Origin of the sequence: Microterricola pindariensis (genome assembly GCF_002936985.1) — a bacterium.
Classification (GTDB): Bacteria; Actinomycetota; Actinomycetes; order Actinomycetales; family Microbacteriaceae; genus Microterricola; species Microterricola pindariensis.
Window position 1 is genome coordinate 1 of sequence record NZ_MPZN01000023.1, and the last position, 52,641, is coordinate 52,641.

Below are 52,641 nucleotides of genomic sequence, written 5' to 3' on the forward strand. Positions count from 1 at the left end.
AGGCACGCAGCGACTCGAGGTCGCCGGAGACGAGCCCGGCCGCACGTGCCTGCACGAGCACGTTGCCGAGCGCGGTGGCCTCGACCGGCCCCGCCTGCACCGGCACTCCGGCATGGTCGGCAGTGAGCTGGCAGAGCAGCGCGTTCTGCGAGCCGCCGCCCACGATGTGGATCGTGCGCACCGTCTTGCCCGAGAGCTCGGATGCCGCCCTCACGGCGCGCGCGAATGCCTCCGCCAGGCTCTCGATGATGCTGCGCACGTACTCGGCCCGGCTGGCCGGAACGGGCTGGCCGTGCTCGGTGCACCAGGCGGCGATGCGGGCGGGCATGTCACCGGGCTCCATGAAGCGCGGGTCGTTCGCGTCGAAGACGGCGACGGGGCCGGTGACCGCCTCGGCGGCGGCGACGAGCGGCAGCAGCTCGACGCTCGGGTCGTCCTGCTGCCAGCTGCGCACCGACTCGCTGAGCAGCCAGGTGCCCATGACGTTGTGCAGGAAGCGCACCCGGCCGTCGACGCCGCCCTCATTGGTGAAGTTGGCGGCCCGGCTGGCCTCTGTGAGCACCGGCCGCTCCAGCTCGACGCCGACCAGGCCCCAGGTGCCGCATGAGATGTACGCGGCATCCGGGTCGGTCATGGGAACGGCCACCACCGCGGATGCCGTGTCGTGCGAGCCGACCGCGATGACCGGCGTCGACGCGGGCAGACCGGTCGCCGACGCCACCTGCGGCAACAGTGTGCCGATGCGCTCGCCCGGCTGCACCAGCGGGGCGAAGAGCCTGCGCGGGAGCCCGAGCCGCTCAATCAGTGAATCGTTCCAACGTGGCTCGCTGCCCAGCGTGAGCAGTCCCGTCGTCGAGGCGTTGGTGCTCTCTGCCCGTTGCGCCCCGCTCAGCCAGAACGCGATCAGGTCGGGCACGAGCAGGGCTCGGTCGGCCAGCTCGAGCAGGCCGTCGGCGTGCTCGGCCTCGAGCTGGTAAAGAGTGTTGAACGGCAGGAACTGCAGGCCGTTCTCGGCGTAGAGCTCGGCGAACGGCACGCGCTCGTGCACGGCGGCCACACCGGCGGCGGTGCGGGAGTCGCGGTAGTGGAATGGGGTGCCGAGCAGCCGGTCGCCGCGCAGCAGGCCGTAGTCGACCGCCCAAGAGTCGATGCCGATGCCGGCCAGTCCCGGCTGCAGGCGGCCCGCCTGGGCCAGCCCCTCCAGAACGGACTGGTACAGCCCGAGCGCGTCCCAGTGCAGCCCGCCCGGCGTCTGCACCGGGGTATTCGCGAAACGGTTGACCGCCTCGAGCCGGAGCTCGTTCGGGCCGACATGGCCGAGCATGACCCGGCCGCTGGTGGCGCCGAGGTCGACGGCGGCGACTGTTCCGTTGGCCATTCTGGGGTACTCCTTGATTCGTGGTTCGCTCAGCGATCCCGGCCGCCGGGCGCCCGTGTCGGGGCGCCCGGCGGCCGGGACAATCGGTGTGGGCGCAGGCTAGCGCAGGAACGCGGCCGCAACGCCCGCGTCAACGGGAATGTGCAGGCCGGTCGTGTGCGAGAGGTCACTCGAGCACAGCACGAACACCGCGTTCGCGACGTTCTCCGGCACGACCTCGCGCTTGAGGATGGTGCGCTGGGCGTAGAACTTGCCCAGGTCCTCCTCCTCGATTCCGTAGGTTGCGGCGCGGTTCGCGCCCCAACCCGAGGCGAAGATGCCGGAGCCGCGCACGACGCCGTCGGGGTTGATGCCGTTGACCTTGATGCCGTGCTCGCCGAGCTCGGCCGCCAGCAGGCGCACCTGGTGGGCCTGGTCGGCCTTGGTGGCCGAGTAGGCGACGTTGTTCGGGCCGGCGAAGACCGAGTTCTTCGAAGAGATGTAGATGATGTCGCCGCCCAGCTTCTGCGCGATCAGCACCCGGGCGGCGTTCTTCGAGACGAGGAAGGAGCCCTTGGCCATCACGTTGTGCTGCAGGTCCCAGTCGGCCTCGGTGGTCTCCAGCAGGGGGCGCGAGAGCGAGAGGCCGGCGTTGTTCACGACCAGGTCGAGCCCGCCGAAGGCCAGCACGGCCGCGTCGATCGCGGCCTGGACGGCTGCCTCGTTCGAAACGTCGGCGGCGACGCCGATGGCGACGTCGGTGCTGCCCAGCTCGGCCGCTGCGGCCTGTGCCTTGGCCAGGTCGAGGTCGGCGATGACGACGCAGGCGCCCTCGGCGGCCAGGCGCACGGCGATGGCCTTGCCGATGCCGGAGGCGGCGCCGGTGACGAGCGCGATGCGGCTGGCGAGGGGCTTCGGCTTCGGCATCCGCGCCAGCTTGGCCTCTTCGAGGGCCCAGTACTCGATGCGGAACTTCTCGGCCTCGTCGATCGGGGCGTAGCTGGAGATGCCCTCGGCGCCGCGCATCACGTTGATGGCGTTCACGTAGAACTCGCCGGCGACCCGGGCGGTCTGCTTGTTGGCGCCGAAGCTGAACATGCCGACGCCGGGCACCAGCACGATGAGCGGGTCTGCGCCGCGGATCGCGGGGCTGTCGGCGACGGCGTTGCGGTCGTAGTAGGCCTGGTAGTCGGCGCGGTACTCGGTGTGCAGCTCCTCGAGGCGGGCGATCGAGTCCTCGACCGAGGCGCCGGAGGGCAGGTCGAGCACCATCGGCTTGACCTTGGTGCGCAGAAAGTGGTCGGGGCAGCTGGTGCCGAGCGCGGCCAGGCGCGGGTGCTCGCTGGAGGCCAGGAAGTCCAGCACCTCCGCGCTGTGGGTGAAGTGGCCGACCATGGGCTTGTCGGTCGAGGCCAGGCCGCGGATGACGGGCGCGAGCGCGGCGGCCTTGGCGAGGCGCTCGGCCTCGCTCAGGGCGTCGTAGCCCTCCAGTGCCGGGCCGAAGGGCTCTGCCCTGCTCTTCTCGGCGATGTAGGCGGCTGCGGTGTCGATGATCCAGAGTGAGTTGGCCTCGGCCTCGTCGCTGGTGTCGCCCCACGCGGTGATGCCGTGGCCGCCCAGGATGCAGCCGATCGCATCCGGGCTCTGGGCCTTGATGGCGGCGATGTCGAGGCCCAGCTGGAAGCCGGGGCGGCGCCACGGCACCCAGACGACCTTGTCGCCGAAGATGGTCGAGGTCAGCGCCTCGCCGTCGGCGGCCGTCGCGATCGCGATGCCGGAGTCGGGGTGCAGGTGGTCGACGTGGGCGGCGTCGACGAGGCCGTGCATGGCGGTGTCGATCGAGGGGGCGGCGCCGCCCTTGCCGTGCAGCGTGAAGTCGAACGCGGCCACCATCTCGTCCTCGCGGTCGAGCCCGGCGTAGACGCCCTCGAGGGCGCGCAGCCGGTCGACGCGGAGCACGGCGAGGCCGGACTCGGTGAGCGTGCCGAGGTCGCCGCCGGAGCCCTTCACCCACATCAGCTCGACCGGCTCACCGGTGACGGGGTCGGTCTCGATGCCCTTGGCGCTGGTGTTGCCGCCCGCGTAGTTGGTGTTCTTGGGGTCGGCGCCGAGGCGGTTCGACCGCGCGATGAGGTCTGCTGGGGTGCTCACGTGCGGAATCCTTTGCTCAAACTCAAATGTTAGTATCTGTGAAATCTAACAACAAGTCACTTGAGGCGCAAGCGGTTCAGCGCAGCTCGACCAGGTCGCGGTACTCATCGAGGCGGGCGTCTCCGGGGTCGAGCTCCGTGATCATCACAGCGAAGTCGGCAAGGGTGAAGCAGAGGGCGAGAGAGCGATCGCCGAGCTTCGAGGAGTCGATGCAGAGAATGAGCTCACGAGAGACGCCGGCGAAGGCCTTCTTGATCTGGCTCTCGGGCAACGAGACCTCCGAGGTGCCGAGTGCCGCATCCAGGGCGGAGGCCGAGGTGAAGAAGCGCTGGTAGAACATGGAGGCCGCGGCCTGGCACGCGACGAGCCCGACGAAACTGTCGGTGGCCGCCTCAAGAGCGCCGCCGACGAGAATCGGCTCGACGCCCGGCATGCCTCGCATGGTGCGGAAGTTTTCGTAGGAGTTCGTGGCGACGGTGAGACCGGAGCGCTCGCCGATCGAGGCCCCGATCGTTCCGGCCGTCGTCGAGGCATCAAGGGCGATCGCCCCGCTGCGGGGAATCAGGGCGAGTGCCTTCTCGGCGATGAGCTGTTTCGCCCGGCTGCGTACCGTGCGGCGCTCGCTGAACGGCCGGGGGCCGGTGATCGCCACGGCCCCACCGCGCACCCGGCGCAGCAGGCCTTCCGCCCCGAGGTCGTCGAGGTCGCGACGTACGGTCATCGCAGAGACGCCGAGCTCGGTGGCTGCCTCCTCGATCTGGAGTGCGCCGTCACGTTGCAGACGGCTGACGAGTGCCAGACGGCGCTGTTCTGCCCCCACTGTTCCGCTGGTGGCCATCTGGACTCCTTCGCGTCGTGACCGTTCATGTTACAACACACACAAACGACCAATCCGGCGGTCAGCCGGCCTCGATGCACCCGCGCATGCGCGCGATTGCCACTCTGGGCGAGGACTGCCGCCGAAGTGTCAGCGTTTGACCGTGCCGCCGGCGCTTCCGGGCCTGCGAGGCTCGACACGTCGATCAGTCGAACGGCGCACCACGAGTTCGGGCTTCAGTATGACCTGACGGTGCACGTGGCTGGAATCGCGCGAGGAGTGGTCGAGCAGGAGCTGTGCGGCCTGATGGCCGAGGTCGTCAATGGGTTGGCGAATCGAGGTCAGCGGCACGACCCAGTTTTTCGCGAAGTCGATGTCGTCATAACCGACAAGTGCAACATCTTCCGGCACACGCAGGCCGGCATTCACCAGTCCGCGGTACACGCCGAAGGCGAGCATGTCATTTCCGCAGAAGATCGCCTCGGGAAGCGTCCCCTCCAGGAGGAGTTCGACGGCTCGCTGGCCGTCGCGGATGCCGAGGCCCGAAACGCTGACTTCTGTGAGCATCTCCTCGGGGTCCAGTCCGGCGTCAGCCATCGCCTGACGGGCCCCGGCCGCACGTTGCGCGAATTGGCGGAGGCTGAGTGACCCACCCACATACGCGATCCGCTGATGCCCGAGATCGAGCAGGTGGCGCACTGCCAGAGCGCCTCCGGCGACGTTGTCGACAGACACCGAGCAGTGCGTCGCGCCACCGTCGAAGTCGAGGAGCACGACCGGCAGGTCCTGTGGAAGATTCACGTAGCGATCGGCGTGCTCCTCCGGCGTGGCCGGCGCGAGCAGTACACCGCGCACGTGCTGCGCAGCGAGCATGGAGAGCAGCGCAGACTCTCGAACGATCTCACCCTCCGAGTTGCAGAGCATGACGACGAGCCCCGAATCCCGGACCGAGCGTTCAACAGCGTGGGCTGCTCCCATATAGAACGGGCTCTCGACATCGAGCACGACCAACCCGATCACATTGCTCACGGCTCCTGTGAGCACGCGCGCCTGCTGGTTCGGCACAAAGCCGAGCTCCCGAATGGCCTGTTCCACCAGCAAGCGAGTGCGCGGGTGCACTCGTTCGGGGTGGTTGATCGTGTTGGAAACCGTTCCCGTCGAGACATCCGCGAACGCTGCCACGTCGCGAATCTTGACGGAGGCACGAGCTGACGAGTCTGCGGCTTTGCTCATCGAGACTGGTTCTCCTTGCAATCGGCAGCAAGCTGAGCGCTCACACTATCAACTCCCGACTGCTCACCGCCGAGGCGGCGAGTGTGAGCCTGCCGACGGCGAATAAGTTGCAGACCGGGTGCGCTGCGTGTACTTTTGAAGCGCTTCAGAAAATGAAGCGATTCAAATACCCTACACATCACGCACCGGCGCGGGATCACTGATGCCTTCAGGCCCTTCGTCGTCGCACCCTGCAGTGACATCGAGGAGAACAACATGAAGCAACGACGCTTTTCCGGCCTGACACTCGGCCTCGCCGCAGTGCTCAGCCTCGGCTTGGTTGGCTGCGCCGCCGGCGGCACCGCCGCTCCAGAAGCGGGTGCCGCGGGCGATGGCGACTACACGATCGCCATCGTTCCCAAGGACTCCACGAACCCCTGGTTCGTTCGCATGGAGGACGGTGTCAAGCAGTATGCCGCCGACACCGGCCTCGACGTCTACCAGAAGGGCCCGGCCGAGACCGACGCCACCATGCAGGCCCAGGTGATTCAGGACCTGATCGCGCAGGGCGTCGATGCGATCGGCGTGGTTCCTGTTGACCCGGGCGCGCTGGAGACGGTTCTCAAGCAGGCACTCGATGCCGGCATCGTGGTGGTCACCCACGAGGGCGCCAGCCAGGAGAACACGATGTACGACATCGAGGCCTTCAACAACACCGACTACGGCGGGTTCATCATGGACAACCTCGCCGAGGCGATGGGTGAAGAGGGCGTCTACACGACGATGGTCGGCCACGTCACGAACGCGTCGCACAACGAGTGGGCCGATGGCGCAGTTGCGAAGCAGGCGGAGGCCTACCCCAACATGACCCTCCTCGCTGCGGAGCCGCGCGTCGAGTCACAGGATGACGGCGAGGTCGCCTACCAGTCGGCCAAGGAGCTTCTGAAGAAGTACCCCGAGATCAAGGGCATCGTCGGTACGTCGTCATTCGACGCTCCCGGTGTCGCTCGCGCCATCGAGGAACTCGGTCTCACCGGCAAGGTGTTCGTCAGCGGCACGGGAATGCCCGCCGCCAACAAGGGAATCCTGCAGAAGGGTCTCGTCAAGTCCCTCACGCTCTGGGACCCGGCGGATGCCGGCTATGCGCTGGCCTCGCTCGCCACGTTGATCCTGAACGGCGAAGAGATCGTCGATGGCGTCAACCTCGGTGTCAAGGGCTATGAGGACATGAAGTTCGCCAAGGGCAGCGACAAGGTGCTCGAGGGCAACGGGTGGGTCGTCATCAACAAGGACAACGTCGACGAGTTCGGCTTCTAAACCACAGCACCTCACGCGGCCCGGTGCAGAGCGTTCGACCGCTCTGCCCGGGCCGCCACATGCACCATATTGAAAGGATGCGCCGATGGTGGACAACGTCATCGCGGTACGTGGCGTCAGCAAGGCCTTTGCCGGCGTGCAGGCGCTGGACACCATTTCGTTGGAGATCGCTCCGGGTGAAATTCACTGTCTTGCGGGGGAGAACGGGAGCGGGAAATCCACGCTCATCAAGGTGATCTCGGGCGTGCACGCGGCCGATGAAGGCACGATCGAGCTCAATGGGAAGGAGTTCTCCAAGCTCACGCCGATGGAGGCGATCTCCAACGGAGTGCAGGTCATCTATCAGGACTTCTCCGTCTTCCCCAACCTCACGGTGATGGAGAACCTCGCTCTCACGGCGGAGCTCGCCGAGCATCGAACGTTCGTCAACTGGCGACGGATGCGGCGGATCGCCACAGAGGCGATCGCGAAGATCAACGTCAAGATCGATCTGGACGCGAAGGTGGGTCAGCTCTCAGTTGCGCAGAAGCAGCTGGTGGCGATCGCCAGGGCGTTGATGAGCAACGCCCGACTGATCATCATGGACGAGCCGACGACGGCGCTGACCAAGCGTGAGGTCGACGCTCTGTTCGGCATCATCCTCGACCTGAAATCTCGCGGCATCGCCACCCTCTTCGTGAGCCACAAACTCGAGGAGGTCTTCGAGATCAGCGAGCGCTTCACCATCATTCGGAACGGCAAGCATGTGATCACCTGCCTTCCCGAAGAACTCGATCACAAGAAGTTCTCCTTCTTCATGACGGGGCGTGAGTTCGATGACGCGCGGTTCACACCGCAGATCAGAGCAACCCAGCCGATTCTCGAAACGTCCCGGCTCTCGGCGCACGGTGCATTCTCGGACGTGAGTCTGTCGTTGCGGCCGGGCGAGATTCTCGGAATCACCGGGTTGCTCGGATCCGGGCGCACGGAATTGGCGCTGGCGCTCTTCGGCTCGCTCAAGAGCGACTCCGGGGAGATCCGCATCGACGGCAAAGCGGTCGTGTTGGACAGCGTGCGCACGGCGATTTCTCACGGAATCGGCTATGTGCCGGAAGACCGTCTGACCGAGGGGCTGTTTCTCGAGCGCTCGATCGGTTCCAACATCGTGATCAGTGAGATCGACTCCTTTGTCTCCTCGCTGGGTGTGTTGGAGCAAGACAAGGCAGATGCCGAGGCACAGCGATGGATCACCGATCTGCGCATCGCCACCCCGGATGCCCAGAACGCGGTGAGCACCCTCTCTGGCGGCAATCAACAGCGCATCGTGCTCGCCAAATGGCTGGCGACCAAGCCCCGAGTGTTGATTCTCAACGGACCAACGGTGGGCGTGGACATCGGGTCCAAACACGACATTCACCGTGTTCTGCGAGAGCTGGCCGCGGAGGGGCTCGCGGTGATCGTGATCTCTGACGACATCCCCGAGGTCATTCAGAACTGCAATCGCGTTCTGGTGATGAACGCTGGCCGCATCGTGAGCGAGCTCGACCCCACGCAGACCTCGGAACTCGAGCTGGCCGCCCTGATGTCGAAAGACGTGCAAACCCTCGAAGGGATCAGCTGAGATGCGCGCACTTCCCCAGAAACTCGTGCGATCAAACGAGTTCTACCTGTTCCTCGTCATCGTCGTGCTTGCCATCGTGATTCAGGCCAGGAGCGGCCAGTTCTTCACAGCCAACAATCTCGTCGACATCGCGAACGCGATGGTCGTGCCGGGTATCTTCGCCGTCGGCGCGTTCATGGTGCTGGTCTCCGGCGGCATCGACGTGTCTTTTCCGGCGCTCGCCTCGCTGGCGGTCTACGCGACAACCCGCATCCTCGTCGATGCGGGTTATGAGGGCGACCTCTGGCTCCCGTTCCTGATCGTCATGGCGATCGGAGCAGTGCTCGGCTCCTTGAACGGATGGTTCGCCTCCCGCTTCGCCGTGCCGGTCCTGATCATCACGTTGGGCACAGCGAGCGTGTTCTCCGGCATCATGCAGGGGGCACTCGGCTCCGTGCAGATCCCGAACATTCCGCCGGCCATGAGCGAGTTCGGGCGGGCGACGCTGTTCGTGGCGACCAACCCCGACTCTGGTCTCACCTCGAACATGCCCATGTCGTTCCTCCTGCTCGTCGGGGTGGTCGTGGCCGCGTTCGTCATGCTGCGGTACACCACGTTCGGCCGCGGAATCTACGCACTCGGCGGAGACGAGAGTGCGGCATCCCGCGCAGGCTTCAACGTGCGCAGGATGAAGTTCTGGCTCTACGTCATCGTGGGTGTGATCGCCAGCATCGCCGGCCTCGTGCGCACGAGCATGATGGACCAGATGCACCCGACCAACCTTCTCGGTATGGAGCTGATGGTGATCGCCGCCGTCGTTCTGGGCGGTACCGCCATCACGGGCGGCACGGGCACTCTGACGGGCGCCATGTTGGGAACGCTGCTCATCGTGATCGTGCAGAACAGCATGATCCTCGTCGGCGTCCCCACCTTCTGGCAGGGATTCGCCTTGGGCGTTCTGATCATCGTCGGAACCGGAATCTCGGCCCTCCAGCTCACCCGAGCCCGCAAGCGCAAAACCGCACTGATCTGAGAAAGAGACTGCAATGACTGCAATAACGACATCGCGTTCGCGAGTCCGGCTCTTCCGCGACCAGCACGTTACGCGCCTTGCTTCGATTCTCGTCGTGCTTCTGCTGTTCTTCGCGCTCGTCAGAACGGAGAACTTCTTCCGGCTCGCCACCTGGCAGTCCATGGCCGTCCAGTTTCCGGAGTTCGGGCTGATGGCACTCGGCGTCATGCTCACCATGATCATCGGCGGCATCGATCTGTCGGTCGTAGGCATCGCGAACATGACCGCCATCGGCAGCGCCACCCTGATGCTGTCGATCGCGCCTACCGGCTCAGACAGCCCGGAGGGCTACCTCGCCCTGATGGCAGCGATCTTCTTCTCGCTGCTGGTCGGGGCGCTTGCCGGCGCCTTCAACGGTTTCCTGGTGGCGAAGGTGAAGATCCCGGCGATCCTCGTGACTCTCGGCACCTTCGAGCTCTTCACCGGCATCGCCGTGATCATCAGCGGAGGAAAGCCCACAAGTGGCCTACCGCCGGAATATGGCGAGGTTATGGCGAGTCGGCTGTTCGGCGTCATCCCCATGCCGCTGATCATCTTCATCGTCGCCACCGCGGTCATCGGAGTGCTGATGTACAAGACCGCATTCGGCACGAAGCTCTACATGCTGGGATCGAATGAGACCGCGGCAGAGTTCAGTGGGCTCAAGACGACGAGCCTCACCATCCGCACCTACATGATCTCCGGACTTCTCGCCTCGGTGGCCGGTCTGGTGATGCTCGGCAACTACAACTCGGCGAAGGCGGATTACGGTTCGACCTACACGCTGCTGGCGATCCTCATCGTCGTGCTCGGTGGTGTGAACCCCAATGGCGGATCGGGGCGTCTCGCCGGAGTGATCCTCGCCGTTGTCGTGCTGCAGGTGCTCTCCTCGCTGCTGAACACCTTCCCCCACATCAGCAACTTCTACCGCCCACTCATATGGGGTGGCGTGCTCCTTCTGGTCATCGTTGTCAACCAGTGGGACAAACGTGACCATCTCGCTCGACTCTTCCGCTGGAAAGGGACAACCTCATGAAAATGACCAAGGATCGCCACGTCGTGGTGAGCGCCGACTTCGCCGGGTTTCCGCTGAAGGAAGCGGTCAAGACTCACCTGCAGGCGCGCGGATGGAGCGTCACCGACTTGACGCCAACACTCGACGACGCGCCGATGTACCAGCGGGCCGGTTTCATGGTGGGGGCGAAAATCGCCGAAGCCGAGTTTGAGAAGGCCCTCGCCTTCTGCGGCACCGGCATGGGCATCCATGTCGCCGCCAGCAAATGCCCGCACGTGCACGCCGCCGTGGCCGAGACTGTGCCTGCGGCGCTGCGCGCCTCGACCGCGAACAACTGCAATGTGCTGGCGATGGGCGCCTTCTACACGGCTCCGCGCCTCGCCATGGCAATGGCCGACGCTTTTCTCGAGTCCTCATTCGGCGACGGCTACGAGAACTGGCGAGGCTTTGCCGAATACCACCAACTCGGCTTCGACGAGTGCGAGAACTTCGACTACGAGGCGTACAAGGCCAACGGCTTCGAGCTCGTTGACAAGCCCACGGTGACGATGGGGCCGGAGCCCAGCGGGCTCGCGTATTAGCGCGCTCGCGTCGTAATTCAGCAAAGACAGACAGTTCATTAGTTCAACCCAGTTCAGACGTTCAGAAGGGAGCGCCTCATGGCACGCGTGCTATTGGCGGGGGAGTCGTGGTCGACGACCTCGGTTCACACCAAGGGGTTCGACTCGTTCACAACCACGGCCTACGAAGAGGGGGCGGCCGACTTCATAACTGCGCTCGAGCACGCCGGGCACTCTGTGGTGTTCCAGCCCAACCACGTTGCGGCGGCGAAATTTCCCACCACCCTCGCTGAGCTTCGCGAGTTTGACGTTGTCGTGCTCAGCGACATCGGCGCCAACACCCTGCTGATTCCCCCGCAGGTATTTTCAGAGGGTCGGGCCATGCCGAACAGGCTCGAGATTCTCGCCGAGTGGACCCGCGCCGGCGGTTCCCTGCTCATGGTCGGCGGCTACCTCAGCTTCATGGGCATCGAAGCCAAGGCCAACTACCGAAACACCGCGCTTGCCGCGGTTCTCCCGGTCGAGATGGAGGCTGGCGACGACCGCGAAGAGACCCCGCAGGGCTCTATCGCGAGCATCGTCGGTTCGCACCCGATCACCCGGGGACTCGACGAGAACTGGCCCGCCATCCTGGGCTATCACCGGGTCGAAGCGCGTGAAGGTGCCGAGGTGCTGGCGACCGTCGGCGCGCACCCCCTGCTCGTTGTCGACTCTGAGGGCTCTGGCCGCACGGCCGCGTTCTTGAGTGACATGGCCCCGCACTGGCTACCGAAGGAGTTTCTCGCCTGGGTCGGCTACGAGCCGATGTGGCAGCAGCTGATCTCCTGGCTCGCCCGCGAGAGCGAGTGAGTTCACAACGATGAACGCGTTCGGCCGTGTTGCCGCACTCGATTTCGGCGCCACGAGCGGGCGCGTCATCGTTGGCGAGGTCAGCAAAGATCAGCTGAGAATGCAGACCTTCGCGCGATTTGCGAACCGCCCGGTCGCCGTCGGCGGGCGCTTGCATTGGGACGTCCTGGCGCTCTGGCAAGACGCGCTCGACGGGGTGGCTGCGGCAATCCGTGAGGTGCCCGACCTCACGTCGGTGGCCACAGACACCTGGGGAGTGGACTACGGGCTCTTTCGTGGCGGTCGGCTGCTGGCCAATCCCACGCACTATCGGGATGAGCGCACGAACGCCGTGGTGGCAGGGGTCAACGCCCGTATGCCCGAGGCGGAGCAATACCGGCGGGCCGGCATCCAGATTCTCCCCATCAACACGATCTATCAATTTGCCGCTGAGGCGGAAGATCAGGTGGTGGAGTGGGCAGATTCGGCGCTTTTGATGCCGGATCTCTTCACGTATTGGTTGAGTGGCGCGCGTATCGCGGAGAGGACGATGGCGTCGACAACTGGACTGCTGGACGCCCATTCGCGGGAGTGGAACGCGGAGCTCGTCGCGGCGGCCGGCATCCCCATGGCGCTGCTTCCCGCGCTCGTCGATGCGGGCACCGCGGTCGGACCGTTGCGGGCAGACGTCGCCCGCGCGGTCGGCGCGGCCGGCCGCGTCGAGGTCGTCGCCGTTGGCTCTCACGACACGGCCTCGGCCGTGGTCGCCGTGCCGATGGAGTCGGAGTCGGCCGCCTTCATCTCCTGTGGAACCTGGGGCTTGGTGGGCGTCGAGCGGTCGCATCCGGTGCTCTCTGAGGAGGCGCGGCTGGCGGGCTTCACCAACGAGGCGGGAGTCGACGGGCGCTACCTGTTGATGCACAACGTGATGGGCCTGTGGATTCTCACCGAGGCGGTGCGACAGTGGGAGCGGCACGGCGAGACCGTCGAGTTGCAGAGCCTGTTGGCGGCTGCGGCCGCCGTCTCAGTGGATCTGCCGGTCTTCGACGTGAACGACGCACGCTTCCTGCCCCCGGGCGACATGCCCGCCCGAATCACCGGATGGTGCATCGAACGCGGGCTTACCCCGCCGCAGAACCTCGCAGAGATGACACGGTGCATCATCGAGTCGCTCGCCTGTGCTTTCGCCGACGCCGCGCAGCGCGCCGGAAGCCTCGGCGGTGTGGCGGTGCAACGCATCCACATCGTCGGCGGCGGATGCCAGAACGAGCTGCTGTGCCAGCGCACCGCCGACCGTGCCGGGCTGCCGGTGCTGGCCGGACCCGTGGAGGCGACCGCGCTCGGCAACATTCTGGTGCAGGCGCGCACCATGGGACACATCGCTGGCGACCTCGACGAGTTGCGCGATCTCGTTCGCCGTACCAACGAACCGGTGCGCTACGAGCCGCGGTGACGCCGCAACGACGCGGGCATTCGGCGTCCTAATCCACCGATTTTCCGAAGAAGGCCACGAAGGGACCAAAAACATGACCGCACGAATGCACGCAGACTCCGTCAGCGACGAGCTGGTTGCACTGACGAGACGCCTCGGGGAACCCGCGCGCGACCTGGTGATACTCGCCGAGGGCAACACGAGTGAGCTCGTCAGCGACAGGACGATCAGCGTGAAGGCTTCTGGCTCATCGATGGCTGATGCCACTCGCGACGATTTCGTCACCGTCGACCTGGAGCCGCTGCTCCAGATTCTGCGTGACCCGGCTGCGGGTCAGGAAGCGCTGACCGCGGCGCTCACCGCGACCACGGCCGACGGGGGAACCGTGCGGGCGTCGATCGAGTCGCTCGTGCACGTCGCCGTGCGTGCATTCGTGCCGGCGAAGTTCGTGGCGCACACCCACCCGACCGACGTGGTTGCGCTGCTTGCGAGCGCCGAGGCCGAGACGGCCTTCGTCGACCCGGTCTACTCCGAGGAATTCATGATTCTCGGCCGCAGCCTCTACGTACCGTACGCCGAGCCGGGCATCGTGCTCGGCCGCGTCTTTCTGGAGCACCTCGACAGCCACGTTCAGGAGCACGGCGAGACGCCGTCGCTTGTGCTGCTCGGCAACCACGGAATCGTGGCGATCTCGGACTCGGCTGCCGGTGTCGAGGCCATCTCGATGATGGCGGTGAAGAGCGCCAGGGTGCGGCTGGGCGCGAGACTCGCCGGAGGCGTCGCCCCGCTGAGCGCGGAGACCACCGCCCACTACTTCGACCGCCCTGACTTCCGTGAGCGCCGTGCCGCTTTGGCGGGCCGCCAGCGCTGACAAGACTGCGCGAACAGGGCGGAGGGCCGGGTCTCACACGAGATCCGGCCCTTCGCTCTGTGCTGCTGAGGGGGTTAGGCGCCCCAGCTGGACTGGGTGCCGCCCACGCGCTCCGCGGCGATCTGGGTCTGGTAGCCGGATGCCGCATAGGCGGCCATCGGGTCTGCGGGCAGGCCACGTCCCTCGCGCCACGCGGCGAGGTCGCCGCGCACGTCGGTGTAGAAGGCGTCCATGAGGATTCCGTTGGCGCCGAGCACGTCGCCCGCGCTCTGCGCGGCATCCAGTGCCTCGCGGTCGATGAGCAGCGCGCGGGCCGTCATCTCCTGCACGTTCAGCACGGAGCGGATCTGGCCGGGGATCTTGTCCTCGACGTTGTGGCACTGGTCGAGCATGAAGGCGACGGGGCTGTCCGGGCCGTAGCCGCCGCCGCGGACGACCTCGACCATGATGCGGAACAGCTGGAACGGGTCGGCCGCGCCGACGATCAGGTCGTCATCGGCGTAGAAGCGCGAGTTGAAGTCGAAGGAGCCGAGCTTGCCGAGGCGCAGCAGCTGCATGACGATGAACTCGATGTTCGTGCCCGGCGCGTGGTGGCCGGTGTCGAGGCAGACCATGGCCTTGTCGCCGAGGGCGGCGACCTGGGCGTAGCTCGTTCCCCAGTCGGGGACATCGGTGTGGTAGAACGCCGGCTCGAAGAACTTGTACTCGAGCACGAGGCGCTGCTCCGAACCGAGGCGGGCGTAGATCTGCGCCAGCGAGTCGGCGAGGCGGTCCTGGCGGCCGCGCATGTCGCCCTGGCCGGGGTAGTTGGTGCCGTCGGCGAGCCAGATCTTCAGGTCCTGCGAGCCGGTGGCGTGCATGATGTCGATGCACTCGAAGTGGTGGTCGATCGCCTGCTGGCGGATGCCGGCATCCGTGTGGGTGAGGCTGCCGAACTTGTAGACGTCATCCTGGAACGTGTTCGAGTTGATCGTGCCGAGGGCGACGCCGAGGTCGGCGGCGAACTCGCGCAGCGCGCTGTAGTCGTCGACCTTGTCCCACGGGATGTGCAGCGCGACCTTCGGCGCGAGGCCGGTCACGCCGTGCACCTGGGCGGCGTCGGCGAGCTTCTCCTGGATGGTGCGCGGCGTTCCGGGAGTGGCGAACACCTTGAAGCGGGTGCCGGAGTTGCCGAACGCCCACGAGGGCAGCTCGATGGCCTGGCCCTCGAGCTGGCTGGCGATGGAGGCGAATGTCGTCATGTCTGTCACTTCTCGGTCTCGGTGGTGTGTGGATGGCGCGCTGGGCCGACTGCCGCTTCATGAATCGTTTCAATCGCCATGGTGAAAGCGTAGCCCCGCGCCGCCCGGCTCGTCAACCGCGGCGCGCGGCGCGCGACTGATTCGTTTCAACCACGCCGGCAATCCGACATCCGTGGCTTAGGCTTTCGGGAGAAGTCCAGACAGACAGGGAGATCCGCGAGTGAGCGTGAGTGTGCGCGATGTGGCATCGCTGGCGGGGGTTTCTGTGGGAACCGTGTCCAATGTGCTGAACCGGCCGGAGAAGGTGGCGCCGGCGACCGTTGAACGCGTGCAGCGGGCCGTCGCCGAGCTCGGCTTCGTGCGCAACGAGGCGGCCAGGCAGTTGCGCGCCGGGCAGAGCCACAGCATCGGCCTGATCGTGCTCGACGTGCGCAACCCGTTCTTCACCGACGTCGCCCGCGGCGCGGAGGACAAGGCGGCCGAGGGCTCCCTCTCGGTGCTCCTCGGCAACAGCGACGAGAAGCCGGAGCGCGAGGCCGCCCACATCGCGCTGTTCCAGGAGCAACGCGTGCACGGCGTGCTCATCTCGCCGCTCGGCGACGACCTCGGCCGGCTGGCCGCGCTGCGCGAGCGCGGCATCCCGACCGTCCTGGTCGACCGCCAGGATCCCGCGGGGGAGTTCTCCTCCGTCTCGGTCGACGACGTGGCCGGCGGCTACCTGGCCGTGCGGCACCTGCTGGACCTCGGCCGCCGCCGCATCGCCTTCGTGGGCGGCCCGCACGGCATCCGCCAGGTCGCCGATCGCCTGCTCGGCGCCCAGAAGGCGGTCGAAGAGGTGTACGGCGCAAGCCTCGAGGTGATCGACGGCGAGGGCCTGACCGTTCTGCACGGGCGCGCCGTCGGCGAGGCGTTGCGCGAGCGCGCCGCCTACGCCCGGCCGGAGGCGGTCTTCGCCGCCAACGACCTGCTCGCCCTGGGCGTGCTGCAGGCGCTGACCATGCTCGGAGACATCCGCGTGCCCCAGGACATCGCGCTGATCGGCTACGACGACATCGATTTCGCCGCGACCGCGGTTGTGCCGCTCAGCTCGATTCGCCAGCCCAGCGTGCTGATCGGCTCGACCGCCGTCGAGCTGTTGCTGCGCGAGGCAGCGGGCGGCCCGGACTTCGAGCACGAGCAGATCGTGTTCCAGCCGGAGCTCGTGGTGCGCGCCTCGACGGGCACCGCCGACTAACCGCGCCGCCGCACAGCGCGGTCTAGCTCCGCACGACGACGTTGCGCGGGGCGTCGCCCTGCAGCATCCGCGCGATCTGGTCGGCCAACAGCCGTCCCATCCGCGGCATCATCGCCGTCGAGGCGCCGCCGACGTGCGGGGTGATCAGCACGTTGGGCAGTGCGAACAGCGGATGCCCGGCGGGCAACGGCTCGGGGTCGGTCACGTCCAGGGCCAGGCGCAGGCGGCCGGAGCTGGCGTGGGCCAGCAGTGCGGCGGTGTCGGCGACCGGCCCACGGGCGATGTTCACCAGCAGTGCGCCGTCGGGCATCGCCGTGAGGAAGGCGTCGTCGACGAGGTGGTGCGTCGCGTCGCTGAGCGGAACACCGACCACCACGATGTCGGCCTGCGGCAGCAGCGCGGCCAGCTCGTCGATGCCGTGGATGTGGCCGGTCGCACCCTCGCGGGCGGTGGACGCGACGCGCACCACGTTCACCTCGAACGGGGCCAGCCTGGCCTCGATGGCCTGGCCGACGCCGCCGTAGCCCACGATCAGGACGGTGCGATCGGCGAGGCTGGCGTGCCGGGCGGGCGCCCAGCGGCCCTCGGCCGCGGCCCGCACGAAGTCGGGGATGCCGCGCTGCGACGCCAAGATCATGGCCAGCGTCAGCTCGGCGGTGGACGTCTCGTGCACCGATGTCGCGTTGGCGAAAACGTGCCCGGGCGGCAGCACGTCGGCGACGCCGTCATAGCCGATCGACTGGCTCTGCACGAGCCGCGTCGTGGTGCCGGCGAGGTTCGCGAGCAGCGGCGTCGCGCCCATGTACGGCGGCACCGCGATGTCGATGTGCGGCAGTGGGGCGGGCCCGGTCATGTCCCACTCGACCAGCTGCACGCCGTCCGGAACCGGCCCGAGGGCGGTGCGGAGCGCCGTGCCGGGCAGGCTGACGACGAGGGCGGGCGTGGCTGCGGCGGTCTCAGGGGTGCTCATGGTTCGAGCGTAGCGCCGCCCGCTAGCGGGTGGCGGCGCCCCTGCCGCGGCCGCCCCGCTCGTCGAGCTCGGCCCGTGCGGCCAGATCGTCCAGCTCGGCCAAATCGTCCAGCTCGGCCATGTCGTCCAGGTCGTCGCTGCGGTAGCGCGGCACCGGGATCGGCGAGGTGAGCGCGACCTGCTCAGAGAACTGCTCGGGCGTCACCCGGTTCTCGCTGACCACGGCGATTGGCATAGTCGTGGTGGGCACCGGCATCCGCACTCCACCGATGCGCCCGTCGAGGGCCTCGGCCTCGAGCACGGCGCTCAGCGGGCGGGCGCTGTGCGTGAGCACGAGGCGCCAGCGGGCCTGCGGATGCGGCCGCAGCCGCAGCTCGCGGGCGACGACGAGCCAGCCGACGCCGATCGCGAAGCCGATCACGCCGGCGACGGCCGCCACGATCAGCGCCCAGCGGGGGCCCATCGCGTTGGCGACCCAGCCGACGATGGGGGCGCCGATGGGGGTGCCGCCCATCAGGATGGCCATGTAGAGCGCCATCACGCGGCCGCGCACGGCCGGCTCTGTGGTGGTCTGCACGAAGCCGTTCGCGGTGGTGAGCATGGTCACGGCCGAGAAGCCGATGAAGATCAGGGAGAACGCGAACGTCCAGAACGAGGGCATCAGCGCCGAGAGGAGCGAGGCGACGCCGAGGCCGCCGACGGCCACGATGATCACGCCGAAGCGTGCCTTCTCGCGCCGGGCGGCGAGGAGGGCGCCCGAGAGCGATCCGATCGCGAGGATCGAGGAGAGCAGGCCGTACTCGCCGGCCCCGCGCCCGAACTCCACCGCCATGGTGGAGGAGACGATCGGGAAGTTCATGGCGAAGGCGCCGACGAGGAAGACGATCACGAACACGACGATGAGGTCGGGGCGCTTCGCCACGTAGCGGAACCCCTCCACGAACTGGCCGCGGGTCCGCGGCGCCCGCGGCATCCGGCGCAGCCTCGAGGAGTTGAGCATGGCCAGCGCGATGAGCACGGCGATGAAGGTTGCGGCGTTGGCGATGAACACCCAGCCGGAGCCGATCAGCACGATCAGGAAGCCGGCGAGGGCCGGGCCGATCATGCGGGCCGCGTTGAAGGAGGCGGAGTTGAGGGCGACCGCGTTGGCCATGTTGTGCTCGCTGACCAGGTCGCTGACGAAGGTCTGGCGGGCGGGCCCGTCGATGGCGTTCACGATGCCGAGCAGCAGGGCGAAGACGTAGAGGTGCCAGAGCTCGGCGTGACCGAGCAGCAGCAGCAGGCCGAGCCCGATGCCGAGCGCCATCAGTGCCGACTGGGTGAAGAACAGGATCGTGCGCCGGTCGAAGCGGTCGGCGATCAGCCCGGTGATCGGAACGAGCAGGAGCTGCGGCCCGAACTGGAGCGCCATGGTGGCGCCGACGGCGACCGCGTCGTTGTCGGTGAGGTCGGTGAGCACGACCCAGTTCTGCGTCGTCGCCTGCATCCACGCACCCACGTTGGAGACCAGCGCGCCAATGAACCAGACGCGGTAGTTGTAATTCGAGAGGGAGCGGAACATGGCACTCACTGGGTGGCTAATCTCCTGAGGATCTCGGCGGCGGATGCCAGGGTGGCCCGCTCGTCGCTGCTGAGCTCGCGCATTTGGCGGGTGAGCCAGCGGTCGCGTTTCTTGACTGTTTCGTCGACGGTGGTGGTGCCGGCCTCGGTGAGGCTGATGTTCACCTTGCGACGGTCGGCCTCGTCGGCCTCGCGGCTGAGGTAGCCCAGGCCCTCGAGGCAGTTGACGGTGCGGTTCATTGACGGCGGCGAGATGTGCTCGCGCTCGGCGAGGGCCCCGAGCGTGTGCGGCCCGTGCACGTACAGGGCCGCGAGCACGGAGAACTGGCCATCGCTGAGGTCGTCGTCGGCCTTCTCGGCCCGCAGTCGCCTGGCGAGCCGAAGCGTGGCCATTCGAACATCTGAGCTCTGCTCCGCAATCGTCTTGGCCACGAATAGTTAGCATAGCTCATTAGCATTGCTAAGTAAATGCGGATGCGTGACGCGTAGCGTCGCGAGAGGCGGCAGCCCACTCCAAGGCAACCTCGGGAACCGCAGGCGATGCTGGTGCGGCAGCATGTGTGCGACTGGCATCCGTTCATCTATCGCCAGAGTGCCTGCGGCTGCCAGAATGGCGGCATGCCAACGCCGAGCACCGACGTCGAGATCCCGAGCCGCACCTTCACCGACGCGCATGGGGTGCGCATCCACTACTACTCCTGGCCGGTCGAGAATCCCCGCGCGGTCATCCAGCTGGCGCACGGCGTCGGCGAGCACGCGCTGCGCTACCTCGAGCTGGTCGGGGAGCTGAACAAGGCCGGCTACTCGGTCTACGCCGACGACCACCGTGGCCACGGCCGCACCGGCTTCGAGCAGCACGGCGGCGATCTCGACCGCATGGGCCGGCTCGGCCCCGGCGGGCTGAGGGCCACGATCAAGGCCGTGCACCAGTTCAGCGGAATCATCGCCGCCGAGGCGCGCGCCGACCACCCCGGCCTGCCGTTGGTGCTGCTCGGCCACTCCTGGGGATCGCTCATGGCGCAGATCATCGTGAACGAGCACGCCGACGACTACGCCGCCGTCATCCTGACCGGCACGGCCTACCGGATGGTCGGCTCGATGGAGAGCGGCGACCTGAACCGCCGTCACAAGCACCTCGGCAACACCGGCGTGGAGTGGCTGAGCCGCGACCCCGCCGTGCACTCCGCATTCATCTCCGACCCGCTCACCACGACGAAGCCGATCATCAAACTGTTCGGCCCGCTCGACGCGCTGCGCCTGCTCGGCCGCCCCGCCCGCAACCTGCCCCCGGAGCTGCCGCTGCTCGTCCAGGTCGGCAGCGACGACTCCCTCGGCGCCGAGAAGAGCGCGCTCAAGCTGGTCGAGACCTACCGCCACCGCTCCGGCCTGAGCGATGTGACCCTCATCGTCTACCCCGGCGCCCGGCACGAGGTCTTCAACGAGATCAACCGCGCCGAGGTCATGGCCGACACGATCGGCTGGCTCGACCAGCGGATGCCGGAGCGCCCCTAGCCCGCGGCGAGGCCGCCGCGTGAAACCCTGTCGCGGCCCTCGAAATGTCTCGCGGCCCTCGGTATAGCGAGGGCCGCGAGACTTATCGGGGGCCGCGAGCGCCGCGGGAGACTGCCGCTCACGGCGTCTGCAGCCGTAGGCTGAAGCCGTGCATGGTGAATACAAGGTTCCTGGCGGCAAGCTCGTCGTCGTCGACTTCGAGGTCGTGGACGGCGCGATCAGCGGGTTCCGCCTCGCCGGCGACTTCTTCCTCGAGCCGGACGAGGCGCTCGACGCCGTCAACGCCGCGATCGAGGGCATGTCGGCCAACGCCGATGCCGCCGCCTACGCCGCGGCCGTGAAGCAGGCGCTGCCCGCGGATGCCGTGCTGCTCGGCTTCTCGGCCGAGGGCGTCGCCGTGGCCATCCGCCGGGCGCTGTCGGCCGCCACCACCTGGCACGACTACGACTGGCAGATCGTGCACGACCGGGCCGTCTCCCCGGCCATGCACCTCGCCCTGGACGAGGTGCTCGCCACCGAGGTCGGCGACGGCGCGCGCGGCCCGCTGCTGCGCATCTGGGAGTGGGACGAGTCCGCCGTCGTCATCGGCAGCTTCCAGTCGCTGAAGAACGAGGTCGACCCGGAGGGCGCGGCCGCCCACGGCTACCAGGTGGTGCGGCGCATCTCCGGCGGCGGCGCGATGATGATGGAGAAGGGCGCCATCATCACCTACTCGCTCTACGTGCCGGCCTCCCTCGTCGGCGGCATGAGCTTCGCCGACTCCTACGCCTTCCTCGACGCGTGGGTGCTGCAGGCGCTGCAGTCGCTCGGCATCGATGCGACGTACCAGCCGCTCAACGACATCACCAGCCCCACGGGCAAGATCGGCGGCGCCGCGCAGAAGCGGCTCGGCAACGGCGGCGTGCTGCACCACGTCACCATGAGCTACGACATGGACGGCGACGTCATGACGCAGGTGCTGCGCATCGGCCGCGAGAAGATCAGCGACAAGGGCATCGCCAGCGCCGCCAAGCGGGTCGACCCGCTGCGCAGCCAGACCGGACTCTCCCGCGCCGAGATCATCGAGCGCATGAAGGAGACCTTCGCCGGGCTCTACGGCGCCACGCCGGGCGAGCTCACCGAGGCGGAGTACGCCGCCGCCGAGGAGCTCGTCGCGAGCAAGTTCGGCACCGAGGCCTGGCTCAACCGCGTCCCCTAGCGGGCCGGGGCCGCTGCCCCCGCCAGGCACCGGGGCTTAGTCGAAGAGCTCGCTCAGCCAGCTCTCCTTCTTGCGCTTGCGCCCGTAGGCATCCGTGCTGCTCTGGCCGCCGAAGAGGTCGCGCGGGTTGAATCCCTGCTGCTGTGCGGGGTAGCCCTGCTGCTGGGCCGGGTAGGCCTGCTGTGCCGGCGCCTGCTGCACGGGCGCCTGCTGCGCGGCCGGCTGTGCGCCGAAGGAGCGCTCGATGATCTTGTCGAGCTCGCCGCGGTCGAGCCAGACGCCGCGGCACTGCGGGCAGTAGTCGATCTCGATGCCGGAGCGCTCGCTCATCACGAGCGGGGTGCTGTCGAGGGGGCAGTTCACAGAGAGTCTCCTCAGGGTTGCGCACGAAGCGTGCGGGCGGGGTAGGGCGCCGCCAGAGTAGCAAGCCGCCGCCGGAGAAAACTGTGCAGGTGCCCGGCTGCGCACCGGCGGGCGGATGCCGCGGCATCCGCCCGGCGAGAGGGCCCCACCCATCGCGGGCAACCCCGATTCGGAGTACTGTCGCGTTCGCGAAGGAGGTGCCCGTGAGTGCTGAGCCGACGCCGGCGCGGGTCTGGGCGTCTGACCGCGACCCGTCCCGCGCGCACTGGATGGAGCTGTTCTTCGACCTGATCTTCGTGGCGCTCGTCGGCCAGCTGGCGCACGGCCTGCACGAGCATCCGAGCATCGCGGGCCTGCTCACCTTCCTCGCGCTGTTCGCCTCGGTGTGGTGGTCGTGGGTGAACCTGACCTTCGCCGTCAACGTGATGCCGTGGCTCACTCGGCGCCAGCTGGCCGGCGTGATGCTCGCCGCGATGTTCGCGATCGGGGCGATCGCCGTCGCCGCCCCCGAGGCGACGGGGGAGCGGGCCTGGTTGTTCGCGGCCGGCAACGCGGCGCTCCGGCTGATCCTGCTCGGCCTGTGGAGCTGGCAGTCCTGGGGCAGCGGCACGGCATCCCGGCTGCGGCTGCTCGCCTACAACGGCCTGACCGCGCTGCTCTGGTTTGTCTCGATCTGGCTGCCCGCCCCGTGGAACTTCGTGCTCTGGGCGGCCGCGATCCTGCTCGAGGTCGTGCTCCTCATCGCGACGGGGGCGCGCTGGTCGGACCGGGTGCTCGAGCGCCTGAACGTCGAGCACCTCGCCGAGCGTTTCGGCCTGCTCGTCGTCATCGTCTTCGGCGAGTCGGTGCTCTCGATCGTCGGCGTGCTGAGCGCGACGTGGACGCTGGAGTCCGGCCTCACCGCGGCGGCGGCGCTCGCCGCGATCGCGCTCCTGGCCTGGTCGTTCTTCCTCTACGGAACCGACGCGATGCGCGACGGGCTCGAGGCCCTGCACGCCGCCGGCGACTACCGGGCGATCCGCGACACCGCCGCGTTCCTGCCGTTCCTCATCGTCGCCGGGGTCACCGCGATCTCCGGGGCGATCAGCGCCGCGATCCTGCACCCGGCAGACCCGCTACCGCTCGCCTCCGCCGTGTCGCTGTGGGGAGGCATCGCCGTGTTCTACCTCTGCAACGCCGTGGTGTCGCTGCGCTTCGGCCGCCCCGTGCGCGGGGTGCTGCGCTGGGCGGTGCCGGCGCTGGCCCTCACCGCGCTGCTCGGCGTCGCCGCGACTCTGCTGCCCGCGGCATCCGTCGTCTACTGCACCGTCGCGGTGCTGGCCTACATCGTGGCCTCGACCGAGCTCGGCGAGCGGCGCCGGGGCAGGGCCCTGCCGGTTGCCTAGACTGGGCGGGTGCCCGAATCTGCTGCGTCCGAAATCCCTGCCGATGCGGCGGGGCCCGAGGTCGAACCGCAGCCCGCGCCCACCGGCCGCGTCATCCACGCCGACAACCTCACCGTGTTGCCGGGTTTCGCCGACGGCTCCTTCACCCTGATCTACCTCGACCCGCCGTTCAACACGGGCCGCTCGCAGACCCGGCAGACCATGACCAGCGTGCGCAGCGAGCCCGACCCCGACGGCGCGCACGCGGCCGGAACCGTCAGTGGGTTCAAGGGGCAGCTGTACGAGCGCATCCGCGGCGACCTGATGCGCTACGACGACCGCTTCGAGGACTACTGGCTGTTCCTGGAGCCGCGCCTCATCGAGGCCTGGCGCCTGCTGGCGGATGACGGCACGCTCTACCTGCACCTGGACTACCGCGAGGCGCACTACGCCAAGGTGCTGCTGGACGCGCTGTTCGGCCGGGAGAGCTTCCTCAACGAGATCATCTGGGCCTACGACTACGGCGCCAAGTCGAAGAGTCGCTGGCCGACCAAGCACGACACGATCCTCGTCTACGTGAAGAACCCGGCCGCCTACTACTTCGACTCCACGAGCGTCGACCGGGAGCCGTACATGGCGCCGGGCCTCGTCACGCCCGAGAAGGCGGAGCGCGGCAAGCTGCCCACCGACGTCTGGTGGCACACCATCGTCTCGCCGACCGGGCGGGAGAAGACCGGCTACCCGACGCAGAAGCCGGCCGGCATCCTGCGCCGCATCATCCAGGCGTCCTCCCGCGAGGGCGACACCGTGCTGGACTTCTTCGCCGGCAGCGGCACCACCGGGGCGGTCGCCGCCGCGCTCGGGCGCAACTTCGTACTGGTCGACCAGAACCAGGCGGCCATCGACACCATGCGGGTGCGGTTCGCCGCGAACGAGGCCGTCACCTTCGAGTAGAGCGGGCTGCTGCTGCTGCTGCTGCTGCTGCTGCCGCTGCCGCTGCCGCTGCCGCTGCCGCCGCACACCCAGTCAGCGGAGACGGCACCCCAGTGGGCCCCGAAACGGACGAGACTCCGGCGTGTCGCGCGCCGTCTCCGCCGACCGGCTAGGCAGACGACCGGCCAGGCCGCCGACCGGCTAGGCCGAGGCGCGCCGCACGAGCGTGGTCGGCAGCACCAGGTGATCCTGGTGCGGGCGGCCCTCGATGATCTGCACGAGCAGCTCGGCCATCGCCTGGCCCATGCCGACGGCCGGCTGGCTCACGGTGGTGAGCGCCGGGGACGCCGTCTCGGCGAAGGAGTTGTCGTCGAAGCCGATCACCGCCACATCGCCCGGCACCTGACGCCCAGACTCGGCCAGCGCCTGGTACGCGCCGACGGCCATCTGGTCGTTCGCCGCGAACACGGCGTCGATGCCCGGCTCCCGCTCGAGCAGCCCGCGCATCGCCTCGGCACCCGACGCCACCGTGAAGTCGCCCTGCGCGACGAGGGAGTCGTCGAGGCCGTTCGCCCGCATCACCCCGCGCCAGCCGTCCAGGCGGTCGAAGCCGGGCGGCATGTCCTGCGGGCCGGCGATCGTCGCGATGCGGCGGCGGCCGGTGCCGATGAGGTGCTCCGTGGCAGCCGCGGCGCCGCCCCGGTTGTCGACGTCGACGAAGTACGGCTCGTTGTCCTCCGGCACCAGCGGCCGCCCGCCGTAGACAACGGGGAGGGTGCCGTTCAACTGCGCGTAGGAGTGGTCGCCGGTGTGGTGCGAGACAACGAGCGCGCCGTCCACATTGCCGCCGAGCAGGTAGCGCCGGGTCTTGCCCGAGTTCGCCTCCGACTCGATGAGCATGTTGAGCATGTACTCGGTGTCGGCCAGGTGCAGGGCGACGCCCTGCACCAGCTGCGCGAAGAAGGGGTCGGCGAAGATCTTCGCCGACGACTCGGGCACGATCAGCGCGATCACCTGGGTGCGCCGGCTGGCCAGCATCCGGGCCGCCCGGTTGGGCACATAGTTGAGTTCGGCGATGGCCCGGTTGACCGACTCGACGATCTCGGGGGTCACGGTGGGGGAACCGTTCACGACCCGCGAGACGGTGGCGCGCGAGACGCCCGCCTGTGCGGCCACCATTTCCAGCGTGGGAACGGGGGTATTACTGGTGCCTGGGCTGTTCACGCGATTCCCCGTCTGTGCTGAGGAATCCACCCTACTGCGACTCGGCCGCGGCATGCTGGGCGGATTTCGCGCCCGCCCCGCTCCGGGCTTTCTCGCGCGCGATGCGCTCGGCGTAGGCGTGCCCGCTGTTCTTGATCGTGCGCAGCTGGGTGTCGTAGTCCACCCGCACGATGCCGAAGCGCTTATCGTAGCCCCACGACCACTCGAAGTTGTCGAGCAGCGACCAGACGAAGTAGCCGCGCACATCTGCGCCCTGCTCGATCGCGGCGCCGATGGCGTCGATGTGGTCGGCGATGAAGCGGGTGCGCTGCACGTCGTTGACGCTGCCGTCCGCCTCGACGACGTCCTCGTAGGCCGCGCCGTTCTCGGTGACGTAGAGCGGCGGCAACTGCGGGTGCTCGGCGCCCAGGCGCACGAGCAGCTTCGTCAGCCCGGCGGGGTTCACCTCCCAGTCCATGGCGGTGCGCGGCAGCCCGCGGCTGGGGAAGGTGATGTACTCCGAGCCGATCCACGGCGAGCTGATCTGCCGGTCGGTCGCGCCCGAGTGCCCGTCCGTCCCGGTGTCGTCCGGGTGGCCGCTCACCTGGTCGTCGTGGTAGTGGTTCACGCCGAGGAAGTCGATCGGGGTGCCGATGATCTCGAGGTCGCCGTCCTGAATGACGTCCCGGATGCCGAACTGCTCGAGGTCGGTGTAGGCATCCTCCGGGTAGGCGCCGGTCACGATCGGCTCCAGGAAGACGCGGTTCTGCAGCAGGTCGAAACGCCGCGCCGCCTCGAGGTCGACGGGGTCGGCGGCATCCAGCGGGATCGCGTTGGAGAGGTTGAGCGTGATGCCGATCTGCAGCGGCTCGTCCGACAGGGCGCGCAGGCGGTTCACGGCGAGGCCGTGCGCGAGGTGCTGGTGGTGGATCGCGGCCACCGTGGCGCGCGGGTCGCGCCGCCCGGGGGCGTGCACCCCGGCCCCGTAGCCGAGGATCGCCGAGCAGAACGGCTCGTTGAAGGTGGTCCAGTTGCTCACCCGGTCGCCGAGCGCGCCGTGGACGGCCTCGGCGTAGTCGGCGAAGCGGTGGGCGGTGTCGCGGTTGGCCCAGCCGCCCTTCTCCTCGAGGGCCTGCGGCAGATCCCAGTGGTAGAGGGTGAGCCAGGGCAGGATGCCGGCATCCTGCAGCTCGTCGACGAGACGCGAGTAGAAGTCGAGCCCCTTCTGGTTCACCGTGTGTCCGTCGGGCACCACGCGGGCCCAGCTGGTGGAGAAGCGGTAGGAGTCCAGGCCGATCTGCTTCATGATCGCCACGTCGCCGGGGTAGCGGTGGTAGTGGTCGACGGCCACCTCGGGGGTGTCGCCGTTGGCGACGGCGCCGGGCACGCGCGCGAAGGCGTCCCAGATGGAGTCGAGCTTGCCGTCTTCGTGGCCTGCGCCCTCGATCTGGGCGGCGGCGGTGGCCGAGCCCCAGATGAACGTCGGGGGGAAATGGGTAGTCATCAGCCCTTCACGGCTCCTTGCATGATTCCTGAGATGAGTTGCTTGCCCGCCACGATGAACAGCACAAGCAATGGAATGGTGGCCATGACCGCGCCGGTGAGCACGATCGAGTAATCGATGTAGTAGCCAGACTGCAACTGACCGAGGGCTGTCTGCAAGGTCGGGTTTCCCGGGTTCAGCACGATGAGCGGCCAGAGGTAGTCCGTCCAGGCCGTCATGAACGTGAACAGGGCGAGGATGGCCATCGCCGGCCGGGCAGCGGGCACCGCCACCGTGAGGAAGGTGCGGAACTGTCCGGCGCCGTCCACCCGGGCGGCCTCGATCAGCTCGTCCGGGATGACGTCGACCAGGTACTGGCGCATGAAGAACACGCCGAACGCCGTCACCAGGGTCGGCACGATCACGGCGCCGAGCTCGCCCGTCCAGCCGAGCTGGCGCATCACCATGAACAACGGGATGATGCCGAGCTGGGTCGGGATGGCCATGGTGGCGATCACGAAGATCATCAGGCCGTCGCGGCCGCGGAAGCGGAGCTTGGCGAAGGCGTAGCCGGCCAGCGTGGAGAACACCACGACGGAGACGGTGATGACGAGCGAGATGATGATGCTGTTGCCGAGCGCCTTCCAGAACGGGATGGCGTCGAGCACGGTGGCGGCGTTGGCGAGGAAGTTGCCGCCCGGGATGAGCGGGAGCGTCTCGCCGCGGGTGGCGTTCGTGCCGCTGGCGACCACGAACGACCACCACAGCGGGTACGCGGTGCCGAGCATGAAGGCGGTGAGCAGGCCGTAGACGAGGAAGCCGGGGCGGTCGCCGGCGCCACGGCGCAGCCGCAGGCGCTTGCGGGCGGGTGCCTGCGGCTGCGCAGCGGGCTCGCCTGACGCGGCCGGGGCGGCCTCGGTGAGTGTGCTGGTCATGACCGACCTCCTCGGTAGTTCTTGAGCGCGCGGGCCGTGCGCTTGTCGTTGCTGCGCTGCTCGGCGCTGGCGATCCGCTGCGAGAGGAAGAAGTTCAGCAGGCCGATCAGCACGATGAGGATGAAGAGCAGGAAGGCGATGGCCGAGGCCTTGCCGAGGTTCTGGCGGAAGAACGCCATCTCCCAGAGGTAGAGCACCGTGGTCTGGAACTGCCGGTCGGCGCCGCCGATGCCGCCCGCGCTGGAGACGTCGAACAGCTTCGGCTCGGTGAAGATCTGCAGGCCGCCGATGGTCGCCGTGATGACGACGAAGACGAGGGTGGGGCGGATGCTGGGGATGGTGAGGGAGAAGAAGCGGCGGATCGGGCCGGCGCCGTCGATGGCGGCCGACTCGTAGATGTCGCGCGGCACCGCCTGCATCGCGGCGAGCAGGATGAGCGCGTTGTAGCCGGTCCAGCGCCAGTTCACCATGCTGGCGATGGCGATGTGGCTGGCGAAGACGTCGTGCTTCCAGGCGACCGGGTCGAGGCCGAAGACGCCGAGGATGTTGTTGACGAGCCCGGACTGCTCGTTGAACACGCTGGAGAAGATCAGCGTCACCGCCACCGGTGTGACGACGTACGGCAGCAGCACGCTCATCCGCCAGAAGGTCTTCGCACGGAGGTTCTGGTCGAGCACGGCGGCGAGGGCGAGGGCGACGAAGATCTGCGGGATCGCCGAGAGCAGGAAGATGCTCACCGTGTTGAAGATGGAGTTCCAGAAGAAGCGGTCGCCGAGGATCGTGACGAAGTTCTGGATGCCGACGAAGTCGCCCTGGCCCTTCAGCAGGTCCCAGTCGTGCATCGATACCACTGCGGTGTACAGCAGGGGGAAGAGGCCGACGATGCCGAACAACACGAAGAAGGGCGAGATGTAGAGGTACGGCGAGGCCTTGCTGTCGAGGGCGCTCATCCGCCGGCGCCAGGGCGCGGCCTTGCGCGGCGCCGGCCCGTCGGCCGGGGCCTGGGCGCTCCCGGCCGGTGGCCGGTTGAGGGTGGAGGTCATCGTGTGTCCGATTTCGAAGAGGTGAAGCGGTGGTGGTGCGGGTTGACAGGGTGGGGTCCCCGACACGGTGTTGCTCGGGGACCCCGGAGTTGTGCTGCCGCTCTTAGTCGATGAGCTCGTTCAACAGCGTCACGGCCTCTGCCCAGCCGGTCTCGGCGTTGGCTGCGCCGCTGTCCAGCTTCTGGGTGACCGGTCCGAAGACGTTCTCCTGGATGATCGAGTCATCCGGGCCCTTGAACTGGGCGACGACACCCTGGGCGCGTGCGGCCAGGATCGTGCCGACGGGTGCGTCGTTGAAGAACTCGTTCGGCGTCGGGTTGCTGGCGAGCTCGTCCTGGGCTGCAGCGACGCTCGGGAAGGCGCCGGCCGCCGCGAACTGTCCGAGCTGCTGCTTGGCCTCGGTCAGCCAGGAGGCGAGCTTGGCCGCCTCTGTCTTGTGCTCGCTGGTCTCGGGAACGGCGAGGAACGCGCCACCCCAGTTGGCTGCGCCGCCGGGGAACACGTCGGCGAAGTCCCAGCCGGTCGTGGCGTCGCCGCCGCCGGCCTCGGTCTGGCCCTGCACGACACCGAGCATCCAGCCGGGGCAGACGAAGGTGGCGAAGGTGCCGTCAACGAACGACTTGCCGCCGTTCCAGTCCCACTGGGCCTGGGCGGCGGAGAGGCCGTCCGCGGCAGCGCCGGCGAGGAGCGCCCAGCGCTCCTGCAGCTCGGTGTTGCCCTCGACGTTCAGTTCGCCGTCGGCGGTGTAGTAGCCCTCGTCGAGCTGGTTGACCATCGAGTTCCAGACGAACCCGGACTGGTCGTACCAGGCCTTGCCCGTTGCGGCCTTGTAGGCGTTGCCGGTGGCGAAGAAGTCTTCCCAGCTGGCGTCGTCGCCGCCGAGCAGCTCGGCAACGGCCTCGCGGTCGCTCGGCAGGCCGGCCGCCTCGAACAGCGCGCCGTTGTAGCAGAGGCCCTGCGGGCCGATGTCGGTGCCGTAGCCGATGATGCGGCCGCTGGGGTCGGTGGCTTGGGCGAGCTTCCAGTCGACCCAGTCCGCCTTGCGGTCGTTGATGCCGTAGTCGGCCAGGTCGACGAACTGGTCGGAGACCTCCATGATCGAGCCGAGCCAGCCCTCCTCCAGCGCGACGATGTCGGAGAGGCCGGAGCCCGCCGCGATCTTCGTGAAGGTGTCGGTGCGGGCGTTGCCGCCGGTGTCGATGTTGGTCGCAGTGATCGTGACGTTCTCGTTCTCCGCCTCGTACTGCTTGTACAGCTCGTCGTACCCGAAGGTGCCGAACGTGGTGATGGTCAGTTCGACCGGGCTGTCGGATGATTCCGGCGAGGTTCCTCCGCCGGAGGCGCATCCTGTGGCCAGTAGTGCGAATGCTGCTGCGCCGGCGACGGTGGCAACAGCAGTTGTGCGTCGTGAGAGCTTCACGGTCACTCCTTTGTGCGTGGTGTGTGGGTGGGTGTTTTGTTGTGGTTGTTGCTAGAGAGCGCTCTCACTGCAAGGCAAGAGAGCGCTCTCACGACTGCTCAGCCGATGCTAGGGAAGGCAAGTGGACTTTGTCAAGAGAGCGCTCTCTTGAATTTTTCAGGGCGCCGGAGTCCGGCCGCGCCGGGGCCGCGCGGAATGCCCAGCCATGCCGAGTACGCTCGGGGGTGTGTCTGAACTGCAACGCCCCCGTCGCCGGCTCTCCCGCCAGGTGCGGCTGCGGCGTACGATCGCCGCGGCCGTTCTCGCCGGTGTGATCGCCGGGGCCATCGCCATCGGCGCGGCGGCCGGCGCAGACCGTGACGCGCAGGCCTCGAACGAACCGAGCGGAACGCCGACCGCGACGCCGGACCCGACGCCGAGCGAGCCGGCGCGCCCGTCGCCCGACGTCACCGCGCCCCCGGTGCTCGTTCCGAGCTTCGACAAGTCCGCGCGCTCGATCGACGACCCCAACAGCATCTGGCTCGTGGTCAACAAGCTGCGCCCGCTCAACCCCGCCGACTACGCGCCCGCCGACCTCGTGACCGTGCCGGTTGCGCACACGTGGGACCCGCTCATGCGCCAGGAGGCCTCGGACGCCATCGTCACGATGTTCGCCGCCGCGACATCCGAGGCGGGGCTCTCGTTGGCCTCGAACAGCGCCTACCGCAGCTACACCACGCAGGTCGAGCTCTATGCCGGCGACGACAACCTCACTGCGCGCCCCGGCTACAGCGAGCACCAGACCGGGCTCACCATGGACATCGGGGCCACCTCGGGCGTGTGCTCGCTGGCCACCTGCTTCACCGACACGGCCGAGGGCGTCTGGCTCCGCGACAACGCCTGGCGCTTCGGCTATTTGCTGCGCTACCCGGCCGACAAGACCGCGGTGACCGGCTACGACTTCGAGCCGTGGCACTTCCGCTACATCGGCGTGGAGCTCTCCACCGAGATGCACAACACCGGCTTCACCACGCTCGAGGAGTTCTTCGGCCTGCCCGCCGCCCCCGCCTACCCGTAGACCGGCGCCCCGGCGCCCCGCGGCGCGACTCGTTCCCGCGGCGTGTCGCCCGGCTCCTCCACAACGCGGCGGCAATGCAGCAGACTGAGGGGCGCGGATGCCGCCGGCCCCGCTGACGAGGGGATTCCGTGAGCGCGAACACCGGGCGGTCCGAGCAGCGGCCAGGCCAGAACTCCGGTTCCCGGGCGGCCGCAACGGCGCCCGGTCTCTCCGGCGGCCCGCACCGCCCGGCCCGGTTGAGCCGCACGCACGGCTGGGTGCCGCTCACGATCCTGATCGTCAACCAGCTGCTCGCCGGCGTCGGCGTCGCCTCGGGGATCGCCGTCGGCGGGGTGCTGGCCCGCGAGCTCACTGGCGCCGTCACCCTTGCCGGGCTGGCGCAGACCGCCAGCGTGCTGGGGGCCGGCCTCGTCGCGATCCCGATGGCGCGCCTGGCCACCCGCGTCGGGCGGCACTGGGCCCTCGCCAGCGGCTACGCCCTCGCCGTCCTCGGCGCCGTGTTCGTGCTGGCCGCGGCGGCATCCGGCATCCTGCCGCTGCTCTTCCTCGGCCTCGGGGCGTTCGGGGCCGCCAGTGCCGCCGGCCTGCAGGCGCGCTTCGCCGCGACCGAGGTCGCCGCGCCCGGTTACGAGGCGCGCTCCATGTCGCTGGTGCTCTGGGCGACCACGATCGGCTCGGTCGCCGGCCCGAACCTCTCCACGATCGGCGCCCAGGTCGGCACCGCGCTCGGGGTGGAGCCGCTGGCCGGCCCCTTCCTCTTCTCGGCCGTGGCCTTCGCCGCTGCCTCCCTGCTCGCCGCCCTGCTGCTGCGCACCCCGCCGGCCGGGGCGCTGGCAGCGGATGCCGCCGAGCAAGGCCCCGCGGCATCCGCCGGCGATGCAGGCAACCCGCAGCAGTCGGCGCAGCCCGCACGGCCGGCCGTGCGCACGCTGGCCGCCCTCCGCATCGCCATGCGCCAGCCGCGCGCCGCCGTCGGCGTGCTCTCGATCGTCTGCTCGCACACCGTCATGGTGGGCGTCATGGTGATGACCCCGGTCAGCATGCACGAGCACGGCCTCTCGCTCGGCCTGCAATCGCTCGTGATCAGCATCCACATCTTCGGCATGTACGGGGCCAGCCCGCTGATGGGCTGGATGGCGGACCGCTGGGGCTCCGAACGAGTCATCGCCCTGGCCGTCGCCCTGTTCACGGTGGCCGCGCTCATCGGCATCACCGTGCCCTCCGACAACATGATCGCCGTGCCGATCGCGCTCGGCCTGCTCGGGCTCGGCTGGTCGGCCGGCATGATCGGCGGCTCGGCGCAGCTCACCCAGGCCGTCGACCGCGAGGTGCGCGTGCCGCTGCAGGGCGCGACGGATGCCGCCATGAACCTGGCCGCTGCGAGCTCGGCGGCGCTCTCCGGCGTGATCCTGGCCTGGGGCGGGTTCCCCGCCTTGAACGCCCTCGCCCTGCTCGTCCTGGTGCCGCTGGTGCTGTTCGCGCTGCGCGCCCGACGCGTCGGCTGAGGCTCATTCCGGGGGACAAAACCGATCGATACACCCCCCCTTTCGGGGGTGAGAAACCCTCATTTCTCACCTTCTGTGCAGCATCTGCACAGATCTCTGACATCTGGGCTTGTTCTGGTTGATGGTCCCCATTGGCTGATCAGAACGGATTTATGCGTCACCGTATCCCCATGCTCCTCACTCTTCCCGGCCACCGCCGGAACCTCGCCGGCGGCGCTGCCGGCCTCGCGGCCGTCGCGTGCGGCCTCCTCGTCGTCGGCCTCGGAACGGCCCCCACCGGCGCCCAGACCGCGAGTGCGGCGGATGCCTTTGCGAAGCCCGACACGACCCGGCGCGCGGCCCCGGCCAACACCGTGACGCCCATCCAGGAGCCCGTCAAGGTGCCCGTCGCGCTCGCCACGCCGGCCGTGGCATCCGGACCCGTCACCGGTGGCACCGTCGTCACCGTCGCCGGCGAGGAGCTGAACCAGGTCAGCGCAGTGCAGGTCGGCGGCGTGCCCGCCGTCGTCGTCGAAGCCACCCCGACCGCGCTCAGCTACCAGGTGCCCGTGGCCGCCGAGCTCGCCACCGGCACCGTCTCCGTCGAGCTCTTCGACGGCGCCGGCGCGGCCGTGCCCACCGCCGACCCCGTCGCCCTCGAGGCCGAGGCCGCAGCGCAGGCCGCCGAGAAGGACGCCGCGAAGAAGGCCGCCGCCGCGCAGGCCGCCGACCCCACCGTGCCCGTTGCCGCCCCCGCCGCCTTCGGCCGCCCCGCCGCCGAGTACGGCAGCGCCGAGCTGCGCTCCCTCGTGCTGAAGCCGGGCGTCGTCCTGCCCGCGCTCCCCGCCGCAGCGGCCGCCGCCCCCGCGCTGCTGAGCTTCGAGTACCTGCCCGACCCCCGCGTCACCGCGCAGACCGACTACGTGCTGCAGTACTGGGCCAACTACAACCCCGCGTACATCGCCATCAACGGCAACGACTGCGTGAACTTCACCAGCCAGGGCCTCCTCGCCCGCGGCTGGGAGATGGACGGCGAGTGGAACTACGGCGCAGCCGGCGGCTCCGCCACCTGGGTCAGCTCCACGGCGTTCCACAACTACATGGCCGCGCACCCCGAGCGCGGAATCGCGCTGGGCGATGACCAGCGGGCATCCGTCAAGGTCGGCGACATCGCGCAGTTCGACTGGGACAACTCCGGCGACCGGGACCACACCTCCACCGTCACCCGGGTCGACAAGACCGCGGACGGCGTCACCATCTACGTGGCCGGGCACAGCAAGGACTCCGACTACTGGAACGTCGACCAGGCCATCGCCGGCGGCGGCTCCGTCTCGTACTGGAGCCTGAGCTAGGGACGCCGCCCGCGGAATCCGGTGTGCGCCGGGTGCCTTCCAAGAATCATGTGCTGAACTAGAGCGCTCGACCTGAAGGAAGCTCACATGCCCCGTCCCCGCTGGTTCCTCCCCACCGCCCTGCTCGCGCTGCTCACCGGCACGATCGTCGCCGGGGTCGCGATCCTGCCCGGCCTCGGGGAGGCGGCCTCGGATGCCGGCTCCGCCAGGCTGCACTCGGCCGAGCCGTCGCAGGAGCGTGCCGACGGGGTCGACGCCGCGCCCGAGGTGCAGGCGCAGCTGGACTACGTGCACGCGCACTGGGACAGCTACAACACCGCCGAGTACGGCGTGCTCGACGACAACGACTGCGTGAACTTCACCAGCCAGTCGCTCGTCGAGCGCGGGTGGGAGATGGACGAGGAGTGGTGGACGGAGGGCACCGGGATGGACTTCGACTACACCCCGGCCTGGGTGAGCTCCACGGCATTCATGAACTACCTCGACGAATCCGGCCGGGCCACGGCGCTCAGCGACGAGCAGCGCTCAGAGGTCAAGCTCGGCGACGTCGCCCAGTTCGACTGGGACAACTCGGGCGACCGCGACCACACGGCCGTCGTGACCGCCATCGAGGGCTCCGGCGACGACATCCAGATCTTCTACGGCGGGCACACGGATGACACCGACTTCCGCTCCGTCGACGAGGCGATCACCGAGATCCACCCCGGCGCCAGCGTCTACTACTGGAGCATTCCCTAGCGCGAACGCCCGCTCCGGCGCCGGCCCGCCCCGGCATCCGCCTGCCCGCAGCCAGTCAGCGGATACGGCGCCAGCAGCCACCCGAAAAATCGTTTCAACACGTGATTTCGGGGCGCCCATCCGCTGACCGGCTACACGCGCACGTGACGCGCGGCCGCTATCCGAGCGCGGCGTCGACGATGAGCCGGGCCTCCGCCTGCACCTGGCGCAGGTGGTCCTCGCCGAGGAACGACTCCGCGTAGATCTTGTAGACGTCCTCGGTGCCGCTGGGCCGGGCCGCGAACCAGGCGTTCTCGCTGACCACCTTCACGCCGCCGATCGCCGCATCGTTGCCGGGCGCTCGCGAGAGCGTCGCCGTGATCGGCTCGCCCGCCAGCGTCGTGGCCGTGATGGCGTCGCCGTCGAGCCGGCCGAGCGCCAGCTTCTGGGCGGGGGTCGCCGCGGCATCCACCCGCTCGTAGACGGGGTCGCCGTGCTTGGCGACGAGGCCGGCGTAGAGCTCCGACGGCGACTTGCCGGTGACCGCGCGAATCTCGGCGGCGAGCAGGCAGAGCAGGATGCCGTCCTTGTCGGTGGTCCAGACGGTGCCGTCGAAGCGCAGGAACGAGGCGCCGGCGCTCTCCTCGCCACCGAAGCCGACCGAGCCGTCGACGAGGCCGGGCACGAACCACTTGAAGCCGACCGGCACCTCCCAGAGCCGGCGGCCGAGCGCCGCGGCCACCCGGTCGATCATGCTGGAGGAGACGAGGGTCTTGCCGATCGCGGCGTCCGCCCGCCAGCCGCTGCGGTGCGTGTACAGGTAGTCGATCGCGACCGCGAGGAAGTGGTTCGGGTTCATCAGCCCGCCGTCGGGCGTGACGATGCCGTGCCGGTCGGCGTCGGCGTCGTTGCCGGTAAGGATGTCGTAGTCGTGCTGGTGGGCGAGCACGGAGGCCATCGCCGAGGGGCTGGACGGGTCCATCCGGATCTTGCCGTCCCAGTCCAGCGTCATGAAGCCCCACTGCGGGTCGACGGCCGGGTTCACGACGGTCAGGTTCAGCCCGTAGTGGTCGCGGATCGCGCCCCAGTAGCCGACGGACGCGCCGCCGAGTGGGTCGGCGCCGATGTGGATGCCGCTGCGCTTGATCGCCGCCATGTCGATGATGTTCTCGAGGTCCTCGACGTAGCGGCTGCGGAAGTCGTACTGCTCCACGGCGCTCGGCTCGGCCCGCAGCACCTCACGCAGCCCGCCGGCGATCAGCTCGTTGGCGCGCTTGGCGATCCAGCCGGTCGCGTCGGAGTCTGCCGGCCCGCCGTGCGGCGGGTTGTACTTGAAGCCGCCGTCGCTCGGCGGGTTGTGGCTCGGCGTCACGACGATGCCGTCGGCCTCGCCCTCGGCCCGCGTGGCCGGGTTGTTGTTCCAGCGCAGGATGGCGTGGGAGAGGGCCGGCGTCGGCACGTAGTCGTCGAATTCGTCCACCAGCACGCGCACCTTGTTGCCGACCAGCACCTCGAGTGCCGTGGTCATGGCCGGGGCGCTCAGCGCGTGGGTGTCCGCGCCGATGAACAGCGGGCCGGTCACACCCTGTGCGGTGCGGTACTCGACGATCGCCTGCGTGGTGGCGGCGATGTGGTCGTCATTGAAGGAGGTCTTCAGCGAGCTGCCGCGGTGGCCGCTCGTGCCGAAGGCCACCCGCTGCGCGGCGTCGGCGGCATCCGGCTTCAACTCGTAGTAGGCGCGCACCAGGGCGTGTACGTCGATGAGGTCGGATGCCTGGGCCGGGGTTCCTGCGCGATCAGTCATGGCTCCAGTCTGGCACCGAGCGGCGCTGCCGGCCACGCCCGATCCCGCCCGCAGCAGTCGCCTCGGGAGTGACGCGGGCCGCGCCCCCTGCCGCCCACCGCATTAGGCTGTGAGCCATGCCTGCACTCCACACCCAGCCGACCGAGGTCAGTTACAGCTATCTGGGCCCGGCAGGCACCTTTACCGAGGCGGCGCTGAAGCAGGTTCCGGATGCCGCGGGCAAGACCTGGCACGCCGTGAACAATGTCGGAGAGGCGCTCGCCGACGTCGTCTCCGGGCGCAGCACCGCGGCGATGATCGCCATGGAGAACTCCGTCGAGGGCGGCGTCTCCGCCACCCAGGACGCCCTGGCGAACATGCCCGGCCTGCGCATCATCGGCGAGTACCTGGTGCCGGTGCGCTTCGAGCTGGTCGCCCGGCCCGGCACCGCGCTGGCCGACGTGCGCACCATCAACGCGCACCCCGTCGCCTACGCCCAGTGCGGCACCTGGCTGAACCAGGCGCTGCCCGGCCACGGCCACATCCCGGCGTCCAGCAACGTGGCCGCCGCCGCGACCCTGCTGCACGGCAGCCTCGCGGATGCCGCGATCGCCCCGATCGGCATCACCGAGCACTACCCGCTCGACGTGCTGGCCGACAACATCGGCGACAACAACAACGCCGTCACCCGCTTCGTGCTGGTCAGCCGCAGCCGCGTCCTCCCCGCGCCCACCGGCGCCGACAAGACCAGCCTCATCGTCGAGCTGCCGGACGACGTCTCCGGCTCGCTGCTCGGCATGCTCGAGCAGTTCTCGACCCGCGGCGTGAACCTCAGCCTGATCGAATCCCGGCCGATCGGCGACGCCCTCGGCCGCTACCGCTTCATCATCGACGCCGACGGCCACATCAGCGACGAGCGGATGGCCGACGCGCTGCTCGGCCTGCGCCGGTTCAGCCCGAACGTGCTCTTCCTGGGCTCCTACCCGCGCGCGGACAAGCAGGCCATCGAGTTCACGTCCCGCTACGACGACGCGATCTTCGTCGAGGCCCGCCAGTGGCTGGCCGGGCTGCTCGACCCGACTGCGGAGGGTTAGCCCGCCGGTTACTGCGCGCGCGGCACCCGCAACAGCAGCGCGCCGGCATCCGTCTTGAAGCCGACGGCCGTCGCGACGCCGAACTCGTCGCCGTCGATCTCCAGCTCCTGCGCGCCGTCTTCGACGCGCAGCTCGATGGCCGTGCCGCGCAGGTAGACCATCTCGCTGCGCTTGTCGCCGCCGGTCAGGTCGAGGAACTGCCGGCCGACCGAGGTCTTGCGCAGCACCCGGTTCTCCCAGGCCACCCGGCGCCAGATCATCAGCCAGCCCCAGGCGTTCTTCGGCTGCAGCACGGCGACGTCGAGGAAGCCGTCGTCCAGCTCGGCATCCGGGATCAGCTCGATGTTGCCCGGCAGCATGCCGAGGTTGGCCACCAGCACGGTGGCGACCCGCACCCGGTGGGAGTGTCTGCCCTCCATGCGATAGTGCAGGTGGAAGGGCTTGGACATGGGCAGAATTCGCAGTCCCGCATCGATGTAGGCCAGCCAGCCGACGCGCTTCTTCAGCGCCGGGTCGGTGTTGGAGATCATCGCGGCGTCGATGCCCACCCCGCTCATCACGAGCGAGACGTGCTGCTCGGTGCTGGAGTCCGGCCGGGTCACGTCGACCAGCAGGGCGTCGATGGGCCGCTCGGCGCCGGTGAAGGCGATGTCGAGCGCGGCCGGAACGTCGTTCACGGGAATCTCGAGGTTGCGCGCGAGCAGGTTGCCGGTGCCGGCGGGCACGATGCCCATGGCGGTGCCGGTTCCGCGCATGCCCTCGGCCACCGAGCGCACCGTGCCGTCGCCGCCGGCGGCGATCACCAGCGGCAGCCGCATGGCCACAGCGCGCTCGGCCATGCTCCGGCCCGGGTCGTCGGCTTCGGTCTCCAGCCAGACGGATGCCGCCCAGCCGTGCCGTTTCTCGGCCTGGCGCACCGCCTTCTTCAGCTCGTCCACGCCGCTCTTGCTCGGGTTGAAGACGATCGCGGCGCGCGGCTTGGCGGCGGCGACGGGAGCCGCGGCATCCGGACTACTCAGGGTGGGCACGACACAAAGCTACGGCATTGGGGCGCGCGGGCCCGGAGCTGGCGGGGCGCGCCCGCCCCGGCGCGGCACTGGCGGGTGAGGCGATTGGTAGACTGACCCGGTGATTGATCCCGTACTGCTGCGCGAAAACCCCGATCTCATCAAGGCCTCACAGGAGGCACGCGGTGATTCTGTCGAGCTGGTCGATGAGGCGCTCGCCGCCGATTCCGAGCGCCGCGCCGCAATCGCGCTGTTCGAGCAGCTCCGCAGCGAGCAGAACGTCTTCAGCAAGAAGGTCGGCCGCGCCGCTCCGGAGGAGAAGAAGGCGCTGCTCGCCGAGGTGCAGGAGCTCTCCGCGCGGGTCAAGGCCGCCAGCGCCGCCGCCGGCGAGGCCGAGGCGCGCTTCACCACGGCGATCCGCGCCATCGGCAACCCCATCATCGACGGCGTCCCGGCCGGCGGTGAGGACAACTTCGTCACGCTGCGCACCCACGGCGACACCCCGGCGTTCGACTTCGAGCCGCGCGACCACCTGGAGCTCGGCGAGCTGCTCGGCGCCATCGACATGGCCCGCGGGGCCAAGGTCAGCGGCGCCCGCTTCTACTTCCTCAAGGGCATCGGCGCCCGCCTCGAGATCGCGCTGATGAACATGGCGCTGGACCGGGCGCTCTCCGCCGGGTTCACCCCGCTCATCACGCCCACGCTGGTGCGCCCCGAGATCATGGACGGCACCGGGTTCCTCGGCGAGCACTCCGACGAGATCTACTACCTGCCCGCCGACGACCTCTACCTGACCGGCACCAGCGAGGTCGCCCTCGCCGGCTACCACTCCGACGAGATCCTCGACCTGTCGGCCGAGCCGCTCCGTTACGCCGGCTGGTCCACCTGCTACCGCCGCGAGGCCGGCTCGGGCGGCAAGGACACCCGCGGCATCATCCGCGTGCACCAGTTCAACAAGCTGGAGATGTTCGCCTACGTGCTGCCCGAGAACGCCGAGGCCGAGCACGACCGCCTCGTCGCCCTGCAGGAGGACATGCTGCAGGCCCTCGGCCTCAGCTACCGCGTCATCGACGTCGCCGCCGGCGACCTCGGCTCCAGCGCGGCCCGCAAGTTCGACATCGAGGCCTGGGTTCCCACCCAGGGCGCCTACCGCGAGCTGACCAGCACGAGCAACTGCACCACCTACCAGGCGCGCCGCCTCGACATCCGCTACCGCACCGACTCGGGCAAGACCACCCCGGTCGCCACCCTGAACGGCACGCTGGCCACCACGCGCTGGATCGTCGCCATCCTCGAGACGCACCAGCAGGCCGACGGCTCGGTCATCGTCCCGGAGGCGCTGCGGCCCTACCTCGGCGGCCTCGAGAAGATGGAGCCGCTCCAGCGATGACTTCCCCCCGGTGGCTCGTTGCCCTCGACGTCGACGGAACGATTCTGCACGAAGACGAGACGCTGACGGATGCCGTCCGCGACGCCATCGGGGCCACCCAGGCGGCCGGCCACGAGGTCACCCTCGCCACGGGGCGCAGCTGGGAGAGCTGCTGGCAGCTGATGGAGAAGATCGGCCTCACGCCGGAGTACGTGGTCTGCGCGAACGGCGCCCTGATCATGCAGCGCGACGCCGCCGCGCCGCACGGCTACCGCCGGGCGCACGTTGAGACCTTCGACCCGAAGCCCGTGCTCGACCGCATCCGCGACCACCTGCCGGAGGGCCGGTTCATGGTCGAGGATGCCGAGGGCTACCGCTTCTACACCGACGGCATGCTCGACTGGAACCTCGAGAAGGCGCGCAAGGTCGAGTTCGACGAGCTGAGCGATTCGCCGGCGACCCGCGTCGTCGTGCTCTCGCCCGACCACGACCTCGAGGAATTCCTCAGCATCGTCGCGGGCATGGGCCTGCACCAGGTGACCTACTCGGTGGGTTGGACGGCCTGGTTGGACATCGCGCCGGAGGGCGTGAACAAGGCCACCGCCCTGGAGCGGGTGCGCGAAGCGCTCGGCATCCCGCGCTCCCAGCTGCTGGTCGCCGGCGACGGGCGCAACGACATCGACATGTTCGAGTGGGCCAGGGCCGAGGGGCGGGCCGTCGCGATGGGCCAGGCGCCGGAGGAAGTCCGGGACGCCGCGAGTGAGGTCACCGGCAGCATCGAGGCCGACGGCCTCGCCACCGTTCTGCAGGCGTTCGCCGCCGGAAACTGAGCGCGCGCCGCTGCGCAGTTGCTGCGAAAAAGCCGGGAACTGGCGGTACAGGTGCCGGGATCCAGTGTGCGCGCAGGATCGACTGGCATCCTAGAAATCCTGCGTTCAGCTAGAATCGGGCCTTGTTCGTTTCTTTCAGTCGTCGTTCGCGAACGAGGATGATGGAAGTGTTCGGGAGGGCTGTCCGAGCGGCCGATGGAGCCAGTCTTGAAAACTGGTGGGCAGAAATGTCTCGTGGGTTCGAATCCCACGCCCTCCGCACTGTGTGCTTCGGGCACTTTATGAAGGGAAGTCAGTGAGCGAAGAGTTGCGCCCCCGCAGTCGCCGGTCGATGAGAACGCCGACGATTGCCCGGCACGGTCGACTGAAGAAGTCGAACCCATTCGCCACCATCACACGGTTCCTCGCCGCTGCTCTCGCCGTGCTCATGGTCAGCGGGGCATCCGTCGCCGCCATCGCCGCGTACGACCTCGCCGCGAGCGTCAAGCCCGGCGTCGAGCTGGTCGGCGACGACACCCCGGTCTCGATCCCGAAGATCGGCGCCTGGGAGGGCGGGCTCAACCTGCTCCTGGTCGGCAGCGACAGCCGCAAGGGCCAGGACCCGGCCTTCGGCGAAGACGACACCGGTGACCTCAACGACGTCACCATGCTCCTGCACGTGTCCGCCGATCACTCCAGCGCCACCGTGGTGAGCTTCCCGCGCGACATGTACGTGCCGATCCCGTCCTGCCCCGACCCGGAGGACGAGGACAACCCCTACCCGTCGATGAGCTACCAGAAGATCAACACCACGCTCAGCTACGGCGGACTGCCCTGCACCGTGCTCACGGTGGAAGAGCTCACCGGCCTCGACATCCGCTTCGCTGCCGAGGTGCAGTTCAGTGGCGTCATCGCCATGTCCAACGCCGTCGGTGGCGTGCCGGTCTGCGTCGGCGCACGCATCGAAGACGAGTACACGGGAATCTTCCTCGACCCGGGCGAGCACACGCTGATGGGCGTCGACGCGCTGCAGTTCCTGCGCACCCGCCACGGCGTCGGCGACGGCAGCGACCTCACCCGCATCGGCAACCAGCAGGTGTTCCTCTCCTCGCTGATGCGCACCATCAAGAGCGCAGACACGCTCAGCGACCCCGCCAAGCTCTACTCGCTGGCCAAGGCGGCCCTCAGTAACGTGGTGCTCTCCACCCAGCTGCAGAACGTTGACAACATGGTTGCCATCGCGATGGCCCTCAAGGACATCCCGCTCGAGCAGATCAACTTCGTGCAGTACCCGACCGGCTCCGTCGACGGTGGTGTTGAGCCGAACGTGGAGGCCGCAGACGCGCTGCTCGCGGCGCTCGCCACCGACCAGCCGATCCAGCTCGGCGGCGCGACGGGCGGCACCCTGCCCGACCCGAACGCTCCGGTCGACCCGAACGCGACGATCGACGCCAGCGCCGTCGACGCGGACGGTGCGGTTGTTCCGGATGCCGTGACCGACCCCGCTGCGCCCGGCGCGACCGTGCTGCCGAGCGACATCCTGGGCCAAAGCGCCGGTCAGTACACCTGCTCCGACGGCCGCACGCTCGACGACCAGTAGTTCGGAAGCCGCGATGGTCAAAACCGCTCCAAAAAGCGGATATGATTGTCGTCGTGTGTTCGCCTCGGCAAGCACGCAGAGGAACCGTCGCATAGTTCGGCCTAGTGCACCACCCTGCTAAGGTGGAGTACCCTTTACAGGGTACCGTGGGTTCAAATCCCACCGGTTCCGCACTTCACAAAACCCCCGCCTCGGCGGGGGTTTTTGCGTGAGTGGCCTGACTGGCCCAGCGCAGCAGGAAGCCCGCTCCGCAGGCTCGAGGGGGCTGCCGAACGATCGTGCGGTTGCCTCCAAGTAGCCCCCCACGGGCGGGAGAGAAGTGCGTTTGTTGGCAGTGCGGTGAGAGTTTCTTGCCTCGAAAGCGAGAACTGCAGAGTCATGCCGCGCACTGCACTGCCCATCCCAAGAGATGCCGAAACCGCCCGCACCCGCTTCTTCGCGAAGTCGACCACTCGCCGCACGGCGGCGTTCGTAAGCGGCAGCGCTCTGCTGCTGGGTCTGATCTTCGGCAACGCGGCAGCTCGGTGGCCGGTGCCAGCGGCTCCGCGGCGATCGCAGAGTTGAAGTCCGCGTTCGGACAGTCCGAAGCGGCAGCGTTCGATTCAATCGCTCACCTCGGGGCCGACGAGGAGTCACGACGGCTACGGAAGGCGGGTCGAGTGTCGCCGGATCCCGGCATGCGGTCTGGATTTCGGCGGTGCGCTAGCGGGAACGGCGTCTGAGAGTGCTCAGAAGTGGCGCGCCAGGAAGTGCCTGATCCGCTCCAGGCCCTCGACGAGCTGGGAGTCATCGAGTGCATAGGAGAACCGCAAATGGCCAGGCGCGCCGAAGGCCTCGCCGGGAACGACTGCCACGTCGACTTCCTCCAGCAGCAAGGTCGAGAGCTGGAGGGTGCTGGTCACCGGATCGCCGTTGAGCTTCAATGTTCCGTCGAGCACGGCGCGCACATCCGGGAAGATGTAGAAGGCGCCGAGCGGTCTCGGGACAACGAACCCGGGAACGGTCTGGAGGATGTCGTATGCGATCAGCCGTCTCCGGTTGAAGACCGCACGCATCTGCCCGGGAAAGTCGCTGTCATCGGCGAGAGCGGCGAGCGCGGCGCGCTGAGAGATGTTCGAAACGTTCCCGGTGGTGTGCGACTGGAAGTTCTTGACCGCCTCGATGACTGCGGGCGTCGAGATCGCCCAGCCGAGGCGCCAACCGGTCAGCACGTGGCTCTTCGCCAGCCCGTTCACGATGATGAGCTGATCGCGCGGCACGAAACGTGAAATCGAGGTGAAGGAGGCCGCGTCGTAGACGAAGTCGTGGTAGATCTCATCGGACATCACCCAGATGCGATTCTCGGTCACCCAGCGGCCGATCGCTCGGATCTCGTCCTCGGTGTAGACGGAGCCGGTGGGGTTTGACGGCGAGGTGAAGATGAGCAACTTGGTGCGCGACGTCCTGGCGCGCTCCAGCTGGGCCACGGTGGTCTTGTAGCCAGACTCCGAGTCTGTCTCGACGGGCACGGTGATGCCGCCGGCGAGCTTGATCTGCTCGGGATAGCTCGTCCAATAGGGCGCGGGGAGAATGACTTCGTCGCCGGGGTTGAGCACGGCCGAGAGGGTGTTGAAGATCGCCTGCTTGCCCCCATTGGCCACTGCCACGTCGGCGGCGGAGAAGGATGTTCCGCTGTATTCGCTCGTGTACTCGGCGATCGCGGCGCGAAGCTCCGGAAGCCCCGTCGGGCCGCTGTAGTGGTGGTTCCTTGGCTCATCGATCGCCCGCTTGGCCGCCTCGGTGATGAAGGCGGGGGTGTCGAAGTCCGGCTCGCCGGCGCCGAATGCGATGACGGGCCGCCCCTGGCTCGAGTACAGCTTGGCCAATGCGTCGATTGCCTGGGGTGCCGACTCCGACACGGAAGCCAGGAGTCGAGACACGGTCAGATCAGTCATTGCGCTTCACTTTCTTCGGGGTGCCGGATGAACTCGACCACTTCTGCACCCGCACCGCCACGTAGGAGAGCGCGAGGCAGAGCGCGACGTAGATGGAGCCCATGACCATGGCCGCGGGGATGATGGGGCTGCCGTACTGCATCTGGGTTCCGTAGAACTTCGCCAGATAGAGCAGCTCGGGGTAGGTGACCATGAAGCCGAGGGCAGTGTCTTTGAGGGCCACGACGAGCTGGGAGATAATTGCGGGCAGCATGTTGCGGATCGCCTGCGGGGCCAGGATGACGGCGAGCACCTGCCCCTTGCGCAGCCCAATCGCGGCACCGGCCTCCGACTGGCCCTTGGGCAGCGAGTTGAGGCCCGCCCGGAAGATCTCGGCAAAGACAGAACCGTTGTAGATGGCGAGCCCCACCGTCACCGCGATGAATGGTGTGACGAAGGTGGCGCCCAGCACCGGCAGCCCGTAGTAGATCAGCATCATCAGCACGAGCAGCGGGATTGCGCGGAACGTCTCGGTGAGCCACGTGACGGAGGTGCGGACCCACCGCGCCGGTGAGAGCCGGCCCAGGAGGAGCAGCACGCCGAGGATGAGGGCGAGAATCGCCCCGGTGGCGAAGGCGCGGAGGGTCGACCCGGTGGTTTCCAGAATCTCGCGTTGGACGAGCGGGAAGGTGAAGAGTTCCCACTTGGCCGCCGCGAACTGTCCCGACTTGTAGAGCTGAACGACAATGAAGCCGAGGATGAGCGCGACGACGGTGATCGTGACGAATCCGGCGATGTTGCTCTTGCGTCGTCCCTTGGGGCCGAGCACGTCGAAGAGGTCTTGGGTGGCGTAGCTCACGATTGCGCCCACTTTCTTTCGAACTTTCGTTGCACGGCAGCCAGGCCCATGACGAGCAGGAAGAAGAAGAATGCCACCCACAAGAGGGTGGCGAGGAGGTTCTCGCCGCGCTCCGACATGTTGGCGGAAATTGCCCCGGCCTGCATGACGGAGAAGCCGCTCGCGACCGTGGTGTTCTTGAGCAGGGCGATGAAGACGCTGATCAGTGGCGGCACGACGTTGCGGAAAGCCTGCGGGACGAGCACGACGGTGATGACCTGGTCGAATGTGAGGCCGATCGCACGGGCCGCCTCGGTCTGCCCAACGTGGATGGAGTTGATTCCGGAACGGAAGACCTCGGCAACATAGCTGGCGGTGTAGAGCACGAGCGCGATGATCGCGAGAGTCGTGTAGTCCAGCGCCGGAAGGCCGAGCTTGGGGTACCCGAGCGCGAAGAACATCATCAGCAGCGCGAGGGGCGTGTTCCTCAGTAGGTTGACGTACGTCGTGCCGACCGCTCGCATCGACGAGGAGGGCGAGATTCGCAGCACACCGATGACCACGCCGAGCAGTAGCGAGAACACCGCTGAGACGGCAAACATGAGCACCGTGTTCGCGAACCCCAGGACAAACAGGTCGAGGTTGTTGAGGAGAACATCCATGGGGGGAATCCGTTCCGTAAACTGCTGAGCGTGCAGGGAGAGAGCCGCCGGGGGCGCGGCCCTCTCCCCGTCATGTGGTCTGTGGCGACCTAGTAGTTGTCGACCTCTGCCGGCTCGAGCTCGACGCCCGAGGTGCCCAGAGTCTTGTCGTAGATCGCCTTCCAGACATCGGGGTTCTCGACGAGCAGATTGTTGACGAAGTGGCGCAGGGCGGTGTCGCCCTTGGCGATGCCGATGCCGAAGCCTTCGTTCGTGAACGGCTTGCCCACGACCTTCAGCTCGTCGGGGGCCAGCGTGACGTAGCCGATGAGGAGGGCCTCATCGGTGGTCACCGCATCGACCTGGTTGCTGAGCAGCGCATCGACGCACTGCGCCATGTTGTCGAACTCGACCGTTTCGACATCGGGGTGGTTCGTCTTGATGTACTGGATCGGTGTGGAACCGGTGATCGAGCACACCTTGTGCCCGGCGAGGTCTGACTCGCCCGCGATGGAGGTGTTGTCCTTGCGCACGAGGATGCTCTGACCGGTGGTCATGTACGGTCCGGCGAAATCGACGAGCTCTTTGCGCTTGTCGGAGATCGTGTACATGCCGACGATGAGGTCCACGTCGCCGTTGCTCAGCGACTGCTCCCGGCTCTGGCTCGGGATCGTGACGAACTCAATGCTCTCCTTGGCGAAGCCGAGCTCGGCGGCGAGCCAGGTGGCTAGCTCGATGTCGAAGCCGGAGCGATCCCCGGTGGCAGAATCGCGCACGCCAAAGCCCGGCTGGTCTTCCTTGACCCCGAGAACAATGGTCCCGTTCTTCGTCATCGCGTCGAAGGTGGGGCTGCCGTCGATGGTGACGCTCGACGCCACGGGGGACTCTGCGTCGGCCTTGACTGCATCCTCCTCGGGCGCCGCGGCGGTCGATGCGCACGCGCTCAGCATCAGTCCAGCGATTGCGGCTCCGGCGATCGCGATGGATAGGCGTTTTGTGATCATGGTTTCTCCTCGGGGGTGTGGCTTGGGGGTGATGGGGTCTAGCGGGCCAACACTTTCTGAAGAAAGTCACGGGCGCGCGTGGTTTTGGGGGCGGAGAAGAACTCGGTGGGAGTGGCCTCTTCGACGATCTGGCCGTCCGCCATGAAGATGATGCGGTCGGCGGCCTCGCGGGCAAAGCCCATTTCGTGAGTCACGGTGACCATCGTCATGCCGGTCTTCGCGAGCGCGAGCATCACGTCGAGGACTTCGCTGACCATCTCAGGGTCAAGTGCGCTCGTCGGCTCGTCGAAGAGCATCAGCTTGGGGCCCATCGCGAGGGCACGGGCGATGGCGACGCGCTGCTGTTGGCCGCCCGAGAGCTGGCTGGGCATCTTGTCGGCTTGGTCGGCGACTCCCACGCGGTCCAGGTGTTCGAGCGCGAGCGCGCGGGCATCCGACTTCTTGGTCCGGCGCACCATCACCGGCCCGAGCATCACGTTCTCGAGCACAGTCTTGTGCGCGAACAAGTTGAAGGATTGGAACACCATTCCGACATCGGCGCGCAACGTCGCCAGTTCGCGCCCCTCGTCAGGCAATGCGACGCCATCAATGAAGATGTCGCCCGAGCTGATCGTCTCCAGGCGGTTGATGGCGCGGCAGAGGGTCGACTTGCCCGCGCCCGACGGACCGATGAGGGCAACGATCTCTCCGCGATTGACGATGGTGTTGACGTCGCGAAGCACGTGATTCTCACCATAGAACTTGTTCACCTTGTTGAGGATCACGAGCGGATTCGTCGCCGTCAGCGAGGGTATCGAGACTGTGTTGTTGAGATCCATTACCTGCGTGCTCATTTCCGGGTCGGTGTCCGTCGGACCGGCCTGCCGGGGGCGCGTCGGATGACGCGGGCGGCAGGCCAGGCCGGGGAAGGATGGGTGCGGCTACTGCACCCGCTGGATGAGAGCGCGCAATGACTCGTTCTCTGCTTCAGTGAGGTCGGTCAACGGGGGGCGGACGCGGCCGATCTCACGACCGGTCACGTTGAGGCCCGCCTTGATGATCGACACCGCGTACCCCTGCTTGCGGTCGCGGATCTCCAAGAACGGCAGCACGAAGTCGCGCAGGCCGGCGAAGACGAAGTCGTGGTCGCGGGCGCGGACGGCCGCGTAAAAGCTCAGCGCGAACTCGGGAACGAAGTTGAACATGGCCGACGAGTAGGTGGTCACGCCGAGCTCGAGGTAGGGGAGTGCGAAGGTCTCGGCAGTCGGAAGCCCGCCGATGTAGATCAGGCGATCGCCGAGTTGGCTGTAGATCCTCGTCATCTGGTCGATGCTGCCGACGCCGTCCTTGAAACCGATGAGGTTCCGATTGCGCTCAGCGACACGGGCGACGGTGTCGGCCTGCAGTGACATGTTGGCGCGGCTGTACACGACGACACCCAGGCTGGTGCTCGCGCAGACGCCCTCGATGTACGCGGCCAGGCCATCCTGCGACGCCTCCGTGAGGTAGGGCGGGAACAACAGGATCCCGGCGGCCCCGGCCTGTTCGGCGATGCGGGCCTGCTCGATCGCGTTCGGCAGCGAGCCGCCGGCCGGTGCGAGGACGGGGACCCGTTCGGACGCCTCGTCGACGGCGGCGGTGACGACGCGCGAAATCTCGTCGTTGGTCAGCGAGAAGAACTCGCCAGTCCCTCCGGCGGCGAACAGCCCGGCAACATCGTGGCTGCTCATCCAGGCGACGTGCTCGCGGTATCGCTTCTCGTCGAAGCTGAGGTCATCGGCAAAAGCTGTCACCGGGAAGGAGAGGAGACCGCTCCCTATTTTTGCCGCAAGGTCTTCCGGGCTGTACGCAGTCAAAGTCACGTCATCCTTTGTTTTGAGGTGATGAGTCGGGGAGTGGCTTCCCGACGGTTGTCTCAGCGTAAGGATCACAACATGCCTCATCAACAGCACTTTTGAATGCTCCAATACCTTTCCAGCATGGCTGGGGTGCGGCGCTCACACGAGTGCGGCGGAGCTGAGCCGTTCCAAGGCGGTTCGGGTGGGTCGGAGGGCAGGATTGGTGTTATCCCTCCGCCAGATGGCGTGCAAGTGCACGATGGGCTCACGGTTCTCGGCGATGCTGCGGTAGGCGATGCCTGACATGCCCAGCCGCGTGGCGGACGCAGGAACGAGAGCGATGCCCTTGTTGGCGGCGACCAGGCTCAGCATGCTGTGCACCTGCGTGATCTCCTGGCTGGGCACGGTGTTCACCGTCGCGAGCACCGTATCGACGAGGCTGCGAAAGTACCGTGCCTCGTGTGGCGAGTAAGTGAGGATCTTCTCTCCGCTCAGCTCCTCCACCGAGAGGGGGCGGGTCGTGACTGCGAGTGGATGTTTGCTGCCGATCGCGGCAACGAGCGCTTCGCGCCGGACGAGGGTGGAAACGAGATCGGGTGACGGTGGCGTTTCGCGCACGAACCCGATGTCCACGGAGCCTCGGAGCACCGCGGCGATCTGATCCCGGGACACCATCTCGTGAATGTCGACGCGCAGTTCGGGTGCCACCGCGTCGATGTTGGCGAGAATGTCGCCGAGCAGGCCCATGATCCCTGTCGCGGTGATGCCGATCTTGATCTCACCGGCTTCCCCGTCTGCGATGCGCCTGGCGGTGTTCCTGGATGCCTCGGCGATGCTCAGGATCTTCGCCGCCTCGTCGCGGAAGGCCGCGCCGGCGGCGGTCAGGCGCACGCTCTTCTTGCTCCGGTCGAACAACGAGAATCCCAGTTCGCCCTCAAGTTTCTGGATCTGCCGGCTGAGCGGCGGCTGCGTCATGTTGAGATGCTCGGCCGCGCGGCTGAAATGGAGTTCATCGGCAAGCACGATGAAGCTTCGGAGCTGGTCAAAAGTGAACATGGCCTCTTCATTGGGGTCAGTGCTCGCCGCAGTGGTTGATCCGGCGATACCTTCGCAGCATAACCCAATGCGTTTTTGGGCTTGGCGCCTCATGAACGCTTCGACCTAGCATGGGCCGGGATACGCACCGAAGCAGCCGGCAGGAGAACACACCATGGCAGACGCAACCACGGCCCGAGACGTCGAACAGATCGCGATTGGGGCGGACCGGGCGGCAGATGTCTGGGCGTCTACGAGTGCCACCGAGCGAGGTCGCGTGCTCAGGGCTGTCGCAGACGCCCTTGACGATGCCGCTGGCGAGCTCATCCCGCTCGCGATGGCCGAGACGAACCTCGCTGAGGGACGACTCGCCGGCGAGCTGCGACGCACGACGTTCCAGCTCCGGATCTTCGCCGAGACGCTCGAGGAGGGCGGCTACCTCGATGTGCGCATCGACCACGCGGATGACGCCTGGCCGATGGGCGCGCCGCGCCCCGACCTGCGCCGCTCGCTGATCTCGGTCGGCCCGGTCGTCGTCTTCGCGGCCAGCAACTTTCCGTTTGCGTTCTCCGTTGCCGGAGGCGACACCGCCTCCGCGCTTGCCGCCGGCTCCTCGGTGATTCTCAAGGCGCATTCCGGGCATCCGGGTCTCTCCCGGCGCACCGCCGAGATTGTTGGCGACGCCCTCGCCGGCGCCGGCGCCCCCGCGGGGGTCTTCACGGTCATCTTCGGCACCGAGGCCGGCCGGCTCGCCTTGCAGCACCCGCTCGTGAAGGCGGGTGCATTCACCGGGTCCATCGCCGGTGGTCGCGCACTCTTCGACCTCGCCCAGTCCCGCCCCGAGCCCATCCCCTTCTATGGGGAGCTCGGAAGCGTCAATCCCGTCTTCGTCACCCGCGCTGCCGCCTCGGCCAGGGGCGAGAGCATTGCGGAGGAGTTCGTGGGATCCTTCACCCTCGGTGCCGGTCAGTTCTGCACGAAGCCGGGCATCCTCTTCGTGCCTCGCGCCTCTGACCTGGCGTCCCGTCTTGCGGGAAGCACGTTGCCGCCGGCGGCGAAGCTGCTCAACGCGCGCATCCAGTCCGGCTTCCTCGACGCGCTCGCCGACGTGCGGAGCCATGCCGCGGTGCGGGTGTTGTGCGCGCGCGACGATGCGTCCGACGGGCCGCCCGCCCCCAGCCTCTTGGCGACCGACATCGCCGCACTGTTGGACGATCCGCAGGCCCTCCTGGCGGAGGTCTTCGGGCCGGCGGCACTGGTCGTCGAGTACGACGACGAAGCGCAGCTCCTCGAGGTCGCCAGAGTCCTGGAGGGCCAGCTCACCGCAACCATCGTGGGGGAGGACGAGGACCAGATCGCGCCCGAGTTGATCCGTTTGCTGGCCAAGAAGGCCGGCCGGGTCCTCTGGAACCAGTGGCCGACGGGGGTCTCGGTGACCTACGCGCAGCAGCATGGCGGGCCATACCCGGCCACCACCGCTTCGGCATCCACCTCGGTGGGCACCGCGGCGATCACTCGCTTCCTGCGGCCGGTGGCCTTCCAAGGGCTCCCTCAACACCTACTGGCGGCCGAGCTGCGCGATGAGAACGAGCTCGGGATCCGCCGTCGTGTCAACGGCGTGCTCGGCTAGGCCCGCGCCCGTTCCCTGAGCGGCACCTGCACGCAGCCGCCCCTGGGCGGCATCCAGAAACGCGTTTGGCCCCACCCCCTGCTCGGGTGTGGGGCCAAACGGCCTGCGCCGGCTACGCCCGCAGGAGCACCTTGCCGACCCGGCCGGGCTCGGCGCTGGCGGCGGCGGCCGCCGTGATGTCGCCGAAGTCGAATGTGGCGGCGACGGGCAGTGTCAGGGTGCCGTCGAGCACGCGCCCGATCAGCTCCTGGAAGAGCTGTCCCTTGAGCTCTGCCGGCATCTCGCGGCTGACCACGCTGCCCCAGAAGCCCGTGACGGTGATCTGCTTGAAGATGACGTCGCCGGAGGAGAGCTCGAGCTTCGGCGATGCCATGGCCCCGAACACGACGAGGGTGCCGTTCGCCGCCAGCGTGGACAGGACGTCGCCCGCGGCGGCGCCGCCGACGGAGTCGATGCCCACTCGGATGCCGGCACCTTCCGTGAGCGCGGCGAGCTCAGTGCGCCAGTGCTCAGAATCGGTGGAGATGACCTGCTCGATCCCCTGGGCGCGCAGCTCTTCGACGCCCTCGGCGCGGCGAACGAGGCCGACGACGTTGATTCCGCGAGCCGCCCCGAGCTGGGCGACCATGCGGCCCACCGCGCCGTTGGCGGCATTCTGGATGAGCCAGTCGCCCGGCTGCAGATCAAGCGAGTGCAGAAGGCTGAGCGCGCTGAACGGCATGGAGACGAGTTGCGCGGCGGCCTCGTCGGAAAGCGCCTCCGGGACGGGGATGAGCGCCGACGCGGGGGCGACGAAGTAGTCGGCCCACACTCCGAACGTCCCGCCGGTGGTGACGCGCTGG

At 68.1% G+C, this 52,641-nt stretch carries 46 protein-coding genes and 2 tRNA genes; 24 read left to right on the forward strand and 24 right to left on the reverse strand.

The features are described from left to right. The 4 genes from GY24_RS08525 to GY24_RS08540 all read right to left on the reverse strand — a co-directional run. On the reverse strand, positions 1–1,378 hold a 1,378-nt coding region (locus GY24_RS08525), incomplete at its 3' end, for a rhamnulokinase (RefSeq protein WP_104475250.1). Between the two features lie 99 nt (positions 1,379–1,477). Continuing rightward, entirely contained in the window at positions 1,478–3,508 is a 2,031-nt protein-coding gene (locus GY24_RS08530) for a bifunctional aldolase/short-chain dehydrogenase (RefSeq protein ID WP_104475251.1), read from the reverse strand. A 76-nt stretch (positions 3,509–3,584) separates the two neighbouring features. Next, the gene (locus GY24_RS08535; RefSeq protein ID WP_104475252.1) at positions 3,585–4,346 is read right to left on the reverse strand and encodes a DeoR/GlpR family DNA-binding transcription regulator; all 762 of its coding nucleotides are present in this window, start codon (positions 4,344–4,346) and stop codon (positions 3,585–3,587) included. A gap of 129 nt (positions 4,347–4,475) precedes the next feature. Beyond that, positions 4,476–5,558, reverse strand: coding sequence for a LacI family DNA-binding transcriptional regulator (locus GY24_RS08540; protein ID WP_104475253.1), 1,083 nt, complete (start codon positions 5,556–5,558; stop codon positions 4,476–4,478). Positions 5,559–5,813: 255 nt separating this feature from the next. Here GY24_RS08540 and GY24_RS08545 point away from each other — a divergent pair, with 255 nt between their 5' ends. The 8 genes from GY24_RS08545 (at position 5,814) to GY24_RS08580 (ending at position 14,190) form a co-directional block, all read left to right on the forward strand. Beyond that, positions 5,814–6,854, forward strand: coding sequence for an autoinducer 2 ABC transporter substrate-binding protein (locus GY24_RS08545; protein ID WP_104475254.1), 1,041 nt, complete (start codon positions 5,814–5,816; stop codon positions 6,852–6,854). An 85-nt stretch (positions 6,855–6,939) separates the two neighbouring features. Then, the gene (locus GY24_RS08550; RefSeq protein WP_104475255.1) at positions 6,940–8,454 is read left to right on the forward strand and encodes a sugar ABC transporter ATP-binding protein; all 1,515 of its coding nucleotides are present in this window, start codon (positions 6,940–6,942) and stop codon (positions 8,452–8,454) included. A 1-nt stretch (position 8,455) separates the two neighbouring features. Next, positions 8,456–9,466 (forward strand): ABC transporter permease, encoded by a 1,011-nt coding sequence (locus GY24_RS08555; protein ID WP_104475256.1) that lies wholly within the window; start codon positions 8,456–8,458, stop codon positions 9,464–9,466. Positions 9,467–9,479: 13 nt separating this feature from the next. Continuing rightward, on the forward strand, positions 9,480–10,520 hold the full coding sequence (locus GY24_RS08560) for an ABC transporter permease (RefSeq protein WP_104475257.1): 1,041 nt from the start codon (positions 9,480–9,482) through the stop codon (positions 10,518–10,520). A gap of 2 nt (positions 10,521–10,522) precedes the next feature. After that, positions 10,523–11,080, forward strand: a complete 558-nt coding sequence (locus GY24_RS08565; RefSeq protein ID WP_233279278.1) for an RpiB/LacA/LacB family sugar-phosphate isomerase — start codon at positions 10,523–10,525, stop codon at positions 11,078–11,080. A 78-nt stretch (positions 11,081–11,158) separates the two neighbouring features. Continuing rightward, positions 11,159–11,908, forward strand: coding sequence for a glutamine amidotransferase (locus GY24_RS08570; RefSeq protein ID WP_104475259.1), 750 nt, complete (start codon positions 11,159–11,161; stop codon positions 11,906–11,908). A gap of 10 nt (positions 11,909–11,918) precedes the next feature. After that, positions 11,919–13,340, forward strand: a complete 1,422-nt coding sequence (locus GY24_RS08575; protein ID WP_104475260.1) for a rhamnulokinase — start codon at positions 11,919–11,921, stop codon at positions 13,338–13,340. 73 nt (positions 13,341–13,413) lie between these two features. Then, the gene (locus GY24_RS08580) at positions 13,414–14,190 is read left to right on the forward strand and encodes a class II aldolase/adducin family protein (RefSeq protein WP_104475261.1); all 777 of its coding nucleotides are present in this window, start codon (positions 13,414–13,416) and stop codon (positions 14,188–14,190) included. A 74-nt stretch (positions 14,191–14,264) separates the two neighbouring features. Here GY24_RS08580 and rhaI read toward each other — a convergent pair whose 3' ends face one another. Next, positions 14,265–15,431: an L-rhamnose isomerase gene (rhaI, locus tag GY24_RS08585; protein ID WP_104475262.1), complete on the reverse strand. Its 1,167-nt coding sequence runs from the start codon at positions 15,429–15,431 to the stop codon at positions 14,265–14,267. A gap of 220 nt (positions 15,432–15,651) precedes the next feature. On the opposite strand from rhaI, the gene GY24_RS08590 reads away from it, so the two are divergent. After that, positions 15,652–16,665, forward strand: a complete 1,014-nt coding sequence (locus GY24_RS08590; RefSeq protein ID WP_104475263.1) for a LacI family DNA-binding transcriptional regulator — start codon at positions 15,652–15,654, stop codon at positions 16,663–16,665. A gap of 22 nt (positions 16,666–16,687) precedes the next feature. On the opposite strand, the gene GY24_RS08595 is transcribed toward GY24_RS08590, so the two are convergent. From GY24_RS08595 to GY24_RS08605, 3 genes are read right to left on the reverse strand one after another with little or no spacing between them, the layout of a single operon-like run. Next, a complete protein-coding gene (locus tag GY24_RS08595; RefSeq protein ID WP_104475264.1) occupies positions 16,688–17,635 on the reverse strand; it encodes a 2-hydroxyacid dehydrogenase in 948 nt (315 codons plus the stop codon). 22 nt (positions 17,636–17,657) lie between these two features. After that, complete coding sequence (locus tag GY24_RS08600) at positions 17,658–19,196, reverse strand: MFS transporter (RefSeq protein ID WP_104475265.1); 1,539 nt, start codon at positions 19,194–19,196, stop codon at positions 17,658–17,660. A 5-nt stretch (positions 19,197–19,201) separates the two neighbouring features. Continuing rightward, positions 19,202–19,588, reverse strand: a complete 387-nt coding sequence (locus GY24_RS08605; protein ID WP_083362559.1) for a MarR family winged helix-turn-helix transcriptional regulator — start codon at positions 19,586–19,588, stop codon at positions 19,202–19,204. A 225-nt stretch (positions 19,589–19,813) separates the two neighbouring features. Here GY24_RS08605 and GY24_RS08610 point away from each other — a divergent pair, with 225 nt between their 5' ends. Beyond that, the gene (locus GY24_RS08610; RefSeq protein WP_104475266.1) at positions 19,814–20,707 is read left to right on the forward strand and encodes an alpha/beta fold hydrolase; all 894 of its coding nucleotides are present in this window, start codon (positions 19,814–19,816) and stop codon (positions 20,705–20,707) included. 148 nt (positions 20,708–20,855) lie between these two features. Next, positions 20,856–21,905, forward strand: coding sequence for a lipoate--protein ligase family protein (locus GY24_RS08615; RefSeq protein ID WP_104475267.1), 1,050 nt, complete (start codon positions 20,856–20,858; stop codon positions 21,903–21,905). Between the two features lie 36 nt (positions 21,906–21,941). Here the strand turns inward: GY24_RS08615 and GY24_RS08620 are convergent, their stop codons facing one another. After that, complete coding sequence (locus GY24_RS08620) at positions 21,942–22,268, reverse strand: TFIIB-type zinc ribbon-containing protein (RefSeq protein WP_083362562.1); 327 nt, start codon at positions 22,266–22,268, stop codon at positions 21,942–21,944. 203 nt (positions 22,269–22,471) lie between these two features. On the opposite strand from GY24_RS08620, the gene GY24_RS08625 reads away from it, so the two are divergent. Together GY24_RS08625 and GY24_RS08630 are read left to right on the forward strand one after the other, a co-directional pair. Then, positions 22,472–23,653 carry a low temperature requirement protein A gene (locus GY24_RS08625; protein WP_104475268.1) on the forward strand — a complete coding sequence of 394 codons (1,182 nt, stop codon included), beginning with the start codon at positions 22,472–22,474 and terminating at the stop codon, positions 23,651–23,653. Positions 23,654–23,686: 33 nt separating this feature from the next. After that, the gene (locus GY24_RS08630) at positions 23,687–24,586 is read left to right on the forward strand and encodes a DNA-methyltransferase (protein ID WP_104475287.1); all 900 of its coding nucleotides are present in this window, start codon (positions 23,687–23,689) and stop codon (positions 24,584–24,586) included. Positions 24,587–24,766: 180 nt separating this feature from the next. Here the strand turns inward: GY24_RS08630 and GY24_RS08635 are convergent, their stop codons facing one another. From GY24_RS08635 to GY24_RS08655, 5 genes are all read right to left on the reverse strand, one after another. Next, on the reverse strand, positions 24,767–25,789 hold the full coding sequence (locus tag GY24_RS08635; RefSeq protein ID WP_407662164.1) for a LacI family DNA-binding transcriptional regulator: 1,023 nt from the start codon (positions 25,787–25,789) through the stop codon (positions 24,767–24,769). A 31-nt stretch (positions 25,790–25,820) separates the two neighbouring features. Then, positions 25,821–27,272 (reverse strand): GH1 family beta-glucosidase, encoded by a 1,452-nt coding sequence (locus GY24_RS08640; protein WP_104475270.1) that lies wholly within the window; start codon positions 27,270–27,272, stop codon positions 25,821–25,823. Continuing rightward, the gene (locus tag GY24_RS08645; RefSeq protein ID WP_104475271.1) at positions 27,272–28,186 is read right to left on the reverse strand and encodes a carbohydrate ABC transporter permease; all 915 of its coding nucleotides are present in this window, start codon (positions 28,184–28,186) and stop codon (positions 27,272–27,274) included. The genes GY24_RS08640 and GY24_RS08645 overlap by 1 nt, the downstream gene beginning before the upstream one ends. After that, positions 28,183–29,229, reverse strand: coding sequence for a carbohydrate ABC transporter permease (locus GY24_RS08650; RefSeq protein ID WP_104475272.1), 1,047 nt, complete (start codon positions 29,227–29,229; stop codon positions 28,183–28,185). The genes GY24_RS08645 and GY24_RS08650 overlap by 4 nt, the downstream gene beginning before the upstream one ends. Positions 29,230–29,332: 103 nt before the next feature. Then, positions 29,333–30,655 (reverse strand): ABC transporter substrate-binding protein, encoded by a 1,323-nt coding sequence (locus tag GY24_RS08655; protein ID WP_407662165.1) that lies wholly within the window; start codon positions 30,653–30,655, stop codon positions 29,333–29,335. A gap of 220 nt (positions 30,656–30,875) precedes the next feature. Between GY24_RS08655 and GY24_RS08660 the strand changes: the two genes are divergently transcribed. The 4 genes from GY24_RS08660 (at position 30,876) to GY24_RS08675 (ending at position 35,280) form a co-directional block, all read left to right on the forward strand. Next, positions 30,876–31,706: a M15 family metallopeptidase gene (locus tag GY24_RS08660; protein ID WP_233279279.1), complete on the forward strand. Its 831-nt coding sequence runs from the start codon at positions 30,876–30,878 to the stop codon at positions 31,704–31,706. A gap of 128 nt (positions 31,707–31,834) precedes the next feature. Next, positions 31,835–33,211, forward strand: coding sequence for an MFS transporter (locus GY24_RS08665; protein ID WP_233279280.1), 1,377 nt, complete (start codon positions 31,835–31,837; stop codon positions 33,209–33,211). A gap of 170 nt (positions 33,212–33,381) precedes the next feature. Continuing rightward, positions 33,382–34,542: an amidase domain-containing protein gene (locus tag GY24_RS08670; protein ID WP_104475273.1), complete on the forward strand. Its 1,161-nt coding sequence runs from the start codon at positions 33,382–33,384 to the stop codon at positions 34,540–34,542. Positions 34,543–34,629: 87 nt separating this feature from the next. Continuing rightward, complete coding sequence (locus GY24_RS08675; RefSeq protein ID WP_104475274.1) at positions 34,630–35,280, forward strand: amidase domain-containing protein; 651 nt, start codon at positions 34,630–34,632, stop codon at positions 35,278–35,280. Between the two features lie 157 nt (positions 35,281–35,437). Here GY24_RS08675 and pgm read toward each other — a convergent pair whose 3' ends face one another. After that, positions 35,438–37,063, reverse strand: coding sequence for a phosphoglucomutase (alpha-D-glucose-1,6-bisphosphate-dependent) (gene pgm / locus GY24_RS08680; protein ID WP_104475275.1), 1,626 nt, complete (start codon positions 37,061–37,063; stop codon positions 35,438–35,440). A gap of 116 nt (positions 37,064–37,179) precedes the next feature. On the opposite strand from pgm, the gene pheA reads away from it, so the two are divergent. Further along, a complete protein-coding gene (gene pheA / locus GY24_RS08685) occupies positions 37,180–38,136 on the forward strand; it encodes a prephenate dehydratase (RefSeq protein ID WP_104475276.1) in 957 nt (318 codons plus the stop codon). Between the two features lie 8 nt (positions 38,137–38,144). Here the strand turns inward: pheA and GY24_RS08690 are convergent, their stop codons facing one another. After that, positions 38,145–39,164 (reverse strand): diacylglycerol/lipid kinase family protein, encoded by a 1,020-nt coding sequence (locus GY24_RS08690; protein ID WP_104475277.1) that lies wholly within the window; start codon positions 39,162–39,164, stop codon positions 38,145–38,147. Positions 39,165–39,264: 100 nt separating this feature from the next. Here GY24_RS08690 and serS point away from each other — a divergent pair, with 100 nt between their 5' ends. The 5 genes from serS to GY24_RS08715 all read left to right on the forward strand — a co-directional run bounded on the left by serS (position 39,265) and on the right by GY24_RS08715 (position 43,092). Next, positions 39,265–40,533 (forward strand): serine--tRNA ligase, encoded by a 1,269-nt coding sequence (gene serS, locus GY24_RS08695; RefSeq protein ID WP_104475278.1) that lies wholly within the window; start codon positions 39,265–39,267, stop codon positions 40,531–40,533. Then, positions 40,530–41,342 carry an HAD family hydrolase gene (locus GY24_RS08700; protein ID WP_104475279.1) on the forward strand — a complete coding sequence of 271 codons (813 nt, stop codon included), beginning with the start codon at positions 40,530–40,532 and terminating at the stop codon, positions 41,340–41,342. The genes serS and GY24_RS08700 overlap by 4 nt, the downstream gene beginning before the upstream one ends. Before the next feature lie 174 nt (positions 41,343–41,516). Then, positions 41,517–41,601 (forward strand) — tRNA-Ser (locus GY24_RS08705). Between the two features lie 72 nt (positions 41,602–41,673). Next, positions 41,674–42,921, forward strand: a complete 1,248-nt coding sequence (locus GY24_RS08710) for an LCP family protein (protein WP_104475280.1) — start codon at positions 41,674–41,676, stop codon at positions 42,919–42,921. An 80-nt stretch (positions 42,922–43,001) separates the two neighbouring features. Further along, positions 43,002–43,092 (forward strand) — tRNA-Ser (locus tag GY24_RS08715). A 557-nt stretch (positions 43,093–43,649) separates the two neighbouring features. On the opposite strand, the gene GY24_RS08720 is transcribed toward GY24_RS08715, so the two are convergent. The 7 genes from GY24_RS08720 to GY24_RS08750 all read right to left on the reverse strand — a co-directional run bounded on the left by GY24_RS08720 (position 43,650) and on the right by GY24_RS08750 (position 50,190). Then, positions 43,650–44,855, reverse strand: a complete 1,206-nt coding sequence (locus GY24_RS08720; RefSeq protein WP_104475281.1) for a pyridoxal phosphate-dependent aminotransferase — start codon at positions 44,853–44,855, stop codon at positions 43,650–43,652. Then, positions 44,848–45,693 carry an amino acid ABC transporter permease gene (locus tag GY24_RS08725; protein WP_104475282.1) on the reverse strand — a complete coding sequence of 282 codons (846 nt, stop codon included), beginning with the start codon at positions 45,691–45,693 and terminating at the stop codon, positions 44,848–44,850. The genes GY24_RS08720 and GY24_RS08725 overlap by 8 nt, the downstream gene beginning before the upstream one ends. Further along, positions 45,690–46,334: an amino acid ABC transporter permease gene (locus tag GY24_RS08730; protein ID WP_083362581.1), complete on the reverse strand. Its 645-nt coding sequence runs from the start codon at positions 46,332–46,334 to the stop codon at positions 45,690–45,692. The genes GY24_RS08725 and GY24_RS08730 overlap by 4 nt, the downstream gene beginning before the upstream one ends. An 89-nt stretch (positions 46,335–46,423) precedes the next feature. Then, positions 46,424–47,317, reverse strand: a complete 894-nt coding sequence (locus GY24_RS08735; RefSeq protein ID WP_104475283.1) for a glutamate ABC transporter substrate-binding protein — start codon at positions 47,315–47,317, stop codon at positions 46,424–46,426. 38 nt (positions 47,318–47,355) lie between these two features. After that, a complete protein-coding gene (locus GY24_RS08740; protein ID WP_083362583.1) occupies positions 47,356–48,135 on the reverse strand; it encodes an amino acid ABC transporter ATP-binding protein in 780 nt (259 codons plus the stop codon). Between the two features lie 102 nt (positions 48,136–48,237). Then, the gene (kdgD, locus tag GY24_RS08745) at positions 48,238–49,152 is read right to left on the reverse strand and encodes a 5-dehydro-4-deoxyglucarate dehydratase (RefSeq protein ID WP_104475284.1); all 915 of its coding nucleotides are present in this window, start codon (positions 49,150–49,152) and stop codon (positions 48,238–48,240) included. Between the two features lie 141 nt (positions 49,153–49,293). Then, positions 49,294–50,190 (reverse strand): LysR family transcriptional regulator, encoded by an 897-nt coding sequence (locus tag GY24_RS08750; RefSeq protein WP_161498712.1) that lies wholly within the window; start codon positions 50,188–50,190, stop codon positions 49,294–49,296. 154 nt (positions 50,191–50,344) lie between these two features. Here GY24_RS08750 and GY24_RS08755 point away from each other — a divergent pair, with 154 nt between their 5' ends. Further along, the gene (locus GY24_RS08755) at positions 50,345–51,799 is read left to right on the forward strand and encodes an aldehyde dehydrogenase (NADP(+)) (protein WP_104475286.1); all 1,455 of its coding nucleotides are present in this window, start codon (positions 50,345–50,347) and stop codon (positions 51,797–51,799) included. A gap of 112 nt (positions 51,800–51,911) precedes the next feature. Here the strand turns inward: GY24_RS08755 and GY24_RS08760 are convergent. Then, on the reverse strand, positions 51,912–52,641 hold a 730-nt coding region (locus GY24_RS08760; protein WP_104475291.1), incomplete at its 5' end, for a zinc-binding dehydrogenase.

Excerpts from the sequence above, each read along its gene's own strand:
- GY24_RS08535 (WP_104475252.1), bottom strand. The coding sequence starts at position 4,346 with ATGGCCACCAGCGGAACAGTGGGGGCAGAACAGCGCCGTCTGGCACTC.
- GY24_RS08540 (WP_104475253.1), bottom strand. The coding sequence starts at position 5,558 with ATGAGCAAAGCCGCAGACTCGTCAGCTCGTGCCTCCGTCAAGATTCGC.
- GY24_RS08545 (WP_104475254.1), top strand. The coding sequence starts at position 5,814 with ATGAAGCAACGACGCTTTTCCGGCCTGACACTCGGCCTCGCCGCAGTG.
- GY24_RS08550 (WP_104475255.1), top strand. The coding sequence starts at position 6,940 with ATGGTGGACAACGTCATCGCGGTACGTGGCGTCAGCAAGGCCTTTGCC.
- GY24_RS08555 (WP_104475256.1), top strand. The coding sequence starts at position 8,456 with ATGCGCGCACTTCCCCAGAAACTCGTGCGATCAAACGAGTTCTACCTG.
- GY24_RS08560 (WP_104475257.1), top strand. The coding sequence starts at position 9,480 with ATGACTGCAATAACGACATCGCGTTCGCGAGTCCGGCTCTTCCGCGAC.
- GY24_RS08565 (WP_233279278.1), top strand. The coding sequence starts at position 10,523 with ATGACCAAGGATCGCCACGTCGTGGTGAGCGCCGACTTCGCCGGGTTT.
- GY24_RS08570 (WP_104475259.1), top strand. The coding sequence starts at position 11,159 with ATGGCACGCGTGCTATTGGCGGGGGAGTCGTGGTCGACGACCTCGGTT.
- GY24_RS08575 (WP_104475260.1), top strand. The coding sequence starts at position 11,919 with ATGAACGCGTTCGGCCGTGTTGCCGCACTCGATTTCGGCGCCACGAGC.
- GY24_RS08580 (WP_104475261.1), top strand. The coding sequence starts at position 13,414 with ATGACCGCACGAATGCACGCAGACTCCGTCAGCGACGAGCTGGTTGCA.
- rhaI (WP_104475262.1), bottom strand. The coding sequence starts at position 15,431 with ATGACGACATTCGCCTCCATCGCCAGCCAGCTCGAGGGCCAGGCCATC.
- GY24_RS08595 (WP_104475264.1), bottom strand. The coding sequence starts at position 17,635 with ATGAGCACCCCTGAGACCGCCGCAGCCACGCCCGCCCTCGTCGTCAGC.
- GY24_RS08600 (WP_104475265.1), bottom strand. The coding sequence starts at position 19,196 with ATGTTCCGCTCCCTCTCGAATTACAACTACCGCGTCTGGTTCATTGGC.
- GY24_RS08605 (WP_083362559.1), bottom strand. The coding sequence starts at position 19,588 with ATGGCCACGCTTCGGCTCGCCAGGCGACTGCGGGCCGAGAAGGCCGAC.
- GY24_RS08610 (WP_104475266.1), top strand. The coding sequence starts at position 19,814 with ATGCCAACGCCGAGCACCGACGTCGAGATCCCGAGCCGCACCTTCACC.
- GY24_RS08640 (WP_104475270.1), bottom strand. The coding sequence starts at position 27,272 with ATGACTACCCATTTCCCCCCGACGTTCATCTGGGGCTCGGCCACCGCC.
- GY24_RS08645 (WP_104475271.1), bottom strand. The coding sequence starts at position 28,186 with ATGACCAGCACACTCACCGAGGCCGCCCCGGCCGCGTCAGGCGAGCCC.
- GY24_RS08650 (WP_104475272.1), bottom strand. The coding sequence starts at position 29,229 with ATGACCTCCACCCTCAACCGGCCACCGGCCGGGAGCGCCCAGGCCCCG.
- GY24_RS08670 (WP_104475273.1), top strand. The coding sequence starts at position 33,382 with ATGCTCCTCACTCTTCCCGGCCACCGCCGGAACCTCGCCGGCGGCGCT.
- GY24_RS08675 (WP_104475274.1), top strand. The coding sequence starts at position 34,630 with ATGCCCCGTCCCCGCTGGTTCCTCCCCACCGCCCTGCTCGCGCTGCTC.
- pgm (WP_104475275.1), bottom strand. The coding sequence starts at position 37,063 with ATGACTGATCGCGCAGGAACCCCGGCCCAGGCATCCGACCTCATCGAC.
- pheA (WP_104475276.1), top strand. The coding sequence starts at position 37,180 with ATGCCTGCACTCCACACCCAGCCGACCGAGGTCAGTTACAGCTATCTG.
- GY24_RS08700 (WP_104475279.1), top strand. The coding sequence starts at position 40,530 with ATGACTTCCCCCCGGTGGCTCGTTGCCCTCGACGTCGACGGAACGATT.
- GY24_RS08710 (WP_104475280.1), top strand. The coding sequence starts at position 41,674 with ATGAGAACGCCGACGATTGCCCGGCACGGTCGACTGAAGAAGTCGAAC.
- GY24_RS08720 (WP_104475281.1), bottom strand. The coding sequence starts at position 44,855 with ATGACTGATCTGACCGTGTCTCGACTCCTGGCTTCCGTGTCGGAGTCG.
- GY24_RS08730 (WP_083362581.1), bottom strand. The coding sequence starts at position 46,334 with ATGGATGTTCTCCTCAACAACCTCGACCTGTTTGTCCTGGGGTTCGCG.
- GY24_RS08735 (WP_104475283.1), bottom strand. The coding sequence starts at position 47,317 with ATGATCACAAAACGCCTATCCATCGCGATCGCCGGAGCCGCAATCGCT.
- GY24_RS08740 (WP_083362583.1), bottom strand. The coding sequence starts at position 48,135 with ATGGATCTCAACAACACAGTCTCGATACCCTCGCTGACGGCGACGAAT.
- GY24_RS08750 (WP_161498712.1), bottom strand. The coding sequence starts at position 50,190 with ATGTTCACTTTTGACCAGCTCCGAAGCTTCATCGTGCTTGCCGATGAA.
- GY24_RS08755 (WP_104475286.1), top strand. The coding sequence starts at position 50,345 with ATGGCAGACGCAACCACGGCCCGAGACGTCGAACAGATCGCGATTGGG.